General features: G+C 59.0%; 58 protein-coding genes and 1 tRNA gene (2 of these 59 running past the window's edge). 33 read left to right on the top strand and 26 right to left on the bottom strand.

Going from position 1 to position 56,550, the window contains the following annotated elements; genetic code table 11:
- Positions 1-376, top strand: the 3' portion of a protein-coding gene (locus QP802_RS03120; RefSeq protein WP_284817581.1) for a spermidine synthase. 422 nt of this gene lie to the left of the window's left edge; 376 of the gene's 798 nt are visible here — the last part of the coding sequence; its start codon lies off the left edge, out of view; it ends in the stop codon at positions 374-376.
- Here QP802_RS03120 and QP802_RS03115 read toward each other — a convergent pair.
- Positions 373-1,671: an MFS transporter gene (locus tag QP802_RS03115; protein ID WP_284817580.1), complete on the bottom strand. Its 1,299-nt coding sequence runs from the start codon at positions 1,669-1,671 to the stop codon at positions 373-375. The genes QP802_RS03120 and QP802_RS03115 overlap by 4 nt on opposite strands.
- 150 nt (positions 1,672-1,821) lie before the next feature.
- Between QP802_RS03115 and QP802_RS03110 the strand changes: the two genes are divergently transcribed.
- Positions 1,822-2,958, top strand: a complete 1,137-nt coding sequence (locus QP802_RS03110; protein ID WP_284817579.1) for an FUSC family protein — start codon at positions 1,822-1,824, stop codon at positions 2,956-2,958.
- Here the strand turns inward: QP802_RS03110 and QP802_RS03105 are convergent.
- Together QP802_RS03105 and QP802_RS03100 are read right to left on the bottom strand one after the other, a co-directional pair.
- Complete coding sequence (locus tag QP802_RS03105; RefSeq protein ID WP_284817578.1) at positions 2,885-3,382, bottom strand: 2'-5' RNA ligase family protein; 498 nt, start codon at positions 3,380-3,382, stop codon at positions 2,885-2,887. The two genes, QP802_RS03110 and QP802_RS03105, sit on opposite strands and share 74 nt — an antisense overlap.
- A gap of 3 nt (positions 3,383-3,385) precedes the next feature.
- Positions 3,386-3,793 carry a hypothetical protein gene (locus QP802_RS03100; protein ID WP_284817577.1) on the bottom strand — a complete coding sequence of 136 codons (408 nt, stop codon included), beginning with the start codon at positions 3,791-3,793 and terminating at the stop codon, positions 3,386-3,388.
- Between the two features lie 146 nt (positions 3,794-3,939).
- On the opposite strand from QP802_RS03100, the gene QP802_RS03095 reads away from it, so the two are divergent.
- Positions 3,940-5,430 (top strand): HNH endonuclease signature motif containing protein, encoded by a 1,491-nt coding sequence (locus QP802_RS03095; RefSeq protein WP_284817576.1) that lies wholly within the window; start codon positions 3,940-3,942, stop codon positions 5,428-5,430.
- A gap of 10 nt (positions 5,431-5,440) precedes the next feature.
- A complete protein-coding gene (locus QP802_RS03090) occupies positions 5,441-5,989 on the top strand; it encodes a DUF488 domain-containing protein (RefSeq protein ID WP_284817575.1) in 549 nt (182 codons plus the stop codon).
- A gap of 23 nt (positions 5,990-6,012) precedes the next feature.
- Here QP802_RS03090 and QP802_RS03085 read toward each other — a convergent pair whose 3' ends face one another.
- Positions 6,013-6,459, bottom strand: coding sequence for a GNAT family N-acetyltransferase (locus QP802_RS03085; protein WP_284817574.1), 447 nt, complete (start codon positions 6,457-6,459; stop codon positions 6,013-6,015).
- 41 nt (positions 6,460-6,500) lie between these two features.
- Positions 6,501-6,920, bottom strand: a complete 420-nt coding sequence (locus QP802_RS03080; protein WP_284817573.1) for a VOC family protein — start codon at positions 6,918-6,920, stop codon at positions 6,501-6,503.
- A 90-nt stretch (positions 6,921-7,010) separates the two neighbouring features.
- On the opposite strand from QP802_RS03080, the gene arfB reads away from it, so the two are divergent.
- The 3 genes from arfB (at position 7,011) to QP802_RS03065 (ending at position 9,969) form a co-directional block, all read left to right on the top strand.
- The gene (gene arfB / locus QP802_RS03075) at positions 7,011-7,454 is read left to right on the top strand and encodes an alternative ribosome rescue aminoacyl-tRNA hydrolase ArfB (RefSeq protein ID WP_284817572.1); all 444 of its coding nucleotides are present in this window, start codon (positions 7,011-7,013) and stop codon (positions 7,452-7,454) included.
- Between the two features lie 266 nt (positions 7,455-7,720).
- Entirely contained in the window at positions 7,721-8,080 is a 360-nt protein-coding gene (gene cmtR / locus QP802_RS03070; RefSeq protein ID WP_284817571.1) for a Cd(II)/Pb(II)-sensing metalloregulatory transcriptional regulator CmtR, read from the top strand.
- Entirely contained in the window at positions 8,077-9,969 is a 1,893-nt protein-coding gene (locus QP802_RS03065) for a heavy metal translocating P-type ATPase (protein WP_284817570.1), read from the top strand. The genes cmtR and QP802_RS03065 overlap by 4 nt, the downstream gene beginning before the upstream one ends.
- 390 nt (positions 9,970-10,359) lie before the next feature.
- Here the strand turns inward: QP802_RS03065 and QP802_RS03060 are convergent, their stop codons facing one another.
- Positions 10,360-13,620, bottom strand: a complete 3,261-nt coding sequence (locus tag QP802_RS03060; protein ID WP_284817569.1) for a hypothetical protein — start codon at positions 13,618-13,620, stop codon at positions 10,360-10,362.
- A 1,082-nt stretch (positions 13,621-14,702) separates the two neighbouring features.
- Between QP802_RS03060 and QP802_RS03055 the strand changes: the two genes are divergently transcribed.
- Positions 14,703-15,005 (top strand): helix-turn-helix domain-containing protein, encoded by a 303-nt coding sequence (locus QP802_RS03055; protein ID WP_284817568.1) that lies wholly within the window; start codon positions 14,703-14,705, stop codon positions 15,003-15,005.
- Positions 15,006-15,290: 285 nt separating this feature from the next.
- Here the strand turns inward: QP802_RS03055 and QP802_RS03050 are convergent, their stop codons facing one another.
- Complete coding sequence (locus tag QP802_RS03050) at positions 15,291-16,643, bottom strand: hypothetical protein (RefSeq protein ID WP_252931089.1); 1,353 nt, start codon at positions 16,641-16,643, stop codon at positions 15,291-15,293.
- A 229-nt stretch (positions 16,644-16,872) separates the two neighbouring features.
- Between QP802_RS03050 and QP802_RS03045 the strand changes: the two genes are divergently transcribed.
- Positions 16,873-17,190, top strand: a complete 318-nt coding sequence (locus tag QP802_RS03045) for a hypothetical protein (protein ID WP_070484391.1) — start codon at positions 16,873-16,875, stop codon at positions 17,188-17,190.
- Here QP802_RS03045 and QP802_RS03040 read toward each other — a convergent pair.
- The gene (locus QP802_RS03040) at positions 17,187-18,833 is read right to left on the bottom strand and encodes a cytochrome c biogenesis protein CcdA (protein WP_284817567.1); all 1,647 of its coding nucleotides are present in this window, start codon (positions 18,831-18,833) and stop codon (positions 17,187-17,189) included. The genes QP802_RS03045 and QP802_RS03040 overlap by 4 nt on opposite strands.
- Before the next feature lie 158 nt (positions 18,834-18,991).
- Here QP802_RS03040 and QP802_RS03035 point away from each other — a divergent pair, with 158 nt between their 5' ends.
- The 3 genes from QP802_RS03035 to QP802_RS03025 are packed head-to-tail and all read left to right on the top strand — an operon-like array spanning position 18,992 to position 20,406.
- A complete protein-coding gene (locus tag QP802_RS03035) occupies positions 18,992-19,237 on the top strand; it encodes a hypothetical protein (RefSeq protein WP_083316924.1) in 246 nt (81 codons plus the stop codon).
- A gap of 30 nt (positions 19,238-19,267) precedes the next feature.
- Entirely contained in the window at positions 19,268-19,816 is a 549-nt protein-coding gene (locus QP802_RS03030) for a sigma-70 family RNA polymerase sigma factor (RefSeq protein ID WP_284817635.1), read from the top strand.
- Positions 19,816-20,406 (top strand): anti-sigma factor, encoded by a 591-nt coding sequence (locus tag QP802_RS03025; RefSeq protein WP_284817566.1) that lies wholly within the window; start codon positions 19,816-19,818, stop codon positions 20,404-20,406. The genes QP802_RS03030 and QP802_RS03025 overlap by 1 nt, the downstream gene beginning before the upstream one ends.
- Before the next feature lie 67 nt (positions 20,407-20,473).
- Here QP802_RS03025 and QP802_RS03020 read toward each other — a convergent pair whose 3' ends face one another.
- Both QP802_RS03020 and QP802_RS03015 read right to left on the bottom strand, forming a co-directional pair.
- Entirely contained in the window at positions 20,474-20,761 is a 288-nt protein-coding gene (locus QP802_RS03020) for a chromate transporter (protein ID WP_070362743.1), read from the bottom strand.
- A 68-nt stretch (positions 20,762-20,829) separates the two neighbouring features.
- Positions 20,830-21,603: a MerR family transcriptional regulator gene (locus QP802_RS03015; protein WP_070362744.1), complete on the bottom strand. Its 774-nt coding sequence runs from the start codon at positions 21,601-21,603 to the stop codon at positions 20,830-20,832.
- Positions 21,604-21,654: 51 nt separating this feature from the next.
- On the opposite strand from QP802_RS03015, the gene QP802_RS03010 reads away from it, so the two are divergent.
- Both QP802_RS03010 and QP802_RS03005 read left to right on the top strand, forming a co-directional pair.
- Positions 21,655-22,149, top strand: a complete 495-nt coding sequence (locus QP802_RS03010) for a DUF1707 SHOCT-like domain-containing protein (protein WP_070362745.1) — start codon at positions 21,655-21,657, stop codon at positions 22,147-22,149.
- A 108-nt stretch (positions 22,150-22,257) separates the two neighbouring features.
- Positions 22,258-22,512, top strand: a complete 255-nt coding sequence (locus tag QP802_RS03005) for a hypothetical protein (protein WP_145945254.1) — start codon at positions 22,258-22,260, stop codon at positions 22,510-22,512.
- Here QP802_RS03005 and ychF read toward each other — a convergent pair.
- A complete protein-coding gene (gene ychF / locus QP802_RS03000) occupies positions 22,502-23,587 on the bottom strand; it encodes a redox-regulated ATPase YchF (protein WP_284817565.1) in 1,086 nt (361 codons plus the stop codon). The two genes, QP802_RS03005 and ychF, sit on opposite strands and share 11 nt — an antisense overlap.
- Before the next feature lie 101 nt (positions 23,588-23,688).
- Between ychF and QP802_RS02995 the strand changes: the two genes are divergently transcribed.
- Genes QP802_RS02995 through QP802_RS02985 form a run of 3 tightly spaced genes read left to right on the top strand, consistent with a single transcriptional unit; the run spans position 23,689 to position 26,840 of the window.
- Positions 23,689-25,038 (top strand): AI-2E family transporter, encoded by a 1,350-nt coding sequence (locus QP802_RS02995; protein ID WP_284817564.1) that lies wholly within the window; start codon positions 23,689-23,691, stop codon positions 25,036-25,038.
- 32 nt (positions 25,039-25,070) lie between these two features.
- Positions 25,071-26,123, top strand: coding sequence for a DNA recombination protein RmuC (locus tag QP802_RS02990; RefSeq protein ID WP_070976198.1), 1,053 nt, complete (start codon positions 25,071-25,073; stop codon positions 26,121-26,123).
- 57 nt (positions 26,124-26,180) lie between these two features.
- Positions 26,181-26,840, top strand: coding sequence for a DUF6542 domain-containing protein (locus QP802_RS02985; protein WP_176754833.1), 660 nt, complete (start codon positions 26,181-26,183; stop codon positions 26,838-26,840).
- 18 nt (positions 26,841-26,858) lie between these two features.
- Here QP802_RS02985 and QP802_RS02980 read toward each other — a convergent pair whose 3' ends face one another.
- Positions 26,859-27,818 carry a 4-hydroxy-3-methylbut-2-enyl diphosphate reductase gene (locus QP802_RS02980; RefSeq protein WP_284817563.1) on the bottom strand — a complete coding sequence of 320 codons (960 nt, stop codon included), beginning with the start codon at positions 27,816-27,818 and terminating at the stop codon, positions 26,859-26,861.
- A 112-nt stretch (positions 27,819-27,930) separates the two neighbouring features.
- On the opposite strand from QP802_RS02980, the gene xseA reads away from it, so the two are divergent.
- Positions 27,931-29,193, top strand: a complete 1,263-nt coding sequence (gene xseA / locus QP802_RS02975; protein WP_284817562.1) for an exodeoxyribonuclease VII large subunit — start codon at positions 27,931-27,933, stop codon at positions 29,191-29,193.
- A gap of 46 nt (positions 29,194-29,239) precedes the next feature.
- Complete coding sequence (locus QP802_RS02970; RefSeq protein WP_070362751.1) at positions 29,240-29,512, top strand: exodeoxyribonuclease VII small subunit; 273 nt, start codon at positions 29,240-29,242, stop codon at positions 29,510-29,512.
- A 16-nt stretch (positions 29,513-29,528) separates the two neighbouring features.
- On the opposite strand, the gene QP802_RS02965 is transcribed toward QP802_RS02970, so the two are convergent.
- Positions 29,529-30,101: a DUF4245 domain-containing protein gene (locus QP802_RS02965; protein ID WP_070362752.1), complete on the bottom strand. Its 573-nt coding sequence runs from the start codon at positions 30,099-30,101 to the stop codon at positions 29,529-29,531.
- A 260-nt stretch (positions 30,102-30,361) separates the two neighbouring features.
- Between QP802_RS02965 and glpX the strand changes: the two genes are divergently transcribed.
- The 5 genes from glpX (at position 30,362) to QP802_RS02940 (ending at position 35,598) form a co-directional block, all read left to right on the top strand.
- Complete coding sequence (glpX, locus tag QP802_RS02960; protein ID WP_070362753.1) at positions 30,362-31,375, top strand: class II fructose-bisphosphatase; 1,014 nt, start codon at positions 30,362-30,364, stop codon at positions 31,373-31,375.
- Between the two features lie 46 nt (positions 31,376-31,421).
- The gene (locus QP802_RS02955) at positions 31,422-32,822 is read left to right on the top strand and encodes a class II fumarate hydratase (protein WP_070976196.1); all 1,401 of its coding nucleotides are present in this window, start codon (positions 31,422-31,424) and stop codon (positions 32,820-32,822) included.
- Positions 32,823-32,883: 61 nt separating this feature from the next.
- Positions 32,884-33,399 (top strand): hypothetical protein, encoded by a 516-nt coding sequence (locus QP802_RS02950; RefSeq protein WP_284817560.1) that lies wholly within the window; start codon positions 32,884-32,886, stop codon positions 33,397-33,399.
- 40 nt (positions 33,400-33,439) lie between these two features.
- Positions 33,440-34,066 (top strand): TetR/AcrR family transcriptional regulator, encoded by a 627-nt coding sequence (locus QP802_RS02945; RefSeq protein WP_284817558.1) that lies wholly within the window; start codon positions 33,440-33,442, stop codon positions 34,064-34,066.
- Positions 34,060-35,598: an MDR family MFS transporter gene (locus QP802_RS02940; RefSeq protein WP_070362756.1), complete on the top strand. Its 1,539-nt coding sequence runs from the start codon at positions 34,060-34,062 to the stop codon at positions 35,596-35,598. The genes QP802_RS02945 and QP802_RS02940 overlap by 7 nt, the downstream gene beginning before the upstream one ends.
- 16 nt (positions 35,599-35,614) lie before the next feature.
- Here QP802_RS02940 and QP802_RS02935 read toward each other — a convergent pair whose 3' ends face one another.
- From QP802_RS02935 to QP802_RS02925, 3 genes are all read right to left on the bottom strand, one after another.
- Positions 35,615-36,166 carry a GNAT family N-acetyltransferase gene (locus tag QP802_RS02935; RefSeq protein WP_070479325.1) on the bottom strand — a complete coding sequence of 184 codons (552 nt, stop codon included), beginning with the start codon at positions 36,164-36,166 and terminating at the stop codon, positions 35,615-35,617.
- A gap of 70 nt (positions 36,167-36,236) precedes the next feature.
- Complete coding sequence (locus QP802_RS02930; protein WP_070362758.1) at positions 36,237-36,845, bottom strand: LGFP repeat-containing protein; 609 nt, start codon at positions 36,843-36,845, stop codon at positions 36,237-36,239.
- Between the two features lie 49 nt (positions 36,846-36,894).
- The gene (locus QP802_RS02925) at positions 36,895-37,605 is read right to left on the bottom strand and encodes a LysR family transcriptional regulator substrate-binding protein (RefSeq protein ID WP_284817556.1); all 711 of its coding nucleotides are present in this window, start codon (positions 37,603-37,605) and stop codon (positions 36,895-36,897) included.
- Between the two features lie 23 nt (positions 37,606-37,628).
- On the opposite strand from QP802_RS02925, the gene QP802_RS02920 reads away from it, so the two are divergent.
- Positions 37,629-37,988, top strand: coding sequence for a DUF5997 family protein (locus tag QP802_RS02920; protein WP_070362760.1), 360 nt, complete (start codon positions 37,629-37,631; stop codon positions 37,986-37,988).
- Between the two features lie 3 nt (positions 37,989-37,991).
- Here QP802_RS02920 and glyA read toward each other — a convergent pair whose 3' ends face one another.
- Positions 37,992-39,284 carry a serine hydroxymethyltransferase gene (gene glyA, locus QP802_RS02915; RefSeq protein ID WP_071573306.1) on the bottom strand — a complete coding sequence of 431 codons (1,293 nt, stop codon included), beginning with the start codon at positions 39,282-39,284 and terminating at the stop codon, positions 37,992-37,994.
- A 188-nt stretch (positions 39,285-39,472) separates the two neighbouring features.
- Here glyA and coaA point away from each other — a divergent pair, with 188 nt between their 5' ends.
- On the top strand, positions 39,473-40,408 hold the full coding sequence (coaA, locus tag QP802_RS02910) for a type I pantothenate kinase (RefSeq protein ID WP_070362761.1): 936 nt from the start codon (positions 39,473-39,475) through the stop codon (positions 40,406-40,408).
- Between the two features lie 14 nt (positions 40,409-40,422).
- Here coaA and QP802_RS02905 read toward each other — a convergent pair whose 3' ends face one another.
- From QP802_RS02905 to mca, 3 genes are read right to left on the bottom strand one after another with little or no spacing between them, the layout of a single operon-like run.
- Complete coding sequence (locus tag QP802_RS02905) at positions 40,423-41,193, bottom strand: isoprenyl transferase (protein ID WP_070363549.1); 771 nt, start codon at positions 41,191-41,193, stop codon at positions 40,423-40,425.
- Between the two features lie 45 nt (positions 41,194-41,238).
- Entirely contained in the window at positions 41,239-41,541 is a 303-nt protein-coding gene (locus QP802_RS02900; protein ID WP_141742271.1) for a hypothetical protein, read from the bottom strand.
- Between the two features lie 30 nt (positions 41,542-41,571).
- Positions 41,572-42,480, bottom strand: a complete 909-nt coding sequence (gene mca / locus QP802_RS02895; RefSeq protein ID WP_070362762.1) for a mycothiol conjugate amidase Mca — start codon at positions 42,478-42,480, stop codon at positions 41,572-41,574.
- A 115-nt stretch (positions 42,481-42,595) separates the two neighbouring features.
- Here mca and QP802_RS02890 point away from each other — a divergent pair, with 115 nt between their 5' ends.
- From QP802_RS02890 to QP802_RS02880, 3 genes are all read left to right on the top strand, one after another.
- Positions 42,596-43,060 carry a DUF4307 domain-containing protein gene (locus QP802_RS02890; RefSeq protein ID WP_070362763.1) on the top strand — a complete coding sequence of 155 codons (465 nt, stop codon included), beginning with the start codon at positions 42,596-42,598 and terminating at the stop codon, positions 43,058-43,060.
- A 107-nt stretch (positions 43,061-43,167) separates the two neighbouring features.
- Positions 43,168-43,689: a transcription elongation factor GreA gene (greA, locus tag QP802_RS02885; RefSeq protein WP_070362764.1), complete on the top strand. Its 522-nt coding sequence runs from the start codon at positions 43,168-43,170 to the stop codon at positions 43,687-43,689.
- Between the two features lie 52 nt (positions 43,690-43,741).
- Complete coding sequence (locus tag QP802_RS02880; protein ID WP_070362765.1) at positions 43,742-44,272, top strand: hypothetical protein; 531 nt, start codon at positions 43,742-43,744, stop codon at positions 44,270-44,272.
- A 136-nt stretch (positions 44,273-44,408) separates the two neighbouring features.
- Here QP802_RS02880 and QP802_RS02875 read toward each other — a convergent pair whose 3' ends face one another.
- Positions 44,409-45,239, bottom strand: coding sequence for a Bax inhibitor-1/YccA family protein (locus QP802_RS02875; protein ID WP_070362766.1), 831 nt, complete (start codon positions 45,237-45,239; stop codon positions 44,409-44,411).
- A 205-nt stretch (positions 45,240-45,444) separates the two neighbouring features.
- Here QP802_RS02875 and QP802_RS02870 point away from each other — a divergent pair, with 205 nt between their 5' ends.
- Together QP802_RS02870 and QP802_RS02865 are read left to right on the top strand one after the other, a co-directional pair.
- On the top strand, positions 45,445-47,502 hold the full coding sequence (locus tag QP802_RS02870; RefSeq protein WP_284817552.1) for an acyltransferase family protein: 2,058 nt from the start codon (positions 45,445-45,447) through the stop codon (positions 47,500-47,502).
- An 8-nt stretch (positions 47,503-47,510) separates the two neighbouring features.
- Complete coding sequence (locus QP802_RS02865; protein ID WP_070362768.1) at positions 47,511-48,137, top strand: class I SAM-dependent methyltransferase; 627 nt, start codon at positions 47,511-47,513, stop codon at positions 48,135-48,137.
- A gap of 18 nt (positions 48,138-48,155) precedes the next feature.
- Here the strand turns inward: QP802_RS02865 and QP802_RS02860 are convergent, their stop codons facing one another.
- The 4 genes from QP802_RS02860 to QP802_RS02845 all read right to left on the bottom strand — a co-directional run bounded on the left by QP802_RS02860 (position 48,156) and on the right by QP802_RS02845 (position 53,227).
- Positions 48,156-48,716, bottom strand: a complete 561-nt coding sequence (locus QP802_RS02860; protein ID WP_141742270.1) for a hypothetical protein — start codon at positions 48,714-48,716, stop codon at positions 48,156-48,158.
- A 98-nt stretch (positions 48,717-48,814) separates the two neighbouring features.
- Positions 48,815-48,888: transfer RNA gene (locus QP802_RS02855), tRNA-Leu, on the bottom strand.
- A 74-nt stretch (positions 48,889-48,962) separates the two neighbouring features.
- A complete protein-coding gene (mfd, locus tag QP802_RS02850; RefSeq protein ID WP_284817634.1) occupies positions 48,963-52,547 on the bottom strand; it encodes a transcription-repair coupling factor in 3,585 nt (1,194 codons plus the stop codon).
- Positions 52,548-52,594: 47 nt separating this feature from the next.
- Positions 52,595-53,227, bottom strand: coding sequence for a TetR/AcrR family transcriptional regulator (locus QP802_RS02845; RefSeq protein ID WP_070362771.1), 633 nt, complete (start codon positions 53,225-53,227; stop codon positions 52,595-52,597).
- Between the two features lie 355 nt (positions 53,228-53,582).
- Between QP802_RS02845 and QP802_RS02840 the strand changes: the two genes are divergently transcribed.
- Positions 53,583-54,626: a DUF3800 domain-containing protein gene (locus QP802_RS02840; RefSeq protein ID WP_070362772.1), complete on the top strand. Its 1,044-nt coding sequence runs from the start codon at positions 53,583-53,585 to the stop codon at positions 54,624-54,626.
- Between the two features lie 41 nt (positions 54,627-54,667).
- Here QP802_RS02840 and QP802_RS02835 read toward each other — a convergent pair whose 3' ends face one another.
- Positions 54,668-56,200: a multicopper oxidase family protein gene (locus tag QP802_RS02835; RefSeq protein WP_284817551.1), complete on the bottom strand. Its 1,533-nt coding sequence runs from the start codon at positions 56,198-56,200 to the stop codon at positions 54,668-54,670.
- Positions 56,201-56,254: 54 nt separating this feature from the next.
- Here QP802_RS02835 and QP802_RS02830 point away from each other — a divergent pair, with 54 nt between their 5' ends.
- Positions 56,255-56,550, top strand: partial view of an MFS transporter gene (locus QP802_RS02830; RefSeq protein ID WP_071573300.1) — the start only. It continues 931 nt past the right edge of the window; 296 of the gene's 1,227 nt are visible here — the first part of the coding sequence; its start codon is at positions 56,255-56,257; the stop codon falls past the right edge of the window.

The following is a 56,550-nucleotide window of genomic DNA, read 5'->3' as shown; positions in this document are numbered from 1 at the left end:
ACCACGCAGCCTTGACCTCATCGTTCGCGACGTTTTCAGCGGCCCCTCCACCCCTCGCCCGCTGACCACCGTCGAGTTTTTCCGCGCGTGCACCGTGGCACTGCGCCCGGGAGGCATCTACATCGCGAACATCGGCGATAGGCAGCAGCTTCCCAACACCCGAGCCGAAATAGCCGGGCTCCTCGAGGTCTTCCCCCACACCGCGGTTGTCGCACCACCAGCGATGCTCGACGGCCACGAGTACGGCAACGTCATCGTCGCCGCGAGCAACGCACCCTTACTTTTCGACGCCACCTCCGACCCCACCGTGGCCGTGAAAGACGGTACGGCCCTGCTCACGGGCGTTTCCACTGACAGCCTTGCCCGGCGCGACTAGGCTAACTGCTGCGCTTCCGGCACCCAAAGCTTGCGGGCACCGCGGAACGTTGCGCTCACTCCGAGCAGCACCAACAATGTGAACACCGGCACAGAAACAAAACCGTAGCCGTAGGAGCCGAAGTAGTCTTTCACCCACCCCCAGACAGCCGCACCAATTGAAAGCCCAATTGGGTAGGCCATCCCCAGCGTGCCCCAAATCTTCGAGAACTCTTTCTGACCAAACGAGTGCTCTGCGATCAGTGGTGGGGCGACGGTGCCGCTTGCAGTACCGAGGAAGATGAAGATCACGAAGAACACGTACGGCAGGAGCGTGGTCATGTATGCCCACGCCGCGGTCGCGCCGGCCGCAATCAGCAGCACGATCCACAGGGCTCGCTCCAGGCCGACTTTGTCGATGAACCAGCCAAGAAACGGTTTGAACACGATCAGACAAATCGTTGCCGTGATAATGATTGTTGAAATTTCCTCTGGGCGAAGCTCCACACCCCACGGCTTGCCAGAAAGATAGTTCACGAAGTGTTGCGTCATCCCGTAGATCGCGCCCAACAACAGCAATGAGGCCGCCAGTACGTAGAACCAGATGCTGCCAAAAGCCTCCCGCTGCGTCATTCCCGGCTCGTTACCAGTTTTCGTGGTCACTTCATCTGCCGGTGCCACCTCCGCACCGTACGGGCGTAGGCCGAGATCCTCAGGATTGCTGCGGAGCAAGAACAACGCCGGTCCCGTTGTCAGCACAACCATTGCGACGGCCATAATCACCATCGAGGTCCGCCATCCAACGGTCCTCAGCAGGATCGGCACTACTACGCCGAGGATCACACCGCCCACTCCTGTTCCCGCCAGGACGATGCCCAACACGGTTCCTCGTTTAGCCACAAACCAGCGATTGATAACGACGATCGGGACGTACTGCAGCGAAAGCCCCACGCCGATACCAATGACGATTCCGGCTGCATAAAACCACCACAGAGATTGTGCGGCGGAAAAGACAACCAAGCCACCCGCAGCAATGAGACCACCAAGGACCAACAAGCCAGGCGCCTTGATTCGGTCAATGAGCATGCCAGCCACCGGCATTGACGCCGCGGAAGCGAAGCCATACAAAGTGAAATAAATCATGAACGCACCTGCACGGGTCCCAGGAAAGTCCCCGAGCACCGCCGGTGTAAAGAAACTCAGACCAGTCAGCGTTATTGAAAACGCCACCTCTACCAGCAAGGCACCGATAATGACCATCTGGTGACGTGCCGGGATTTTCCCAGCGGATTGAATATGCCCTTCAGTCGCAGCCATGTCCGCTACTCCCTCGCAGTCAAAAGAGAATTTGAATGGACTTAGTGTACGTCCGCCTCCGACACAATTGGCGTTTTTGGGTTCTGTGACAGAGGGCTGGCAGAGGGCTAAGGTAACAACTCTGTTACTTCCGGGAGAAAGGGCTGATCTTTGAACCATTTTCGCGCCATGTTCACGATGGCACCCGCACGCCGGGACCATATCCCTGCCTTCCGCACAGCCGCCGGAGTAGCCATCCCACTCCTACTCCTGCTCTGGATCGGCCGCTTCGACCTTGCCATCTACGCCAACTTCGGCGCGTTTACGGGTGTTTATGGACGCCATGAAACCCGACAGGATAGGGCACGCCACCAGCTCCTTGCAGGTACCGCCATCGTGGTCGCGATCGCAATCGGCGCGACAATGTCTTGGACCCACGCAAACCAGTGGCTCATTATGATGATCTCCGCCATCGCGTCCTCCGTGTGGGCGACCATCGCGCTGTGGTCAGGCACACGCCCAACCGGGTCCGTATTCGTACTCTTCGCAATCGCCGCGGTAGGTTCCCTCGCCCACCCCGCACACCCGCTGATCGCGACAATGGTAGCTGCGGCGACTGCGGGACTGTGTTTTGCACTCGGGAAGGTATCGCACCTCATTGGCGAAGGCCCCAACGTGCGAGAACCACGAGGGGAAGAAGTGGGCGTCGATAAGCAGGCGCTGAAGCGAGAGGCAACGCGATTCTTCCTCGCTCCCCTGCTCGCTGGAACGATCGGCATCATCTCTGTCGCCCTCATCGATCCGCTTTCGCACTTTTACTGGGCGATGGTCGCCGCAGTAGTTCCGTTGGTCAACAACCGATACCGCGTACAGTATTTCCGGGCACTGCAACGCATGCTCGGCACCCTTTCCGGCATTCTCGTCGCCGGGTTCCTCCTGTCGCACCACATGCAGGAATGGCAGTTCGTCGTATGGATCATCATCCTGCAGTTCTTGACCGAAACCTATGTCACCCGCAACTACACGCTGGCAGCGAGCTTCATCACCCCGACCGCCCTGCTGATGATCCAAGCCGTCGAACCTGCCCCCGTCGCGCCAATGCTCCTTGCGCGCAGTGCGGAAACCATCCTCGGTGCTGCCTCAGCGCTCGTAATTATCGCCATCGGATACACGAAAACGAACCCGCACCTGGTGCGACAACGCTTCAACGTTGCTGCGCCGAAGTCTCAAGCTCCTAAGGCTCGAACCGATACTCTGACCCAAACCGCGGCTGATACAGCGCCGCATACTCCGCATCTACAACCCTGAAGTGTGGCGATGTCACCTCTGCAAGCGTCTGGATGTAGTCGCCTACCATTGCTTTCGGCAAACGCAGGCCCATTGTCAGATGAGGAATCCACCGAGCGCCACGGCCGTCGGGGTTGAGCTCGCTGAGCTCCCTTGCTGCCCGCTCAAGCTCGTCAGGTCCCTGCAGCAGCCACGCCACCGTCTGCTTCGACTTCGTCCCAAACACCACCGTCCCTACCCGGTCCAGACGCGCGGGGAGGCACCGTGGTAGGAGCTCCCCAGCCCGAGAGATCACTGTTCGCGACATCTCAGGGGCAAACGTCACTGACACGTGCGGGCGCTGCTGTTGAACGGGAAACCCGCGCTGCGCTAGCGCCTCATAAATCTTGCGAATCTCCTGCTCCTGGGATTCAGGCAAGCGCAGCAAAATATTCTCTGGAGACATGGCTCACTCGTTACGGGTTCCTCTATATGGGGTCAGCAGTTGCTGTGCCGTCGGACGCAGCTCGTCAGCGGACTCGTTGATGTCTCTCAGGTCCACGATAACGTCGTGGCTACCGAACGCCTTGCGGACGCGCTCAAGGGCTTCGGGAATGCTTAACCCGTCGGCGGCAGAGCCCAGAATCACGTCTTGCAAGGCGTCGCCTCGGTCCCAATCCTCGTAGTCATCGAATCCTTTTACTGTGCCGGTGAGCACTTTGCCGTTGTTGAACTTGAGTGCTACAACACCGTGTTCGACCCGCCACATCCACGCTTTTCCTGGGCAGGGCTCGCTGGTTTTCGCGTCGTAACGTGGCGTCGGAATCATCTCGAGGCCCATGTAGCGGTAGCGGCCTTCAATGTCGTTGCTAACCATCCTGTTCAAGCACCTCCGCCCTGAAGTTTGTGTCGGTTATGCCCAAACGTACCAAACCCCTAGGAAGTTCGCCCATTTGTTCGAATACTGGACGTTCATGTCCGTCTGGGTTGATAGGGTGATGACAACTCAGGAAAGGAGGGGCCATGACCAGCGAAATCACCCAATGCGTCAACGACATTTCCGCAGCGCTACGCACGTTAAGCAAGCTTTTCGAGGACCCCTCCACTCTCGCATTCGACGACATCCGACACGACATTGAGCGCCTCGAGGAGCAGTTTAAAAAGAAAGCAACTATCGACGCCGCCTTCGCCTTCATCGCCGAACGCGAAAAGGCGGGTCGCATTGTCGGCGCCAACTACCCCAACGCATACCTCCAACAATGCCTCGACTTATCAAAGGGCGAGGCCTACAACCGCCTCGAACGTGGCCGGCTCCTCTTCGGCCCACCACCAGAGCCCGCTGCTCATCCAGAGAGTGGAGAAGGCACCGAAGACCTTTTCTCCCGTACCCATGAAGTGGAGCAACAGCAGGCAACTGCCAGAAAGACGTCTCCCCAGGTCAGTGCGGAGAAACAGAACATCATCCGGTGTGAGCTCGATAGGCTGCTCAAAGCGGGCGCAGGCGAGCGCACCCGCATCTACTCCGCCGCTATGACCGAAGGCTTGCGACGAAACCCGGAAGACCTCCGCCAGTTCGTCCGTCACACCGTCGCCGAAGAAAATCGGAAGCACGCCCCACGATCCAACCCCAATGCAGGCCACGAGAACCGCGGTCTATCCTTTGGCCGTCGGAAAGCAGACGGGACCGTAGATATCTACATCAATGCCACGGCCGGTGCTGCGGCGCTGATCAAGGCACATACGGACAAAGGCCTCGCGCCGAACTCCAACCTGCCCGCAGCACTACACGGCGAAGCGGACACCCGCACCCCACAGCAACGTCGCTTTGACCAGTTCTTCGCCATTTTCCAGCAGCATGAGCAATCGCACCAGAAGATGAGCGGTGGCGCTGCCTCGGTGGTCATTTCACTTACCCTCGACGATCTCGCCGACGGCGACGCCTCCATGCTGTACGACACCAACACCGGCATCGAAGTCGACTGCTTCGACCTTGTCCGGCTCGGCATGGACGGAACTACAGACTTCCTCCTCCAAGTGGACGGTGTCACCTCAGTACCGCTGTGGATGGGCAGAACCACCCGGCTCGCCTCGGTCGAGCAGCGCATCGCGATGTTTGCCATCCAAGGGGTGTGTTCCTGGCTCGGGTGCACAACCCCAATGACAGAGTGTGAGGCGCACCATATCCTCGCCTGGATAAAGGGAGGAAGCACCGATATCGAGAACCTCACTGGCCTCTGTCGCGAACACCACAGATGCAACAACGACAACAGAGACGGATCCTTCAACAAGGGCTACATGGATTTCGACCCACAAACCGGCAAGGCTGGGCACCGAAAGCACCCGTTTGCCCCGATGAAGTTCAACCAATCGGTGCCTGCGAAACACTCCGCAGTGAGCAGGATTTACGCTGCAAGGGGCCGCTGCGACTGCACACGCGACGGAAAACTGGACCCCGCACTCTATCCGCCGGGCCTCTCACCACCCGACGCCGCGTTTTTGCCAAAAGGCGCCTAAGGTCGAAGACATGCGTATCTTCACCGTCGGCCATTCCAACCTCGAGTTTGACGAATTCGTAAGCATGCTCGAGGCCTCCGGCGTGCGTGCGATCGTGGACGTACGCAAGCTTCCCGGGTCTAAGAAGTATCCCTGGTTCAATGACAGCTACCTAGCCAAGCACTTGCCTGACCACAGCATCCAGTACTCCCGGAGCGAAGGGCTCACTGGGCGACGCAACGTGTCAAAAACAGTCCCTTTCGAAGTCAACGGCAACTGGCGCAACCGAAGCTTCCACAACTACGCAGACCATGCTCTTGGCCACGAGTTCGCAGAGGCACTCCAGCAGCTCAGGACACAAGCCGCCGAAACCCCGACGGTGATCATGTGCTCAGAAGCTGTCTGGTGGCGTTGCCACCGCCGCATCATTGCAGACCACCTGCTTGCCCACGGCGACGACGTGCAACACATCATGGGAATAACGCAGCACGGCCCTACTTTGGACGCAGCAAAGCTCAATGACGGAGCCGTAGTCGGCAAAGATATGAAAGTGCGCTACCCACAGCAAGAGGCCAAATAATGCTCATTCCCCTCCACACTCCATCACAACTCGCGCGCATATAGAAGCATTCGGGAGCCTTGCTCAATATTGGTCAGTCCATGGCGTTCATAGAAGCGTCGCGCATCGGTGTCTACCTCGTCGACGTTGATCTGCAATTCGCCTGCATTGCGGTTCTGGATTTCCGAGAATACCCGTCGCAGCAGCGCCGTACCGGTGCCTCGGTTGCGGCAGGATGGTGCTACGTAGAGCTCCTCAAGCATCGCTACCGGACCGTCATAATAGGGGCTGGGGCGCAGCGTGAAGAATGCCAACCCGATATCGTCGGCAAGCAACACGGTGGCGTCGTCACGTGCAATGATCTGCCGGAACCTCCGCTCGAGGTTGTCGGGCACCGGGGCATCGAATTCAACGTTGAAGTCGCGCAAAAGCTTTGCGACGAGCTCCGCATCCCCCACGCCAGCCACTCGGATTTTACTTGCTGTAGTCATAGATGCAGATGGTAACGGGCCGATACAATCACATCCTGGCCCTATCTCCCATCGCCAGTAGTAATGTTCCAGGCCAGCCCAAACTTGTCTTCGACAACACCGAAATGCGCACCCCATGGAGCTTGCGCGAACGGCATAGTGACCTTTCCGCCGTCGCGGGTGAGCTTCTCGATGAGCTGCTCACCTTCCTCCACCGAATCTACCTCGGCGGTAAAGCCGAAAACGCCGCGGTTCAAGATACTCGCGTTGTTTTGCAGGTCGTCGCCGCCCCCAAACGTAAACGGACCAGTCAGGGTGCCGTGAGCGACAGCGTCGCGTGGCGGGTCGAACGGGAACTGCGCGCCACGGTCGAGCTGCTCGCCATACGTGATGATGTCGAGCTCACCTCCAAACACCTCGTGGTAGAACTCGAGCGCTTCGCGAGCATTGCCGGGGAAAGATACGTAAAGCGACGTCTTCATGAGTGCCAGTGTAGGGGGGGACAAGCATCCGCAGAGAAGTCCCCGAACCCCTGGCGGTAGCTGTGAGGCTGTGCTTGTAGGGTGGACGGCATGAACGACCTGACCATCGCACCCGGCCCGGGAATCCCCGACGGTGTGGTCATCGCCGCCGCCAACCTGTCGGAACGGTTCGCGAAAGCGTCGGGGCCAGGAGGGCAAGGTGTGAACACCACGGACAGCAAAGTCCAGCTATCCCTTGATATCGCCGCGTGCACCTCACTTACCGACGCCCAGCGGCGCCGCGCGCTCCGCAACCTCGAACACCGCCTGGATGGCACCGTCCTCACCGTGGCGGTGTCGACCCAGCGGTCACAGGTCCGCAACCGCTCCGAGGCACGTCAACGCATGTCTGCCCTGTTGCGCGAGGCGCTCGCACCGCCTCCTCCTCCGCGCCGCAAAACGAAGCCAACGCGGGGCTCAGTACGGCGCCGTCTCGAAGCGAAGAAGCGGCGCTCGGAGCTCAAGTTCACAAGACGACGGCCGCAGATCCCGTAGAGCAAAGAGCGGAATCGGTAGCCACCGCTCGCTTCCAGGGAACGCTTTCGCTACACGTTGAACTTGAACTCGACGGTATGTAGTTGCAAGGTTACTTTTTCGAGAACCTCGCCGCCCACGTCGCTCCCGCGTTGGGTGGCAGCCGAACCACAAAGGATCAGTCATCTGCTATCCCATCGACTAATTCTTGCAGGTCGCAGGACCTTCGCGTAACTGTCAGTTCAGCACATTTTGAATAGTTCAGCACACGATGTATTGTTCAGCACATGCTGACCATTGCTTCACGCCTCGACGTCATGAACCGGCTCGGCCGGGCCATGGCGGATCCGACGCGCTCCAGAATCCTGATGACACTACTCGACGGCCCGAGCTACCCGGCCGTGCTTTCGCGCGACCTGGACCTGACCCGCTCGAACGTCTCGAACCACCTGACCTGCCTGCGCAACTGCGGCATCGTCGTCGCCGAGCCGGAGGGCCGCAAGACACGCTACGAAATCGCCGATCCGCACCTCGCGGCAGCGCTCAACGCGCTGGTAAACGCGACGTTGGCTGTCGACGAAAACGCCCCGTGCATCGACCCTGAATGCTCGGTGCCCGGCTGCGGCGAGAAGGGAGCGGACGCATGAGCTCGGCGTGTGGATGCGCACACGAACCCGCCACAGAGATCGAAGAACTCGATCGGCCATGGTGGAAGGACCCCGAGTTGCTACTGCCGATCTTCTCCGGCGTAGCCCTCGGCATAGGCCTGGCGCTGGACTGGTCCGGGGTAGAGACACCCGCGACAGTACTGTTCTGGGTCGGCCTGCTGCTAGGGGCGTATACGTTCGCGCCCGACGCGATCCGAAACCTTGTCACGAAGCGCAAGCTCGGCATTGGTTTGCTGATGACGATCAGCGCGGTCGGCGCGGTAATCCTCGGTTACGTCGGAGAGGCCGCGGCGCTAGCGTTCCTGTACTCGATCGCCGAGGCACTGGAAGACAAGGCAATGGACCGGGCACAGGGCGGACTGCGGGCACTGTTGAAGTTGGTACCGCAGACCGCGACGGTGCTGCGCGACGGCACGTCGGTCAAGGTCGCAGCGAAGGACCTCGTGGCTGGCGAACTGATGCTCGTGCGCCCCGGAGAGCGGATCGCCACGGACGGCATCATTCGGTCTGGACGTTCCAGCCTTGACACCTCAGCGATCACCGGAGAATCCATTCCGGAGGAGGTTGCACCCGGCGACGAGGTGCCCGCGGGAGCAATCAACTCCGCCGGCGTGCTGGAAGTAGAGACGACCGCAGCTGGAACTGACAACTCGCTTACCACACTCGTGGACCTGGTCGAGCAGGCGCAAGCGGAAAAGGGCGACCGCGCCCGGATCGCCGACCGGATTGCCCGACCCCTAGTGCCCGGGGTGATGATCCTGGCGGCGCTGGTCGGCGTGATTGGCTCACTGCTGGGCGACCCCGAGACGTGGATCACCCGTGCGTTGGTGGTTCTGGTCGCAGCGTCGCCGTGCGCACTGGCAATCTCCGTGCCGCTGACGGTCGTGGCGGCGATCGGCGCGGCCAGCCAGTTCGGCGTGGTCATCAAGTCGGGCGCGGCGTTCGAGCGGCTCGGCGGCATCCGTCACCTGGCGGTGGACAAGACCGGAACTCTTACCCGCAACCAGCCCGAGGTTACCGGTGTGGTCTCGGCGGACGGATTCGATCGGGCGCAGGTGCTTGCCTTCGCGGCGGCAGTTGAGCAGCAATCGACGCACCCCCTCGCCGCGGCGATCGCAGCAGCGGTGCCCGCACCGCCCGCCGCCCAGGACATCAACGAGGAAGCCGGACATGGCATCGGCGGCACCGTCGGAGGTCGACGGGTGCTGGTGGGCAGCCCCCGGTGGATCGACGCCGGGCCACTAAAGGCAGACGTTGAGCGCATGGAGTCCGAGGGCCAGACCTGCGTACTGGTCACCGTCGATGACGCCCTCGCCGGGGCGATCGGGGTCCGCGACGAGCTGCGGCCCGAGGTGCCCGAAGCTGTACAGACCCTGCACGCTAACGACGTGAAGGTGAGCATGCTCACCGGCGACAACACTCGCACCGCCCGGGCGCTGGCTGAAATCGCCGGAATCGATGACGTGCGCGCCGAGCTACGCCCAGAGGACAAGGCAAGCATCGTCGCCGAACTCTCCTCCAAGACGCCGACGGCCATGATCGGCGACGGCATCAACGACGCTCCGGCACTGGCGGGCGCAACGGTGGGCATTGCGATGGGAGCAACCGGGTCTGACGCCGCGATCGAGTCCGCTGACGTCGCCTTCACTGGCCACGACCTCCGGCTGATCCCGCAGGCGCTGCAGCACGCCCGCCGAGGCAGCAGGATCATCAACCAAAACATCGTGCTGTCTCTGGCCATCATTATCGTGTTGATGCCACTGGCGATCAGCGGCGTGCTGGGCTTGGCCGCTGTCGTGTTGGTTCACGAGGTCGCCGAAGTCATCGTGATCTTGAACGGCCTGCGGGCTGCACGAGCGAAACGCTGAGGCTGTGACCGGCAAGTCTTTTAAGAGTTAAACCACGCGCCGAGCGCACACACGTTGGACCAGGCGAGTCATTCGAGTTCACCACCTGGTCCTTCTCGATGCGTGCAGGCACGGGAACTGTGGGTGAACCTAATAGTTCAACGGCCCGATACCGCTTGCAGATTCTACACACGAGGTAGCGGAATGGACCGAGGCCGAACGAAAACCGGAGTTAGAGACAGCGCTCTTCAACCTGCCCCCCAATAACGCGAAACGTCATTAACGCTCCGCGTTACACGTTAAATTTGAACTCCACCACATTCCATATCCCTATAACGTCTCGAGCGATGCGCATACACACTCCAGCTCACAGTGTCCTGCAAACTCGCTGTGTGACGCGATTTATGCCGCTCAGTGCAGCCCGCGCCGGAAACGTTCTGCGTCCTCCTCGTTCCGTCGTGCGTCGTTTTCGTACGAGAAAGCGATTCTCCTAAATAAACCAGCCACTCGAGGCGCGATGTCGGCAAATACTTGGGCCTTGACTCGATAGTCCGCAGCAAGCCTGAGCTCCTGCTCGCCGCCGTCTTCCAAGCCGCGACTAGTAACTCCACGACTATTAAGGATATAGAGGTACAAGCCGGTCTCAATGTGATCAAGCTGCACTTCTTCAATGAGATCCCGCACGACGTTGCCCGGCCAGGTGCCGTCAGCGTCTGGTGGGGTGTGGCCCAGAACCTGGCCAATCTGCTGCAGGCCGACCTCGGTCCGGCCTCGTTCAGCCAGGAGCTCCATAGCTTGATCAAGCCAGGTTCGAAGCACCTCGGCATTCATGACGCCATCGACGAGGCCGGGCGGTGTGTCCCATGCATTGAATAAGCGGTACGCATTGGTTGCCAGGGAAGCGTCGTGTTGTTCTTCGCCAGCCGAGTCCTCGGCGCCTTCTTCGTCCTCACCGCTCGGCCGGGCACGGTAAAGAGTGCATACGATCTCGACGAATTTTGCAGGGTCGGCAGCTAAGCCTTCGGATAGCGCTGGGACTCTCGCGTCATAGCCGAGCGCCGGAAGGTACGACCACTGCAGTCGAACAAGGCAGCCAGGCTCAAGGTGCTCGCGCATAGCTTCGAGGTAGGCGAAGAGCCGCTGAAAATCATAGGACGATAGATCACGAGCTGCGGCAGATAGAGTTTGATCTGCCAGGAGCCCGTCCAGTGCTCGCACAATGAGTTTCGCTACCTGGGGACGCGGGCCGTCCTTGTCGATGTGGGTGTACATGCTCATGAGATGTACGACGTCGGCGTGGCGGCCAACTTGGATCAAGTGCTCAGCAATCTCGTCGATCTTGTCAATTTCTTGCCCCAAGCCGATTGTCTGGAATGCCCTCCAGTATCGGGCCGCAAGATCCGGGTCCGTATCAACCAGAGCCCATACCTCAGCGAGGTTGCCGCGCGCGACAAGCAGGAGTCGAACACGTTGATCGACCGTAAGATCGCTCTGTTCAAGGAAGTCTGTGATCAGAGCGAAACCTTCTAGGGAATAGCGAGTCGAGAAATACGACATCGCGGTGCTGGCGAGATCCTGGTCGGCTGATGTCAACCAACCGAGCAACTCATCATCGTGCGACGAGCCGATTTTCGCCAAGGCGATACCAACGGCCCCCGGTACCGACGCGTCTCGTGCCAGTCTCGTGATGGCGTCAAAACCGCCCTCGGCCTCGATCTTCTCTACGGCTTGGACGCGTCGGCGCCCGAGCTCACGTTCAAAGGCTTCATAATCATCTTGTTTGTGAGCGCCGATATACGGAGTCCATGATTGAAAGAGTCCGATCAGTCGGACATACGCAGACCTTGGCTGGTAGCGCGCTGCCAGTGAGTCGAGCTTGCTGAGTTCCTCGTCTGGAAGTGTCCAGGCAGCATCCGGAAACTTACGATGACGGCCGATGAGGTCCACCAGGGTTCGCCACACCGCTTCTCGAAAGTCAGCCGTAAACTGCGGCTGGTCGGCCATCGATTCGAGAGCATCCACCACTCGAGTTCGGTTTGCTGGTGGTAACTCTGCCGTGTGAGAAAGGATCGTTGACCAGCGTTGCGCATCCTGACCAGCATCTTCGATGCAACGCTCTACCGCGGCGGTCGTCATCTTCCATAATTCGCCGTATGTCACAGATAGTTTGTCCGGCCTCCAAGTTCGGAACGCAGGTGTACTAATCGGGAAATGTGTCCCGTGCCCCTCAGGAAGCATGCTGCACTCCAACTTCCAAGCAACGCCAGGGCGTCTTCGGCGCAACGTGTCGAGGACAATAAGTCGCCGGTCAGGATCGACAGAGCTATCTGGATGCCACGGGCGGAATATTGCAGCCAAAGAGGCCGCGGGACGGTTAGCCAGCCGACCACCCGGATCGATCTCGTCAAGGCGTGCCAGGAGATCGACAGCACGTCCGAAATGATCAGAGGACCAGGACACGCACTCGAGCGCCCACAGCAGATTGCTGTGGGGAGTTCCGCCCGAGAAGATTCCCGACTCGTCGGCGTTGTCCTGGAACATGGTGGCCAATAGAGGGGCATCGCCCGCTGTTGCTGCACTGACCGCTTCGAGGAAGGCGTCCGGCCCGGCCTCAGCGAGGAGAGGCAAGATGTCAGCTAGTGATTGCCACGCTCGCCCGGTATCATCTGTCGACGCCCTTTCGAGTAGCTTCCCAACCAGATAGTTTGCGAATTCTGCCCCTGATACCCCACCCGACAAGACGACAGTTTCGCCGTACATTCCCAATAGAGCGAGCGACTGAGCGAGGCCGCGGCGGAGGTCACCGGAGTAGCGACGGATTTTGCCATCAATCGATGCTCTCCACCGTTGATCCCGCGGTAGGTCGAGGGCCGGATCGTCCTCTGCGAAGACCCTCTCGACGATGGTCCCGAACCGCTTCATGTCATCGTGAGTCAGCTTCGGCACCAACAGCATCCAAGCATCCACCGGTGAGACAAGATGCCAAGCTTCGCCAGTGCGGATTACCAGAGGATCGGTAGGATTATCGGCTATTCCTGTGATCGCCTCTCTAAACGATTCGTAGTCGGTTCCCGTGAGCGCCTCGAGGATCGAACGATCCCCTTCTGCATTGTCTCCCCAGGAGCCAGCCAACAGGATTGATCGGAAGTTTCGGGACGGACTCGCATCAGCCCAGGTCGGTCGATGCAGGACGACCTTTACAGCCAAGTTTCGCCGCAGACCGGTCAAGCTTCGCCGTGCGAGCCTACCGAGCTCATCGGCCCTATCTCCATCTGTGACTCCGGCGCTCGTCAGCGCGACTGCTGCCTCAGCAGCATCCAACGCTGGAAGTGTGACGTCGGCACCTTCGTTGGAGACAACCGGCACGCAAAAGTTATGCACAGAACCTGCGGGGATCTCGCTTGCCAACTCGGGCTTGAGAGGGACCAAGACGAGCGGTTGGGACGAGGTTGTCAACTGCCTCCATGTGGATATGTCGTCGACGAATGCGAGCCGTGCGAGCATCTCGCCGCTGCTCTGGTCATCAAGGTTGACGGCGATCGCAGCGATGAAGGCGCATACTTCCTCCATCGAGGCACCAGCAATCGTAGTGACGGAGCCGGATGAACCAAGCCGGTCTTCAAGATCCTTGGCAGTGTCAGTTCGACCGGCGAGCACAACTTTCGGTATCAATGTTGGATTCGTTTGTGCTGCCCAATCTCGCCACCAGGTCAAACCGGTGCGAAGTCCGTATGGAGAAAGTCCCAGTTCTTCCGATAGCCACGCCCATGTAATTGGGGCGGCCTCAAGCCAGGTCTCGATATCATCAAGCCCGAAAGCCTTGACGTCTCTCCAGACCTGGTCGTTTCGCTTATTTTTAGCCCATTTGTCCCGTGCCGTCCAAGTGCGCAGGATCACTTCGATATAGGTGCACTCAGCGGTCCATGTGCCGTCTGGAGTGTCTGTTCGCTTAGAATAGTCCTCATCGGCCTTCTTGTTAGGGCTGGAATTAACCGACAGCTCCCATACCGACAAACCATCTGGAACCCAAGCCGTCGCTTCGGTTGCCCGAACAGAACCGTCCCAATCCCCTGCTGCCACACCGTCGCCTGCGGGCATCCCTAGCTGGACCGACCCCGGTGTCGTTTCAAGGATGAGACGACGCACCAGACGCGGGAGTTCAGACTCCGAATTACGAGTATCGGCCCAGTTCTTCAGCTTACTTCGGTCAATGTAGCCTGCTCTAGTCCTCACGGGTTACGCCTCCAGTCGCGCAAGTTACTCCCCATAAACTAGGTCGCTCCAGATCCAGGTTTAGAGAGTTTAATGGATAAACGATTCCTTATACCTGAACGCGCAGCCCAAAATTGATCAATATCAGAAGTGTAATTACGACAGAGCACTATATGTTGAACTGGACCACCACGTTTCACATAACTATAACTTCACAACGCTCAGTCACGCTCTGGTCCGCTCATCCGTGTTATTCTGGCGTCACGTTGTGATGGTGTGACCATCCTTCATCTAAAGCATGACGGGAGTAATTGCCTGGGACGTCACTGGATTGGACGTCTGGCGACAATGGTCGCCACTGGCCCGCGCGACGGAACGAGCTCGCCGAACACGCCTGAGGGGATGGACCCCGGGCCGGAGCGCCAATTGGCTCCGGTAGCGCCTTCTTGACAGAAGGAGAAACGCTACCGGGAGTTTCCATGAGCGCATTCGCGTTACCGTCACTAGAAGACGAGAAAACACTTCTTACCCTGCAGGATGCGGTGGCCGAAGGTTTCGGCGGCTACTCCACCCTCCGCAAGTACATCTCCGAGGGATATCTGCGCGCCAGCAAAATCGGTGGGCGCATCAAGATCGAGAGGGCTGACCTCGAGGCCCTCAAACACCCCACCGGCCGCCAGCCGACATTTGAGGATATCGAGTCGGCCGTGAGCCGCATCGCCGCCGCTGCTCCCCCGGCTGAGCGATCAGCAGATCCACCGTCTCGCTCGGCTCCTGGGCGGTGGCCAGCAATGAGCACAAATAAAACCCCACCAGCTTGGACAGGGGAAGCTTGGCAGAGGTAATCAAACTCTCCACCGCGCTCTCAATTCCACAATCTTTCAGCGTCCTTGTCTGTGACCTACTGGGCCACCTTTCAAGCTACCCCCCAATAACGCGAAGCGTCATTAATGCCCGGAGCTACACGTTGAACTTGAATTAAACGGGATGCCATTGCAAAGTTACCTCGTCATCACCGCTGGGCACGTTTCCGGATTCCGAATACCGCGATACGGATCTTAGCCTGACCTCCATCGGGCAGTGCTTGCTTAGAGTTCACTGTCTCATACCACTTCGAAACTACCGCTCTGCTAGTCTCCCAGCATCAGTACGGCTTCGCGCAAATTCGAATAACGGTAGTCAATTCCCCCGTCTTGCTCCCCTCGCTTCGATAGCCATTCCGCTAAAGAGGTCCAAGCACTCTTCGCCTTTACCGGCTCCACCTGCTGATCAAGGATGCTCATTAGTATCGCCTCGGTGGCTGCTGCCAAACGAACCTGATCGTGATCGTTATGTTTGATCGCATACTCAAGAGCTTCAATATGCTGGGGTTGCAGCCAAGACGCGAAAGTCTCAACAACCCGGAGATTCGCCTCTGCCACTCGAAAGTTGCCCGATTCCTCAACGAGCTCGAACGCTCTTTTGAGTAAGAGATCGTGTCGTGTAGCTAACTCTTGTAACCCTACCAAGTCATCTGCATTCAGAGTTCCTAAAATCTTCCTCCATCGGCAAGCGTATTCGTCCCTCAACGGCACACCACCAACAAGGAACCCCTGGCTTAAAAGTTTTCGATCGTCTGCTCCCGAGATTAAAGTTGATGCTCGCCTCTCCGCGGTAGATGGCAGTAAATCCCAAAATACTTGGTACGCGCCAAAGGTTCCCACAGCTCTTATAAGCGTCGCATCATCGAGCTTACCACTGTCTTCCCAGTTCAATAGGACCGACTCCAAGGACTCGTTGAAAACCGCGGGGGCTTCTTCTGCCAGCCTGAGAATCGATTTCCGCGCTCGAGTACCGACTCGAGGGTTGAGTTGCTGGCCATTGGCCTCAGGCCTCAGGCTCCACTTAAGAATAAGTTTGACCAAGTTTTTTTGAACTGACTCTGTGGATCGTTTAAAGAACCGTTCGACAAAGTAGTCACTAGTGTCCGGCCAGCCATCACCAGCGATTTCACTTTCCAAGAGCTGAATTTGGGTTTTACCAGCGATCGGCGGATGTGAAAAAGTAGCTAGATGCGCTGAAATGATGTGGGCCCGAACAAGTTCGTTACCCGGTTGAAAGAGGGTGTCGGTATCGGTAAATCCTGGGTGTGCACATAAATCACGATCTTCCCGCAGCCGTTTGAGCTCTTGATACTCACGATGCGTTAGCAGGTCAAAATCATCTTTGCATTTTTCGAGAAGGTTTCGTTCAAAGTTTTGCGCTTGATGCACGTTTCTAGTCTCAATCGCTTTCGTGAACGTACTTAAGTAATCCCGAGCTGCTCCATCACCGGTATCGGACAAGTTTTGCAGCTTCTGAATAAGATCGACGTTTACGGCTATCCAAAGCGAAACTAGCGCAGCTCTATATGCACCTGCGTTGTAACACCTGATCGCTTCCGAGACGAGTGGCTTAGTTCTCGAATCCCGAATTTCATTTTCAACCTGTCCTAAATCCTTCATTCAATAACACCAGACCTCGGCTATTCGAGTTGCTCAAAGTAATAAATTACTTCTTGTTGCCAGCAGTTGTATTGAACTTGAACTCGACGGCGTGTCGGCGCAAAGAAACCTTCCCGCTAAAGACAGCAAGTAAATCCAGAGAAGTACCGCAGGATGCGGTCATGGCGCTATCGCTCCCGGAACATCTAGCAACTCGGGAAGCAGTAGGGCACGGGAAGATGCGCGTCAAATGTACACCGCCCGCCAGGTCGAGTTGGGCACCAAGGTGCGCAAGCTGCTGGCGGACAAAGGCTACGTCTCCGTCGCCGCCCCCGGCTTCGAGGCCACCTCCATCGTGGTCATGTACGCCACCGCCCCGGAGCAGGCCAACGGATCCGCGTTCAAGCAGGCCGGCGTCCAGATCGCCAGCGGTGTTCCGCTGCAGGTCGGCGAGCCGGAGGGCTTTTCCGCCTTCCGCATCTGTCTGTTCGGCTTGGACAAGTGGGGCGATGTCGACGGCACCGTCGCGCGGTTCGCCGAGACGCTGGACAAGGTTGTCTCTGCCTAGCCGAAGGTCAACGAATACAGTTTCACGCCTGCCGTGGGCCGGATGTGCAGCACTCCCTCGGTGGGCGTGTCGCTTTTCGCAAGGTCGAGGGTTCCATCTGTGACCGGGAACGACTTTGTCGCACCGTCCGGATACTCGACCTCGATCTCGCCTTCACCCGAAACCACGAGCTGGACCCACTTGGCGAAGACGTTGATGTCCAGGTGTCCTCCACTGGTGGTCTGCACTGATTCCTCCTCGAGAATCCACGTCCCGTTCAAAGTGAACATGCCGCGCTCCGGAGCGGCCGGTTCACCGAAGTCGTGCTCGCCGTCGGTGTAACCGGGCTGCTTGGTGTACTCGGCGCGCGCAGTGCCGAGATAAGTTTCCGGGTTGCGGCCCTTCGTACCGCCTGCTGCTTCGCCGCTTTCGACCGGTTCGGGGAGGTCGACGTCGGGGTTGGCGTCGATGAGCAATTCACGCACGAGCTTTTCTGTTTCGGCGTAGCTTCCCTCCCCTTCCACGATCTGCCGGACGTTGCCGTGCTTGTCCACCAGGTAGCGGGCTGGCCAGTAGCGGTTGTTGAAATTCCTCCATGTAGCGAAGTCATTGTCCTGCGCCACCGGGTAGTGGATACCTTCCTTTTCTACGGCGTTGCGGACATTGCCCAGGTCGTGCTCGAAAGCGTACTCAGGGGAATGGACGCCGACGACGGTGAGGCCGGAATCGCGATAAGTGTCGTAAAGCTTGGTGATGTGCTCCCCCGCACGCTGACAGTTGATGCAGGCGTACGCCCAGAAATCAACGAGCATGACACCACCGTCCTGCGGGCTCGGCGGCTGGTCGGTGTTGATCCAGTTCGTCAGCCCCGCGAATTCCGGTGCCGGGCCACAATCCTGCAGCTGCGCGGGGTCGGCACGGCGGCACGACTGCAGTGAACCGCTCCCAGTTGGGCCGACCTTGCTGAGAGCGTCATTGGCCAAGTCCGAATTCTCAAAACGGTTCGACAGCGACGACGTCCAATTCGGCAGGGCACGCTGGATCGCCGCCGACGCGTCGAGAGCCAACGCCACAGTGAAGACCAGGATGAGCACGCCGATGGCCTTACGGTGGCGCTGCACCGCGTCTACCTTGTCACCGATCTTGTTGCCCGCCAGGGCGAACACGAACAGCGGCAGCGCGGACCCAATCGCGAACGCGACAGTGAGCACCACCGTGTTCCAGCCGATCTGCCCAGTCGAGCCCGCCACCGTCACCGCTGCAAGCACCGGGCCCGCGCACGGAACGTACACCGCGCCAAGGGCCAGACCGATGAGAAAACCTCCCTTGCCGCGCGTTTTCTCCTGCAATGCCGTGGGGCGCGGAAGCGCGTCAAAGGGCTTCTGCAACACCTCCCCCACTGGCGGGAAAATCATTCCCAGCCCCACCCATGCCAGCAACACCACTCCCGCCCAGCGCAATACCGACTGTGGCAAATGCAGCGCACTAAGCAGAATCGTACCCAGCAGCGCGATCGCGGCGAAGCTCACGACCAAACCTGTCACCACGTGCGACGGTTTACGCCCGACGCTGACCCCCAGCACCACCGGCAACACTGGCAAAATGCACGGCGACAATGCCGTGATCACACCTCCGATGAATCCGACAAGAATCACGCTGATCATGAGTTTCCTCTACTTTCCGGTTGCCTTTCCTACACCCAGCACTACGGAGTGAGCACCCGCACCGGATTGGTCCAATCCGCATCAGCCCCCGGCTCCGTAGTACTCAGTGACGGGCCAGAAACACTGCGCCTGCGAACCGAAAAAGTGAAGGAGACGCTATGTCTATCAACCGCGCAATCGCCAGCGCCAGCGCCATCGTCATCGCCGCCGTCGGCCTCGTCGCATGCAACGACTCCGAGGAGAATATGGAGGACAAGATGGACGGCTCCATGACCCCGTCCTCCGATGCCATGATGAGCGAAGATTCCATGGCACCGTCTTCCGAGGCGATGATGAGCGATTCCATGGCACCGTCCTCCGATGCCATGATGAGCGAAGACAAAATGATGGAAGAATCCAAGTAGCACATAACCCAGGTGTTAGATTTAGAATCCGTGGATCCGGACCGTCTCTTAGAAAGCGTGCGCGCGGGCGATAAAGTCGCCTTCGCCGAGCTTTACGACGTTCTGGCCCCACAGATTCTAGGTCTCACCACCCACATCTTGCGTGACCGGGCCCAAGCGGAAGAGGTCACCCAAGAAGTCTTCGTGGAGGTATGGCTAAGCGCCCACACCTTCGACCCACACCGCGGCAGCGCCAAGTCATGGGTACTGCGGCTCGCCAAATCGCGCGCCATCGATCGGCTGCGGAGCTGGCGCAGCTCCCAAGCCCGCGACACCGACGATTTCAACAGTCAACTGACCACGTGGGTCGCTGCCGCTGAGGACGAAGCTCAACAGCGACTAGAGTCTGAGGAGCTACAAGAACTCATTGATTCAATCGGAGAGCCTCATCGAAGTGCGCTCATGCTCGCGTATTTTGGGGAACTCACCCACCAAGAAATCGCCGATGCCACTGGCGTCGCTCTCGGAACAGCCAAAACCCGGGTACGCGACGGGTTGCAAAAGCTTCGCAAGGCCGTGTCGTTGAAAGGAGGCCTGTGATGGATAAAGATATCGAGGACCTCTTCAATTCCGCAGCCACGCCGGTCACTCCGCCACCGGAGCTCAAACGCTCAATCATGGAGCGTATCGACGCCACCGACCAGGTCGCTGACTTCGACACCGCGCGGAAGAACCGCTCCGGGCGACGTCTCACAACCGCCGCAGCAGCCGCCGTTGTGCTAATCGCCGGTGGCGGGTTCGCGGTCACCCAAATCACTGTCGACGAGTCACGCGAATCCGTGACAGCCCAAGGCGTCGAAGAAATGCACGCAATCATGGAGGCCGACGACGCGCGTCAAGGTCAGGCCGACGCGATGGGCGCGAGCCTCGACATCGTGATCAGCTCTGACATGGGCAAGGGCGGCGCCATGGTCAACGGCCAGCCAGCTCTCAACGACGGCATGGGTGCACAAGTGTGGGCAGTCATGGCTGACGGCGCCGTGGAATCGGCTGGAGTCATCAGCCAGGAACCCCACGACGACGTGTGGATGCCGCTGCCCGGTGGAACTGCTTCAGTCCTCGTAACCGAGGAAGTCGCCGCCGGCGCGGCGCAACCCACCGGCGCGGTGCTGGCCAACGTGACGTTCTAGTCCCGGTTCCCTCCCTTGGCGCGCTTCAGCGCCGAGCACCGGGCGAGAGCGAAGTTCACAGCACAATCTAGCCGACCAGGGCCGCGCCGACGACGACCGCCCACGGCGGGACCTTCCACGAGGTGAGCGCGGCGTAGCAGACCACGGCGATGGACAGAGTGATCACGCCGGAAACCCCGGCGGTGAACACCGGGGTGTACAGCGCTGCGCCGAGAATGCCGACCACCGCGGCATTCGCTCCAGCCTGGGCGGCACCTGCGCGTGGCATCTGACGGATGCGCTCCCAGAACGGTATCGCGCCAAGTACCAAAAGCGCAGCGGGCAGGAAGATCGCGATGGTACTGGAGAGATTCACACAAGAAGGGTTCCAGTGACGGCACAGCGTTTACTCCAGCAAGAGTTGGAAGGATTACTGCTCCGTTTCTAACCCCACTGCGGGTTGTCCACGTCCACGCCTTCGGTCGCCGCGTGGGCGGTGACCAGCTCGAGCAGGTAGTCCTGCGCGCCGCCGTAGGCTTCGTGGAAGCGCGCGTCGTCAACGTACATGCGCGCGAGGATGAGCTGGCGAGCCGGGGTCGCCTCGTACCACTGGGCGATGCTTGCGCGGTGGCGCTCCACCAGTGCTTCGGCTTCCTCGGAGCCGGGGTCCACGCCGGAATCGCGTGCGGCGATCAGATCCGCGGCGAGCGCGTCCTGTTCTTCCTGCAGGCGTTTGAAGTCACCTTCGCCCATTTGGGCGAGCTTTTTCTGGGACTGCGCCCACTCCGGGGTATCACCCCAGCGCTGCTCAGCCTCCTCCTGGTAGGCGGGCATATCTTCGCCGAGGTACTTCTTCATTGCGTCCATGTCGATCGATCCTTTCGTTGCGTTGTCAATGAGGTGCTGGACAGATTTGAGTTGGGCGTCGAGCGTGCGCCGTCGAGACGCGAGTGCTTCTTGGTGGTGCTTGAGGGCGCGGGTGAGGGCGGCTCCGGAGGCGTCGAGAAGCTGCGCGATCTGCGCAAGCGGCACGCCGACTCCGCGGTAGAGGGCGATGGCCGCGCCGCGCTCGAGGTCCGCCTCGCTGTAAACACGGTGGCCGGCCCACGTGCGCGCGGGTGCGATGAGGCCGAGCGCCTCCCAGTGACGCAGCGCCTTGGTGGAAACGCCGAGGGCTTCTGCGGCCTCGCTGATTGTGTATTCGATACCATCTGCCATGGCTGCGATTGAACAGCTTGCCGCAAGGGCAAGTGCAAGTTGGGAGCGATAATGGACGAAATCCGCGTGGGCGACGCCGAGCGCTCGGACGCGCTGGACCGGCTGGGCACACTGCTCGCAGACGGCTACCTTGATGTGGCAGAGTTCGAAGAACGCACAGGTCAAGCCGCGGTTGCGCGCACTCGCGGGGAGCTTTCAATGCTTTTCGACGACCTCCCGGCCGAACCGGTCGCATTGGAAAAGCGGATCCCGTCCGAGGTCGAGCTGGATGAGAAACTCGCAGCGAAGCGGAAGATGGACACCGCAATCTACACCACCCTCATAGGCGGCTTAGCGGTATTTTTCGTGCTGCAGCTTGGGTTCGACCTGGACTACGCCTGGGTGGTGTATCCCGTGGTGGGCATACTCGTATTCGCTTGGTACGCCGTCTTCGACATCTCCGACGAGGAAGACAAGATCCTCGAGGAACTGCTGGAGAAGGAACGTTCCGATCGCGCCGAGCGGCTGAAACTCGCGGCCGAGCGCCGCAAAGAGCTTGGGAAATAGCAGGGAATTCCTGTGCCCGCCGGTTAGAGTGGGGGGCGCGGATGTGGAGTCTGCGGAGGTTGTTCGGCAGCGGCTACAACGAAAACGCGACAACCAGCACGCGAACCGGTGGCGATAGCCCCAAATCCCGTCGGTGACTCGCGTCGCCGCGTGGCGACCGCAGTCCACGACGAAGGCTGGGACGGCGTTCTTTGGGACGCTGCCACAGTCGAGGTTGAGTTTGTCGACGAGCTGCTCGCCCTCTTCCGCCGCCTCCACCTCGGATGTCGAGCTCGCCACGAGGCACCGGGACTCACTTGGGCCGTTACGCGAAATCCCGAAGACCCCGGGTTTTGGCAGTCCCGAGGCGTGACTACACGTTGAACTTGAACTCGACCACGTCTCCGTCTTCCATGACGTATTCCTTGCCTTCTTGACGCACCTTGCCGTTGGCGCGCGCTTCGGCCATGGACCCAAACTTGTCGAGGTCTTCGAAGCTGACGATTTCGGCCTTGATGAAGCCTTTCTCAAAGTCGGTGTGGATGACGCCGGCAGCCTTCGGTGCGGTATCGCCCTGGTGGATCGTCCATGCGCGGGCCTCCTTTGGCCCAGCAGTAAGGTAGGTCTGCAAGCCGAGGGTTGCGAAGCCTGCCTTTGCGAGCGTTTCCAGTCCAGGTTCGTCCTGTCCAACGGAGGCGAGGAGCTCCGACGCGTCCTCTTCGTCTAGTTCGAGCAGCTCGGTCTCTGTTTGCGCGTCCAGGAAGACTGCCTCTGCCGGTGCGACAAGTTCTCGCAGCTCTTGTTTCCGGCCTTCGTCGGTGAGCACGGCTTCGTCGGAGTTGAATACGTAGAGGAATGGTTTCGCCGTCATGAGGTGCAGGTGGTGGAGCAAATCGAGGTCGATGTCTCCTGCCTTTGCGGCGGCGAAAAGGGTGCGGTCGTCTTCAAGCACCGCCTGCGCCTTCTTGGCCTCCTCGGCCTCTGCTGCCACGTCCTTGCTCTTGCGGCCTTCCTTCTCCAGGCGCGGCAACGCTTTCTCGATCGTCTGCAGGTCAGCCAGGATCAGCTCGGTGTTAATGACTGCGATGTCAGATGCGGGGTCGACTTTCCCGTCGACGTGAATGACATTGTCGTCAGCGAAGGCGCGAACGACTTGGCAAATGGCGTCTGCTTCACGAATGTTGGCAAGGAAGGCGTTGCCCATACCTTCGCCCTCGGACGCCCCCTTGACGATGCCAGCGATGTCAACGAACGACACCGTCGCGGGCAGGATGCGTTCGGATTCAAAGATCTCAGCTAAGCGCTTCAGGCGCGGGTCTGGCAGTTCAACCAACCCCACGTTCGGCTCGATGGTTGCGAACGGGTAGTTCGCAGCGAGCACATCATTCCGCGTCAACGCATTAAAAAGGGTTGACTTTCCGACATTGGGCAAACCGACGATTCCAAGTGTAAGACTCACGCTGGCCAATCCTAGCCCACCCATCGCGTTGCCGTCGAAAAGTTTGCAGCTCGCGGTCGGGTTACGTTTCTTTCTCCCTCGGATGGGGCACAATAGGTCGCGTGAGCACTCAGAAACCTCTCGACTACGACGCCAATCCGATTGATCGCGGCATTGTCTACCGCGCGTGGATCAAGTCCGCCGCGACGTTGACGCTGCGAGTCCTCATTGTCGCAGTGTTTTTGGCCGCGCTTGGCAAAGTGATCGGGATGTTTTGGGCAGGCATTCTTCCGGTTGTTCTTGCGCTCATCATCTGCACTGTGCTCGCGCCCGTTGCGGGCTGGCTGCGCCAGCATGGCATACCAGCTGGATTTGCGGCGCTCTTGACGTTGCTTGGCTTCTTTGGATTTCTCGGCTTTCTCGTCTCGTTGATTGCCCCGGACATTGCGGCGCACTCGAGGTTGCTCTATCTGCAAGCGCTCGAAGGTGTGCAGCGGTTGCAGCTCTGGCTGCAGGGTCCACCGCTCAATGTCAACCCCGATGATCTTGATGAGGGCGTGAACGAGATTGCGCAGTGGCTCCAGAAGCAGGCCGGGGCAATCGCTGGCGGTGTATTCACGGGTATTGGCACTGCCGCAGGCCTGATTGTCACACTGTTTGTGGTGCTTGTCTTGACGTTCTTCTTTTTGAAGGATGGCCACAAGTTTTTGCCTTGGCTTCGCAGTGCTACCGGGGGTCGCGCAGGCCTTCATTTCACTGAGCTCTTCACTCGAGCGTGGGACACGCTTGGTGGTTTTATTCGCGCCCAAGCTGTTGTCTCGCTTGTCGACGCCATCTTCATCGGACTCGGCATTTACTTCGTGGGCGTCCCGATGGCGTTCACGCTCGCTGTGCTGACGTTCATCGCGGGGTTCATCCCGATTGTGGGTGCGGTTGTGGCAGGCGCGCTTGCCATTTTGGTCGCGTTGGTGTCGCTTGGCGTAACCCAAGCGTTGATTGTGTTTGCCATCGTCATTGTTATCCAACAGCTGGAAGGCAATGTGCTCTCCCCGATGCTGCAGTCCCGTGCAATGAACTTGCATCCAGTGATCGTGCTGGTCTCCGTGACCGTAGGTGGTGGACTCTTCAACCTGATTGGTGCCTTCTTGGCAGTCCCCGTAGCTGCGATGATCGCGGTTTGCTACCGCTACGCGCTCGATATTGTGCGCATCCACTCAGGGGAAGTACGCCCGGAAGATCTTTCTTTCATCACCGAGGAAGGTCGTGCGATTGCTGAGCTGGAAAGCATCGAAAGCCAGCACAAGCGCGATGCGCTGCGCGAGGAAGATGAATGGGCAGCCACTGTCCCCTCGGAGGCTGCACAGGGAGAGTCCGCGGAGGAGGATCTTGATCAACCCGATCGCCGCTTCCGTCCACGGTACAAGCCCGACAAGTTAAAACAGGTGTTCGATCGACTGCGTCCTAACGCCTAGTTTTGTCCCGCTCATGTGCTCTACTAATGCACATGGACGCATCGACCGCACTGCTATTGATCTTTACGGGCCTCCTCGTTGGGGCCATCCTGGGCTTTTTTGGCGGCACGTTTTGGATGCAGCGTACCAACCCCCAACAGCACCCGCCTACTGATCTACGCCCGCTGGCCCAGGCACTTCGTGACCTACAGGTTCGTCTCGAAGACATCGATAAAGAGCAAGCAGTAGCGCAGTCTGCCTTGGCAGGCCAAGTACAAGCAATTGCGCGCACCTCATCCAGGCTCGGGGACCGGACTGATCAGCTCATCACTGCACTGCGCTCACCGCAGGTCCGAGGCAGATGGGGCGAGGTGCAGCTGCAGCGCGTGGTAGAGCTGGGTGGGATGGTAGAGCACGTCGACTTTGACGCTCAGGCGTACATGCGTTTCGACGGCGCCTCGCTACGCCCGGACATGGTTATCCGGCTCACCCAGGATCGAAACATAATCGTCGACGCCAAGGTTCCGTTTTCTTCATACCTCGATGCGCTCAACACGGAAGACCCGGAAGAAAAGCAAGGCTACCTGCGTAGACACGCGCACCTGCTGCGAAGCCACGTCGATACGCTGTCCTCAAAGTCATACATAAAGGCATTTCAGCCCAGCCCGGAATTCGTCGTGATGTTTGTCCCAGCTGACCCATTCTTGGACGCCGGTCTCGCTATCGACCCGGAGCTGCTCGACTACGCTTTTGCCCGCAACGTCGTCATCGCGACCCCCACGACGCTGTTCGCACTGCTGCGCACGGTTGAACTTGGGTGGAGGCAAGATTCCATGAATCGGGAGGCGCAGACCATCCAGCGTCTTGGCGAAGAGCTGTACCGGCGTCTCGGCACGCTGACAGAGCACTACAACCGCGTCGGGAGCAGTCTTGAGAAGGCGGTCGAGTCGTACAACGCAACACTGGCGTCGCTCGACAGTCGGGTGATGGTCACCGCTCGTAAGCTCGAGGAACTAGGTGCAGCTGGGCACTCGTCGAGCGCGCCGGAGCTTCACCCTATCGATGCGCGACCGAGACTCCGCGACTCAGATTCGTCGAATTGTTAGCCCCTGGAGCGGGTCAAACTGGCAAGACTCGGGGGTAGGCCGGGTAGAATGCCCAGCGTGTCTCAAAACTCTCTCCGATCCCCGCGCTCTGGTACCGCCACCTTCCACGGTTTGCCTACCGTTTCCAGCATCGGCATTATCTTTGCTGCGCTGCTGACCGGCGTCGTCATCGCAACGTCGGCGGGATACATCGGATGGCCTCTGCTCGTACTGTTCAGCGTCGCGGTCATCGCCGTGACGACGCTGGTAGACCCACGGGGTTTGTTCCTTACCGTCGCGGCTACCCCGCTTTTGTTCGTCATTGCGCTGCTTGGATTTGGACTGATTTCAGCACGCAATCAGCTCGGGGCCGCTGGTGCAGGCGGGAAAACCGCTATCCTTATGGTGCTTTACCCAGTAATCGAGCACTTCCCTATTCTCTTCACGGTGACTGCTGGTGCCCTGGTGATCGCCATCGTGCGCTACTGGCTGATCCAACGCCATAACGATGAAGTCCTGCGCCGGGAGCGAGCGCAGCGCCGCCGCATGAGCCAGTCGAACCGCAGGACCAATAGCGAAGGTCGTCGGGCCCGTGAACGCAGCCAGGGTGGCATCACGGTCGATGAGCTGTTGAAGCGAACGAAGGCAGAACGCAGTCAGGCCCGCCCCCGTGGGGAGCGGGCCCGGCGAGTTGCCTCACGCCTTGGCGAGGACCTGTACAAAAACGAAGATCGCTAGGCGAAGGCTAGACGAGCACTAGCTGCTACGGCGCGGCTGACGCAGATCCCGCGGCAGCGCGAACGTGATCGTCTCTACCGTAGTGGTGACTTCCTCTACATCGGTGTAACCGCGCTTCGCCAGCTCCGCGAGCAGCTCCTGAACCAGAATTTCCGGCACCGAAGCTCCCGATGTTACGCCAACGGTGTTGACGCCCTCGAACCATTCGTCTTGTACTTGGTGGGCGTAGTCGATGAGGTATGCGTTGTTGGCACCAGCGTCGAGCGCTACTTCCACCAGGCGCTTCGAATTGGAAGAATTTTGCGAGCCGACCACAATAACGAGTTCCGTCTGCGGTGCGATCTTCTTCACTGCTACCTGACGGTTTTGCGTTGCGTAGCAGATGTCGTCGCTAGGCGGGTTTTCTAGATCTGGGTAGCGCTCGCGCAGCTTTTCAACGATCAGCATCGTTTCATCAACAGACAGGGTGGTCTGGGATAACCACACTAGCTTCGTCCCCTCTGGGAAGTCGGGAAGTGCGTCGACACCCTCGACTCCGTCAACGAGGTGGGTGACCTCCGGGGCCTCACCTGCGGTACCTTCGACCTCCTCGTGGCCCTCGTGGCCGACAAGCAAGATCTGGTATCCGTGCTTGGCAAACCGCTTCACCTCGTTGTGCACCTTGGTCACGAGCGGGCACGAGGCGTCGAGCGCCAGCAAGTTGCGCCCGTCCGCTGCTTCGCGGACCGCGGGGGAAACTCCGTGCGCGGAAAAGACAAGGTGCGAGCCTTCGGGGACCTCGTCGGTTTCGTCAACAAATATGACGCCGCGCTTCTCTAGTGTTTCCACTACGTACTTGTTGTGGACGATCTCTTTTCGCACATAAATTGGGGCTTCGTATTTTTCCAGCGCCTTTTCTACAGTGACAACTGCACGATCCACACCTGCGCAGTAACCGCGAGGTGCTGCCAGAAGAACTTTTTTACCCTGATTTGTCATGGAACCGACCCTACCGAATCAACGTCTAAAACAGTAGGTACACATTCTTGTGGTGATCTATCTATGAAACAATGACAGCGTATTCCATCGACACGCTGGGAAAGGAGCGGTGTTGACACAAGTACAAGGTGAGCGTTCAGCCTCACCAAGTAGCCCTGAACAGCCATGGCCAGTGGCAAAGTTGAATAAGTCGGTCAAGGGGTGGATTAACCGTCTGGGCCACTTGTGGGTTGAAGGCCAGCTCACGCAGGTGAATTACAAGCCGAGCTGGAAATTCTCCTATCTCACCCTCCGCGACACGCAGCAGGAAACGAGCGTGCAGCTTACGGTTTCCTCGGACTACTTAAGGAGCTTGCCGACGCCACCAAAGGACGGTGACCGCGTCGTCATCTACGGCAAGCCGGCCTTCTACGAGGGCCGCGGCTCCTTTTCGATGTGGACGACGCAGATTCGCCACGTCGGTATCGGTGAATTGCTCGCGAAGATTGAGCAGCTTCGGAAACAGCTTGCAAGTGAGGGTCTCTTTGACCGCGCCCGCAAACGGCCGATTCCCCTGCTCCCGAACACGATTGGCCTCATTACTGGTCGCGGCTCAGCCGCCGAGCGCGACGTGCTTTCCGTGGCGCAGAGCCGTTGGCCCGCGGTCCAATTCCGCGTGATCAACACCGCGGTACAGGGACCGAACGCGGTGCCTGAGGTCATTCAGGCCCTGCAGACGCTTGACGCGGACCCCAATGTTGAGGTCATCATCATTGCCCGTGGCGGAGGCTCGGTCGAGGACCTCCTTCCGTTTTCTGAGGAGGCGCTGCAGCGCGCTGTGGCTGCGGCGGGAACGCCGGTGGTATCCGCCATTGGGCACGAACCAGACAACCCGGTGCTCGACAACGTCGCTGACTTACGCGCGGCCACTCCAACCGACGCCGCTAAACGCGTCGTCATCGATGCCACCCAGGAGCTTGCGTTTCTGTCTGAGGCGCGCGCACGCAGCGCGCAGGCGCTGCGCACCTGGGTTTCCACCAAATCGGAAGAGATCCAGTACTGGCGCTCGCGTCCGGTGATGCAGAACCCGTTACTGGCAATTGAGCGTCGAAGCGAAGAGGTCTCACAGCAGGTTGCTTCGATGCGACGAGAGATCAGCCACCTGTTGGCGCGAGAAACGCAGCAGGTCGCTGCGCTCCGCTCACAAGTTTCGGCGTTAGGGCCAGCAGCAACTCTCGCGCGCGGATATTCCGTAGTACAAGTCCTCCCCCGCGACCATTCCGATCCTGAGGTTGTCACCAGCATCGAACAATCACCCCCCGGATCGCAGCTGCGCATCCGCGTCGCGGACGGTTCCATCACCGCAGCAGCAATGGGGACCACCCCCGCCGATTAAATCCACACAGCAATTTCACTAGCATCTAGCATCAAGGAGACAATCCATGTCCGAAAACACGTATGGCAATGGCCAACCCACCGACGCCGCATTCCCCGACCCCGCAACGCTTTCGTTCGAGCAAGCTAGGCAGCAACTCGTAGAAACAGTGAGGGTCCTCGAGCTCGGGCAAATGAGCCTTGACGAATCACTGAAGTATTGGGAGTACGGCGAGGGGCTCGCGAAGCGCTGCGAGCAGCTACTCGAGGGAGCATCAAAACGTGTCGAGGCCGCTATTCAGCAGCGCGACGCGACTGAGCAAACACCACAGTCGGAATAGCCTGCTGCCACGGCGTCTACTGCGCTGACAGCGGCTCGGTCGCGAGCGCAGTACGTATCAGTTCCTCAAACTCGGCGTCTGTTCCGGCACCTGTGACGGCGAATCGTGCGTCGCCAGCATCGATAACCCACAGTGGGCGAGTTTTCGCCTCGGTACCCTTGAATATCTCAATGCTGTGGCCATCGATCGTGTCCTGGCGGTCAAGCGTGCGCTGCTTTCCGTCGACCTCGGACTGGACCGTTTTGCTGTCCGCACCCGTTTGCGTCAGCTGGATGAAGCCACCATCGGGCGTGACCCACCCTACGACTGGAGCTGGCTGCTGAGCGATCATGCTTCGCCGCGCGGAGTTCGTCACCCAACCTGTTGGCATTTGAGGGTAGCGCACCGGAAAATCGACTCCGCGAGCCTCAAGGCCAAGGAACGTCTTCGCATCGACTTCTTGCACAGGCCCATTTTCGGGCTTACCGGGATTGAACGTGCACAGCCCGGTCGCACCAACGGCAATGATCATGACGACCACGATCAAGATGACGTTGATGAGCATGTCTCTGCCGTCTTGGAAAATGCGAGGTTTGTTTTCTTGAGCCACGCGCTCCAGTATGACATGGATTCCTGATACCCCCGAATTTGTCTTTTACCCCCGCGCGTTGGCTTTTTACGCAGGAAGTCCCCAGTTCAGACACCACTATTCGCAGCATTGCCCTATTTTAGGTGTAGAAACGACGGTTCATGTCTGGCAAAAGTGCCATGATAGAGGTGTGCCAGACCGCAGTGGTATGGCTTTGCAACGCGGCATGATGTCGATGTTGTCACAACTAAAACTAGTTTGCCGCAGGAGGGCACTGTTTCATGTCTGAACAAACTTCTGAAAACTTCCCTGACCGTAACCTTGCAATGGAGCTCGTGCGCGTTACCGAGGCTGCTGCGCTTGCCTCTGGCCGCTGGGTAGGTCGCGGGATGAAAAATGAAGGTGACGGCGCCGCAGTCGACGCCATGCGCAAGATGATCAACTCCGTCACGATGGACGGCGTCATCGTCATTGGCGAGGGCGAAAAGGACGAGGCGCCGATGTTGTTTAACGGCGAAAGTGTCGGCAACGGTTTTGGCGCACAGGTTGATCTGGCGGTTGACCCAGTCGACGGCACGCGCCTGATGGCGGAAGGTCGCCCGAATGCTATTTCGGTTATCGCGGCTGCCGACCGTGGTTCCATGTTCAACCCGCAGGACGCGTTCTACATGAACAAGATTGCAGTCGGCCCTGAGGCTGTCGGGGTCATCGATATTACGAAGTCCGTCGAGTTCAACATTAAGGCAGTGGCAGAAGCCAAGGGAGTCGGCGTTGGTAACGTGACTGTGGTGGTACTCGACCGCCCACGTCACAACAAGCTGGTTGCGGAGATTCGCAAGGCTGGTGCCAAGGTACGTTTCATTATGGACGGAGACGTTGCTGGTGCCATCGCTGCTGCCCAGAACACCAACTCCATTGACATGGCGATGGGCATCGGTGGCACACCGGAGGGGGTTATCACGGCGTGTGCATTGAAGTGCCTTGGTGGTGAGATCCAGGGCCAGCTCGCACCGCAGTCCGATGAAGAGCGCGAACGCGTGCTGGCAGCGGGCCACGATCTCGACCGTGTGCTTGGCCTCGACGACTTGGTGGCCTCCGATAACTGCTACTTCGCGGCTACCGGTGTCACCAACGGCGACATGCTGCGCGGCGTCTCCTACCGTAAAAATGGCGCTACCACCCGTTCGTTGGTAATGCGCTCGAAGTCTGGCACCGTCCGCTACGTGGAGTCCCTCCACCAGCTGCCGAAGCTTCAGGAGTACTCGGTGATCGATTACTCCGGCCCGATCAAGTAATTCAAAGCGTCGATTTTCTGTAAGTATCAAGTAAAGGAAAGATTGAATGGCCGATAAGCAGTACCGTATAGAGCACGACACCATGGGTGAGGTCAAAGTACCTGTTGATGCACTGTGGCGTGCTCAAACTCAACGTGCTGTAGAGAACTTCCCGATCTCTGGCCGGGGCCTCGAGAACCAGCAGATCCGCGCCCTTGGGCTCCTCAAGGCCGCGTGTGCGCAGGTCAACAAGGATTCGGGCAAGCTCGATGCGGAAAAGGCTGACGCGATCATCGCTGCGGCGAAGGAAATCGCAGACGGCAAGCACAACGACCAGTTCCCAATTGACGTCTTCCAGACGGGTTCTGGCACTTCCTCGAACATGAACACTAATGAGGTCATTGCTTCGATCGCGCACGCAAACGGCGTGGAAGTCCACCCGAACGACCACGTCAACATGGGACAGTCCTCGAACGACACCTTCCCAACTGCAACGCACATTGCTGCCACCGAAGCTGCCGTCGAAGTGCTGGTCCCGGCCCTGCAGGTGCTGCAGAAGTCACTGGCTGCGAAGGCTGAGCAATGGCACGAGGTAGTGAAGTCGGGCCGCACTCACCTGATGGACGCGACCCCGCTGACGCTTGGTCAGGAGTTCTCCGGCTACGCTCGTCAGATCGAGCTCGGCATCGAGCGCGTTGAGGCGACTGTTGGCCGCCTCGGCGAGCTCGCCATTGGCGGCACCGCGGTCGGTACCGGCATCAACACCCCAGCAGACTTTGGCGCAAAGGTCACCGCAGAACTGGTGAAGATCACTGGGCTGACACAGCTGTCGGAGGCAAAGAACCACTTCGAGGCCCAGGCCGCACGCGACGCTCTGGTGGAATTCTCCGGTGCGATGCGCACTGTTGCAGTCTCGTTGTACAAGATTGCAAATGACATCCGGCTGATGGGTTCGGGCCCACTCGCCGGATTCGCGGAGATTCACCTCCCAGATCTGCAGCCAGGCTCGTCGATCATGCCTGGCAAGGTGAACCCTGTCCTGTGCGAGGCGGCAACCCAGGTCTCAGCCCAGGTGATCGGCAACGATGCCGCAGTGGCATTCGGCGGCTCGCAAGGCCAGTTCGAGCTCAACGTGTTCATCCCGATGATGGCGCGCAACGTGCTGGAGTCCGCTCGCCTGCTGGCGAACGTCTCTCGACAGTTCGCTACCCGCTTGGTTGACGGTATCGAGGCGAACGAGGCCCGCATGAAGCAGCTCGCGGAGTCTTCACCATCAATCGTCACCCCTCTGAACAGTGCAATCGGCTACGAGAACGCTGCGAAAGTGGCAAAGCATGCGGTGAAGGAGGGCATCACGATCCGCCAGGCTGTGATTGACCTCGGCTTCGTGGACGGCGAAACGTTGACTGAGGAGGAGCTCGACAAGCGTTTGAACGTCCTGTCGATGGCTCATACCGAACGCAACTAGTCTTCGCTACAATCATCCCTGCTACTGCCCATGTTCATGAGCACGACCAGGGATGATTTTTATGTCTGATTCTTTTTCGCAGCTTCGTACAGCTGGGGGCTCAAATAAGCCATGGGTTATTGGCGGTGTCTTAGCTCTGGTGGTCTCGCTTATCGGGATAGCGCTCGCCGCAGCGTACTGGTCCGCTCAGCCAAAGCCGGAGCCTAACGGGGTGCCTGCAGTTGTGACGGTCACTGCGTTTCCTGAAGCTCCGCAAGTGCGTGACGACGCCCCCTCCGGAACATTCCAAGGCACCCTCCAATCGCACAGCCCTGATGCTGCCGTAGCGGCGTGGCCGGCGGTGTTCTCCCTCCATGAAGGGCAAGGGATGGTCAGCTATCCTCTGAGCGGTTGCGTGGCGCTTATCGCGCATGATGGCAGTGCTTCCGCTCTAACGAAACAGTGCCCTCCAACTACTGATGATGGTTTGTGGAACTTCTCCAGCCCGGAGCCGGGAATCGTTGAGGCACAGTTTTTCGAGCGCCGTAGTGATAGCTCTCCAACCGTGGAAGGCTCGCTATCGCTCCTGGTTGAATAGGTTTTTTGATATTTTTGCACGGAGTGTAAGATTGCACTCCGTGAATTTTCCCGATCAGTCAGAAGGTCTGCGGCAACGTAAGCGTCGCGAAACACGGCAGCGAATCTTCGATACAGCTGCATCGCTTGTGGCACGCGACGGCTATGACAATGTCACAGTCGAGGAGATCTGCCAAGGTGCAGGCATTTCACGGCGGACGTTCTTCAACTACATGGACTCAAAAGATGACGCTGTGCTTGGCCCCTTCCCTCTCGAGTTCACCAGCGAGAGCTTTGCACGCATTGCTGATGAGCCGTCCACGAACATGTTGGCCCTGGTAATCGATGCAATGGAAGAATCAGGTGCCGAAGATCGAGCCGAGGATGCCTGCCGAATCCAGCGGCTCATGCAGGACAACCCATCGTTGGCAAACGCGATGCTGGCCCGCAAACGCGATACGCTACGACACCTCGAGCAGGCTGTGCGTGAGCATTTTGCGAGCCACCCCGAAGACCGCCGTCTAGATGTCGCCATAGAGGCAGAAGCCCGAATCGTTGTGGAACTTTTTCGGACAACGCTTGTGCTTTATGCGCGAAGCCTTCATTTCCAAGAGGAGGGTTCGCCGAAGGAGCAGGCTCGTAGCGTAGCTGCCGTCGTCACGAAGTATGCAAAGGAGTTGCAGTGGTAAACAACACTAAGCCACACGTTGGCCTGATCTTTGGAGCGCTACTCATCACGATGCTGATGAGCTCATTGGGCCAGATGATTTTCTCCACTGCCCTGCCGACGATTGTCGGTGAGCTTGGTGGCGTAGATCACATGAGCTGGGTGATTTCGTCGTTCCTGGTCACGATGACAATCGCGATGCCAATTAATGGCAAGCTCGGTGACAGGGTCGGACGCAAGTGGCCTTATATTGGCTCGATTGGCCTGTTCGTCATTGGTTCCACCTTGGGTGGGCTTGCACAGTCAATGCAGCTGCTCATTATCGGGCGCGCCGTCCAAGGCTTTGGCGCTGGCGGCATGATGGTCAACTCCCAGGCAATCATCGCGGAGGTGGTTCCAGCTCGTAGCCGTGGCAAGTACATGGGTGTGATGGGGGCAGTATTCGGCGTTTCTTCCGTGCTTGGCCCCGTGTTGGGCGGCTGGTTTACGGATGGCCCCGGCTGGCGTTGGGGCCTTTGGATGAACATTCCGCTGGGGCTTCTCGCGATGACGGTCTGCACAATCGTGCTCCACCTACGCAAGGGGTCGCGGTCAGCACAGAGCATCGACTGGCTGGGCACCGTGCTCATGGCGGTTGCCACGACTTCTCTTATTTTGACCACAACGTGGGGTGGCACTCAGTATGAGTGGTCCTCGCCTATCATTTTGGGTATTTCCTCGCTTGCGGTTGTCGCTGCAGCGCTGTTCGTCTTCGTTGAGCTGCGCGTACCGAACCCGCTCATCCCCATGCACTTGTTCCGCAATCGCAACATGGTCTTGACGACGGCCTCCGGCACCGTGCTGGGACTGGCTATGACCGGTGCGCTTGCTTACCTGCCTACCTACCTGCAGATGGTGCACGAACTCACGCCAACGAACGCGGGGCTGATGATGCTGCCAATGGTCATCGGCATCTTGGGCACTGGCACTACCGTGGGGTTCATTATCGCGAAAACGGGCCGCTACAAGGTCTACCCGATCATCGGTATGGCCATCGTTTCGGTCGGACTCTTCCTCTTCTCGCAGCTCGAAGTGTCCACACCGTTGACAACGCTGGGTATCTATATGTTCATCTTCGGGTTCGGACTCGGCTTAGTCATGCAGGTACTGGTACTTATTGTCCAGAACTCGTTCCCACTAGCAATGGTCGGTACTGCAACAGCGACGAACAACTTCTTCCGACAGATCGGCTCCGCGATCGGTGCGTCGCTTATTGGTTCGCTGTTCATTCACAATATGACGGAGGAGCTCGCGGAACGCCTGCCAAAAGCATTGGCCTCGATGGCCCCTAGCGAGGCAGCCCCTTACGCCGAGCAATTCTCGAGCGCCGGTGGGCACAACTCCCTCACCCCGCACGCGGTTGCACAACTGCCTGACGTACTGCGCGACGCCGTCCTTAATAGTTACAACGACGGCCTGACCCCAGTGTTCTTACTGATGGTCCCATTGGCCGCCGTTGCGTTGGTGCTGCTCTTCCCGGTCCGGGAGGACCCGCTGAAAGAGACGCTGGACTAGGAACGATGAGGCGTGACTAGACCTGGCTTTTGCCTGGTTTCTTTTCTCCCGGCTTCGGCAACAGCAGCTCGTAGATGTCCGAGTCACGCCACTGGCCTTCCCGCTCACCGTAGGACATTTTCGCCATGTGATGGAAGGTGCCAACTTTCTCGAACCCGCGCGACTTGTGCAGCCCTGCCGATCCTTCGTTTTCCGGGAAGATCCACGAGTGAATCGACCACTTATCAAGTTCGATGCACGTCGCGATGAGCTTGTCTAGCAGCGCACCGGATACCCCCATGCCGCGCGCATCCGGATGCACGTAGATGGAGTCTTCAACTACTCCATGGAACACGCTTCTCGACGACGCCTTCGCCGCAGCTACCCATCCGAGCACACGCGAGTCATCGTGTTCATCAACGGCAACAAACACCGTTTCCATGATCTTCGCCCTGGAAAACTGCTCCCATGTCAAGCCGCGCGTCTCGTAAGTTGCGTTTCCGGTACTCAGACCCATCTCGTAGATGCTACGCACCTGCGGGTAGTCTTCTGGCCGGATTGGTCGAATGGTAAACCCTTTTTTGGTCATAAAAAACATTGTCCCCATTGGTCACACATCGTGCAACCAACGGGGACAAAAGCCGTTGTAGAGCTACAAATTACTTCTCGATGATGTTTGCAGCGAACGCGCCGGTGTCGTTGTTCTCACGAGTCCACTCGATGGTGCCGTGCTCGAACTCCTGGAACCAGCCGGATTCATTTGGAAGTGGGGTCTCTGCTGCGGTTGGGAAGCCAACCTTGTCCATAACGCCTTCATTCGTCAGCCACACGTTAGCAATTTGGCCCCAGATCGGAGCGCCACCGGTGTTTTCATTCCAGGCGACGTGGTGGTCATTGTCAAAGTCAACGATCCAGCTGCCATCGTGCTCCGTAACCTTCATTGGCTCGCCCCACTCCGAGTCAGCGTACTGGCCGATTGCCTGGACCAGACCGGTTGGAACCTTGACCTCTTCACCGTCTGCGGTAGTCAAGGAGACAGACTCCGTAGAGCCCTCTGCACCATTAGCGTCGGTGGCGGTCTCAGCAGCAGTCTCCGTCTCGGCTGCCTCTGTAGCAGTCTCGATGTTGGTCACCGTTGCGGTGCCGGAAGCACCATCCGCAGCGGTGGTAGCAGTGCTATCGGCGCCCTCTCCGTCAGAGCAAGCAACCAAGCCTGCGGCCAGAGCGGTAGCAGCAACGGCGGAAGTAAAAACCTTCTTGTAATTCATCAAAATTTCCTTTCGTTGTTGAATTTGTCTGGTTTCCATTATGCAAATTTCACTTTCGCCGCCTCCGTTTCACCCCCGTTCGGGGTGCTTTCCCGGTCGCACCCTTGCGCTTTTTCCCACGTTTCGTATATAAGCGTTTGCCCTGCGCAGCACGGGAGTCTGACACCTGTTTGCGCCGCCTCGTCCCAGCAGTCGGCTCACTCCCCCTCGACGAGCGAGCGGTGCGCCCTTTTGCGACGCCCACAAAGTCCTGGATCTCGTCACCGTCGTCGGCTTTCCGCCACACCAACGCAATCTCAGTTTCAACCAGCGGAGCGTGCCAAACTTCCAAACACGCGATCTGTTTCTTCGAAAGCACTTTCAACAACGGCAACGGAGCCAATGCCACGCCAACGTTTGCCGCAACGACCTGCAATGCACCACGAAGCTCTTCAAGTGACGCCTCCGGCTGGTAGACCCAGTTGATGATTTCGCCTTCGAGGTCCGCGTAATCGACGCGCTCCCCAAGCTCTGCAAACAAAGAGTCCTTGGGCACGGCAACGCCGGGAGCCTCGGTATAGAGACGGACCACGTGAAATTCATCGGTAATACGGTCATCGGGCAGGCGCATCAGCGCCAGCGATGTAGAAGTCGTCTCGTCCAGGAGATCAGCGAAGGGGTCGTCGACACCTTGCGTATCGAGCGAGTGCGGTGTGGACTGTGCGAAGCGTTTAAACCACTTCCCTGGCTCTGTGCCGGTGACGAAAGCAAGCGATAGCATGGCACAATGCTACCGTTTGGTGTATGACTACACAGAAGCCATCCGGAACCGCGATGAAGGCCGCGACCGCCGCGAAGAAACTCGGGATCTACCTGCCAGCGACGCCGCAGGAGTTCCAAGACAATGCCGTGACGCACGCGCAACTGCGCGAATTACAGAACAATCCCCCAGAGTGGCTGCAGGAACTGCGCCGCAATGGGCCACACCCCCGCCCCGAGGTGGCGCGCAAACTCGGGATCTCAATCACCGCGCTCAAAGCAAACGACATGGACAAGCCGCTCACCACTGAGGAGATCAACGAGCTGTTGAAAAACCAGCCGGAATGGTTGAGCTCGGCCCGCACCACTCATTCAGAGCAGCGCCAGGCCGAGCAGCAGCAGTAGCTCTTAGAGCATCTTCCAATCTTCGAGGCCCGGGTAGAGCGGGAACCGCTCCGCCAGCGCGTCTACGCGGGCGTGCAGGGCGTCGACGTCGGCGTTCTCACCCTGGATGAGCGCCTCGGCGATAATTTCCGCGACTTCCTCGAACTCTTCCTTGCCGAAGCCGCGGGTCGCCAGCGCCGGGGTGCCAATACGCAGCCCCGACGTCACGGCTGGCGGACGCGGATCGAAAGGAACGGCGTTGCGGTTCACCGTAATGCCAGCCTTATGCAGCAAATCCTCTGCCTGCTGGCCATCCATCGCGGAGTTACGCAGGTCCACTAGCACAAGGTGGACATCGGTGCCGCCGGAGACGACGTCGATGCCGGCTTCCTTGGCGTCTGGCTGGGTCAAGCGCTCGGCGAGAATCTTTGCGCCCTCGAGCGTGCGCTCCTGGCGGTTACGGAAAGCCTCCGTCGCGGCGAGCTTGAAGGCGGTAGCCTTCGCAGCGATCACGTGCACCAGCGGGCCACCCTGCTGGCCTGGGAACACTGCCGAATTGAGCTTCTTGTGCAGCTCGAGATCGTTGGTCAGGATGAAGCCGGAACGTGGTCCACCAATCGTCTTGTGCACCGTGGAGGACACAACGTGTGCATGAGGCACCGGCGACGGGTGCAGACCAGCAGCGACCAAGCCAGCGAAGTGCGCCATATCGACCCACAAGTACGCACCAACCTCGTCTGCGATCGAGCGGAACTCAGCAAAGTCCTCGTGGCGAGGGTACGCGGACCAACCCGCGATGATCACCTTCGGCTTGACCTCGCGCGCCTGTTCACGCAGCTTCTCCATGTCGATGGTGCACGTGTCTTTTTCAACCTCGTACGCAGCGACGTTGTACAGCTTACCGGAGAAGTTGATCTTCATACCGTGCGTCAGGTGGCCACCGTGAGCGAGGCTGAGGCCCAAGATGGTGTCGCCCGGCTCGCACAGCGCCATCAACACAGCCGCATTCGCCTGCGCACCGGAGTGTGGTTGCACGTTCGCGTATTTCGCGCCGAAGAGCTCCTTCGCGCGGTCGCGCGCCAGGTCTTCAACGATATCGGCGTGCTCGCAGCCACCGTAGTAGCGACGACCTGGGTAGCCTTCGGCATATTTGTTCGTAAACACCGAACCCTGTGCTTGCAGCACTGCTCGCGGAACGAAGTTCTCGGAGGCAATCATCTCCAGCGTGTTTCGCTGGCGCGACAGCTCCTGAACGATCGCTTCGTGAACTTCAGGGTCAAAAGTAGCGAGATCCTGGTAGCGGAGGTCTTCAGACACGTGCACCGGGTCCTTTCAAGATCAGACAGTCAATCATGTTTTAGCTCATGTCCAGGCACACCTATGCCTGGCACTGCTAAGCAGTATAAGCATCAGCGCTACGAAAGAAGTCCACTTTATTCAGGAACTTCAGAAGTATCTGCACCTGAGTTCCCCGACACGAAACAACAAATGTAACAATGATACGCATGGCGAAATCTCCCCGCACTTCGGATTCGAGCCCTTATTTGGACTTTCACCGCGACGATTGGCGGCACCGACGTGCGCAAATGCCACAAGTCTTGACGGAGGACGAAGTAGCCAAGCTCAGTGGTATCGGCGAGAACCTCGATATGCAGGAAGTTGAAGACATTTACCTTCCGATCTCTCGCCTGATTCACCTCCAGGTACGGGCCAGACAAAAACTTACGAAGGCTACAGAGACGTTTATCGGTGATGACCCAGGCCACGTGCCATTCATTATCGGGATTGCGGGGTCGGTGGCCGTCGGCAAGTCAACGACTGCCCGTGTACTGCAGGTGTTGCTACAGCGTTGGGACTCTCATCCTCGAGTGGACCTCATCACCACCGACGGGTTCCTCTATCCCAGCAAAGTGCTCAAAGAGCGCAACCTGATGGACCGCAAAGGATTCCCGGAATCCTACAACCGGCGCGACCTCATGCGCTTTGTCACCGAGGTCAAGTCGGGTCAACCACTGGTCAAAGCGCCGATATATTCTCACTTCGCCTACGACATCATCCCAGGCGAGTTCATTGAGGTCCGCCAGCCGGACATCATCATTCTCGAAGGGCTCAACGTCCTCCAAACCGGCCCGACCCTCATGGTGTCCGACCTCTTCGACTTCTCAATTTATGTCGACGCCCTCACCACCGATATTGAACGCTGGTACATCGACCGCTTCATGAAGCTTCGCAACACCGCGTTTCGAGAGCCCGGCGCGCACTTTGCGCACTATGCCGACATCGATGAGGCGCAGGCCCGTCACAAGGCACGCGATATTTGGCAGTCCATCAACCTGCCGAACCTAGTGGAAAACATTGCCCCCACCCGTATCCGTGCCTCGCTCGTGCTACGCAAAGGCGCCGACCATTCAGTGCAGTGGGTCCGCATGCGCAAAATGTAGCGCCAGGTAGCTGCCTACTTGCCGAAGCGACGGGAGCGCTGCGAGTACTCGCGCAACGCGCGAAGGAAGTCAATCTTGCGGAACGCGGGCCAGTACGTGTCCGTAAACCAGATCTCGGAGTACGCCGCCTGCCACAGTAGGAAGCCGGAGAGGCGCTGCTCCCCCGACGTCCGGATCACTAAGTCTGGATCGGGCTGACCTGAGGTGTACAGGTGCTGCGACACGGACTCGACGGTCACTGCGTTGACCAGTTCGTCCACGCTGCAGCCGCTGGCAGCGGCGTCGCTAATGAGGCTGCGAACGGCGTCGACAATTTCTTGCCTGCCGCCGTACCCCACCGCAATGTTGACGGTCAGGCCAGCTTTGCCTGTGGTGGTGTCGGCAGATCGGCGCATCCTTTCTGCAACCTCATCCGGCAAGAGCTCCAGGTGCCCTACGAGCCGAACCTTGCAGGAGTAAGACTGCGTCGCAAGGTCCTCGATCACCTCGGAAATAATGTCGAACAGCAGCTCAACTTCTTCCGAAGTCCGTTGCAAATTCTCCGTTGATAACAGGTAGATCGTAACGACGTCCACGTCCATTTCCGCCGACCACCGCACAAGTTCGCCGATCTTCGCCCCACCCACCCGGTGGCCATGAGAAACATCGGTGAACCCAGCCTCACGGGCCCACCGTCGGTTGCCGTCCGCCATGACCGCGATGTGCTTCGGGCGTTTCTTGCCCTTCAGCTCACGCTTCAGGCGCGCTTCATACAGCGGATACAGAATTTTTTGGAGGCTACTCACGGACCCAACCTTACTCACCAATCAACGGTATGTATGTTAGATGCCTTAGATCCAACGCTTCTTCCGGCGATCAAGCACACCCGCCTCCGCCATGGCCTTATCCAGCGCCTCCTGGTCAAACGGGTCGATTCCGTGCTTCTCAGCGAAGAGGCTGCGACGGCGGAACCGCGAGTACCGGCGATGGAACGCAAACCCCAGAGACAAAATGACCACAGCCAGCATCACCAACAGCAACAGGCCGAATGGCGAAGCCTTGCCAAAGTCAGGCCCCACCGGGTTTTCCTTCGGCGCCTGCGCCACCAAGTAAGCAGAGGTGTTGATAATCGCTGCGTGTGCTGTCGTCATCATGTGTATTTCGTCTTCCTTGTGCTGAAAATGTTAGCGCTCTTGCCCGAAACCTTCAGCGAGCGCGTCCGCGGTCTTCGGGTCAATACCGGCGAAGAGATCATCTTCCGGCAACGTTGATGCTACGCGAGTTCTGGCCAACTCAAACTCTTCTGTCGGCCATACCTCCTGCTGGTCCTCAACTGGGCTCGCCAAAAACGCGCCCGCCGGATCAATCTGTGTCGCATGTGCCGTCAGCGCTGCTGCACGCTGGGGGAAGTACTCCGCGCACTCCACCCTTGTGGTCACGCGACTCATCACATCCGCTTTGTTTTCTTCCCACCGCTGAATCATCAGCTCGTACGGGCTCTTCTTTCCCTGCGCGTACAAGCGGTCCTGCAGAAGACGCATCCGCTGCAGGATAAATCCATGGCTGTAGTACAGCTTCAATGGCGTCCACGCCTGCCCTGCTTCAGGAGCAAAGGATGGATCTCCCGCCTTGTCCCAGGCCAGCATCGAGATTTCGTGGACCATCAAGTGGTCGGGGTGCGGGTAGCCACCGTTTTCGTCGTAGGTAATGATGACATGCGGCCTGAACTCTCGAATCGACTCGACGAGATGCGCCGTCACTGCCTCCGGGTCTTGGGTCGCGAACGAGCCTTCCGGCAGCGGGGGCAGCGGGTCGCCTTGTGGCAGACCCGAGTCTTCGTACCCCATCCACTGATGTTCCACGCCGAGGGCCGCCGCGGCCTCCGCCATCTCCTGCTCCCGGACCTCGAGGATGTTCTCCAGCACGCCCGGCCGATCCATCGCAGGGTTCAAGATGTCGCCTCGTCGCCCGTCAGTACATGTGACGACGAGCACCCGGTTCCCCTCCGATGCGTATTTTGCCATCGTTGCTGCACCTTTAGAGGACTCGTCGTCTGGGTGTGCGTGGATCGCCATCAAGCGCAAGCCGGCCACTATTCCTCCTAGAACTTCTTCGGGGCCTGATTCCGTAACTTCGCGCCATCTTAGTACCATTGGAACGGATTGCAGCTACAGCGTCATCCAGCGTCATTCAGCGAGGTAGGTAACCGTGACTTCTCCCAGTCGCCCAACATCCCGATACGGCTCCAGCACCACCCCGACAGCCACGAAACGCAGCAACGCCGCTGGCCGGATCGTCGCGCTGATCGCCATCGGCCTCGTCGTCGTGCTGCTTTACAGTGTCTTTGACTACTTCAAGAAGCAGGAGTCCCGCACCGTCACTGCGGATTTCATCTCGCTCGAAGCTGTTGACGACAACACCACACGCATGTGGATCGATGTATCACGCAAAGACGTCGAGGCCCCTTCGTACTGCATCGTCACTGCGGTCAACTACGCGCATGCCGAAGTTGGGCGTCGAGAAGTAGTACTCCCCGCAGGCGGGCAGGAGCTCGAGCGGGTCGCCGTCGAACTACCGGTGCGCGAGCCGGCAGTCTCAGGACGTGTCTACGGCTGCTCGGACAATCTGCCGTTCTACATGGACCCCACCAGCACCTTTTACGACGCCCGCTAAGCCTCACCAGTGCACCACCTGCGCGGCAGCTGTGCTATTATCCGCCTGGTAAAGTTGCCCGCCAACCGGCGGGCTCGTTTGACATATATAGGGAAGGTTTTTACCTGATGGCGCAAACTCAGCAGCAGTACATCACCCCGGAGATGAAGGCCAAGCTTGAAGCTGAGCTTCAGCAGCTCATCGACAATCGCCCTGTCATCGCAGCCGAAATTAACGAACGCCGTGAAGAAGGCGACCTCAAGGAAAACGCTGGCTACGACGCCGCGCGTGAGCAGCAGGACCAGGAAGAAGCTCGCATTAAGCAGATTTCCGAACTGCTGGCTAACTCCACCACGGAGCGCTCCGGCATCGTCGAGGGTGTAGCCCACGTAGGTTCCGTCGTGCACGTCTACTACAACAATGACGAAAATGATAAGGAAACGTTCCTGATCGGTACCCGCGCGGCTTCGACGGACAACGAGGACCTGGAGACCTACTCGGAGAACTCTCCGCTCGGCGCAGCCGTAGTCGGTGCTTCCGAGGGTGAAACCCGCACCTACAACGCCCCAAATGGCCGAGAGATTTCGGTAACAATCGTCTCCGCAGAACCGTATGATTCTGTTAAGGCTTCCACGCCACGGGCGAAGTAGCCTGTCTACGCCATCGGCGTTATCCGTGATCGCTGACATTGAAGGAATTCCTGTGAATAAGTTCTTTTCCCGCAAGCTAGTACTCACCAGCGTGGTCGCACTCGGTGCTGTGGGCTTGACTGCCTGCCACCCACCACACCAAAACCCGTCGGACCTGAAGGTTGATACGGCACAAAGCCAGGACCCAACTTCGCTTCCTGGTGAGCGCGCGAAGGCAACCCCGACGAACGTAACCGATGCAGCAGGCGCTACCTCTGAGGCTGCAGTCACCGAGACTGTCACCGCTATGGGTGCTTCGGACAAGACCCCACTGGTCAATAACTGCGGCAGCGTCGGCCTTGAGCGTCCAGCTTCGCTGACTCTCAACTGCAGCGACCAGAACGATTTCCTCCAGGACATCGTGTGGGATACCTGGTCTGAGCAGCTCGCGCAGGGCACCGCTACCCGCACCACGGTCAATCCGAACCGCGAAATCGAAGATGTGCAGGTTGTCCTGGGCAACCCAGACATCGTAGATGGTGTGCTCGTGTTTAAAACCATCACCGTTGACGGCACGTCTATCAACCCTGAGGGTGCACGCTAAGTACGCTGAATACAGCAATTAGCTCCCTGCCCCGGCCCAGCGATGTTGTTGGCCGGGGCGCTTTTGAGCGCAACTAGACAAAAATACCCGGCCTCACAGTCGTGGGGCCGGGTATTTATTGCAGTGAGCGCGTGCGCTATCGCTGTTGGAAGTAAGACAGCAGGCGCAGGATCTCGGTGTAGAGCCACACCAGAGTCACTGCCAGGCCAAGTGCAACGCCCCAGGCCGCCTGCGATGGGGCGCCCATGCGCACCAACTTATCGGCGACGTCAAAGTCCTGCAGGAACGCAAGTGCGCCCAGCACGATGCAGACCAGGCTAAACACGATGGCGATGGTGCCACCACCGCGAAGCGGATTCATGCCTGTAAAGATGCTCAACAAGAGGTTGCCGACAACCAGGATGAGCACGCCGAAAATGGCTGCGGTGAGGATCCGATTAAACCGCGGGGTAACGCGAATGGCACCGGTGCGATAGACCACAAGCATGCCCGCGAAGACACCGAAGGTGCCCAAGATCGCCTGGAAGATTAACGCGCCTGCGTCCGCGCCGGCGACACTGAACTGCCCGGTGATGGCGAATGAGAACCCACCAAGGAACAGGCCCTCAGCAGCCGCGTACGCCAGGGTAATAACTGGGGAACCGTACTTTTTGCCAAATGCGTGAATCATCACGAGGACGAAACCGGCGACGGCACCGACCAGCGTCAGAATGCTGGCAATGGAGCCGTACCCACCGAGGTACAGTCCGAAGTTAATTACTGCAAAGGCGACAATTACGGCAAGGGTAATGCCGGTTTTAGTGACAACGTCGTCAACCGTCATTGGACGGTCCTCAGACACGGTGCCCGCCGATGCACCCATGGGTGCTTGCTCGTACGGGTTCGCGGCACCGTACCCCTGGTACCCAGTGCCACGTTGGGAATCTACTCCCTGCAGAGTTTTCAATACAGGGTTGTTGCTACTCACGGACCCCTGATCCTTTCTTTTGAGAACAATCGTTCACCTACTCCAACGCACTGGGTGTTGTTTTAGTTCCATGCGCCCAAAGAATTTGTCCGGATCACGCCACTGAGCGTGGCCTCTGCAGCAATCTGCACCACAATTCATGTCCATCTTTCTGGCAGCGCTATACTTCTGTACGTTTGTCGCACTCCAGGAAGGTCGCCATCCCATGCCGCCCCCAATATCAGGTTCTCACCGCTATGTCCCCGCCCTCGACGGGATCCGAACGCTAGCGGTCATGCTGGTTATCGCGTACCACCTCAACCTCCCTGGGTTCAGCGGTGGCCTGCTAGGCGTGGGCGTGTTCTTCACCCTCTCGGGGTACTTGATCACGCTTAACCTCATGCGTGGGCACTACCGGGATAACTCGCTGCACCTGAAGACGTTTTGGGTCAGGCGTTTCCGCCGTCTCATACCTGCGATGCTGACCACAGTGTTGGCAGTCGTGATTCTTTCCGTCGCGTTCGATGCGGGCAACCTTCGTGACCGCTCGTTTGAAGCGTTGAGCTCCATTTTCTACGTGAACAACTGGCATAACATCGCCGTCGGTTCATCGTACTTCGATCAGTTCAATGGCCCCGGTCCGCTGGACCATATGTGGTCACTGGCGATCGAGGAACAATTTTATCTCTTGTGGCCGCTGTTGCTGTGGGTGCTGCTGAGGGTGTTCCGTCGTGGGTGGATTGTCGCCGTCGTGACCACGGTGCTCGCCGGAGCTTCCTTTATCTGGATGTGGGTGCTCGCTGATCCTTCTATCGACGCGACTCGCGTCTACGAGGGCACCGATACCCGCGCGGGCGGGCTGCTCCTCGGCGCGGTCTTAGCAATCGTGGTTTCCTCACGGAAGCACGCCGGTAAGAACATTGGTTCCTCCCCTGTTCTGAGCACCGTTGTTGGCGCCCTCGGCTTCGGCGGCATCTTCGCGCTGAGCATGCTCGTCGCGCAGGAAAACATGTTCTTGTACAAGGGTGGGATCCTGCTTCTGAACCTTGCGTCAGTTGCTGCTATCTACTCAGTCATTGGGGCGCGCGGCCCCTGGACGACCATTTTCAGCTGGGAGCCGCTTCGCTGGATCGGCGAACGCTCCTACGGTATTTACCTGTGGCACATGCCGGTGATTTACTTCATGCCGGATGCGTGGTTGCAGGATCACCGCGTGTGGTCCTCCATCCTCGTGTTTGTGCTTTCGACTGCACTTGCTGCGCTGAGCTGGACCATGTTTGAGAACCCAATCCGTCGCAATGGCGTGTTCGGGCCCCTGAAGCAATTCCGCGCACACCCGTTGGAGGCACTCCGCCCGATCACGCTTGGTTCGACGATTACGCTCGCCGCAATCATTGCAATAGGCATCCCGGCTGTGTTCGCCATGGATACCTCGAAGCCGAACACCACCATGTCCCTGCCTCAGGATGCGCAACGCGGAGGCACGCGCGACCATCGCGAGGGAAAGGACAAAGCCAAGGAAACTGAGGAAAGCTTGACGACGTCCGCCTCTGAGAAAGCTTCATGGGAGGACCAGCCTTCGGACGTGAAGATGAGCTGCGAGAAGGTCATCCACGTCGGCGATTCCACCTCGATTGGCATGTTCGATATCAACCAGCTTCCTGAAGGCGCGGTCACTGCGATTGACCGATACTTGGACGCTGGCGCAAGCGAGGTAGATACGAGCGTGTTTGGCGCTCGCGCGACGAATCAGGGATTCAACGGCAACGGAGAGAACTACCCGTCTGCGATTGAGTCCGTGCAGCAACTGCTCGCCCAGGGTGCAGCTGACGATGGCACCTGCTGGGTCATCGCCACCGGCGTGAACGACGCCGCCAACGCAGACGCTGCCCGCTCCTACGGCTACGACCCCACGGGTGAGTTGGAGGCAAACATCCGCAAGATGCTTGACCTGTTGGAGGGCTACCGCGTGATGTGGCCGACAGCCGCAACGGGTAACCCGTCGAATGGCTACTACGCCAACGAGAACATGGACGAGTTCAATGTTGCATTGCGCAAGGTTGCGAAGGAGCGTCGAGACGTAGTCGTCTACGACTGGGCGAGCGAGGCGCGCTCCAACTTGGATTGGTTCCTCGCAGGCGACGAGGTGCACTACAACGCCACCGGCAATGACATCCGTGGCAAGCACTTTGCTGCCGCACTTGCTCACGCGTTCCCGAAGGATATCCCGGTAGACGCCATCCCAACGGACGCGGAGGTGACTTCCAAGGGGCCGAAGCTATAGTTTTGGGCATGGCCACTTGGAAAGAAATTGTCGCTGCAAACCCTGACCACTCCGAGAATTACGCCCAGCGGTGGCGCAACTTCGTGCAACAGGGCAAAGATATCGACGGGGAGGCCCGGCTTATCGACGCCCTCTCCGCCCGCCACTCCCGCATCCTCGATGCAGGGTGCGGGACTGGTCGCCTTGGCGGCTATCTGGCAAAGCGTGGACATATCGTCTTCGGTGTGGACATCGACCCGGTGCTGATCGGGTACGCGAAGCAAGACTTCCCCGAAGCAACTTGGGTAGTTGGCGACCTTTCCGCCGATCCGATCGAGGTCCGCGATATCGATATTGCGGTCTCGGCAGGCAACGTGATGGGGTTCCTCGCCGTCGACGGTCGCAGGCCCGCGCTTGAGAACATCTTCCGAACGCTACGTCCGGGCGGACGGTTCGTCGTCGGCTTCGGGCGTGGGCGCGGATGGGAGTTCGACGACTTCCTCACCATGTGCCACGAAGTCGGGTTCCAGCCACAGCACCAGTTTGCGAGCTGGGACTTGGAGCCGTTCACGGAGCAGTCCGGGTTCTTGGTTGCTGTGTTGCAAAAGCCAAAGGTTGATGAGCAGGCCGTTCGCTCGTTAACGAACCTACTCTAATAGTTCGCTGGCCCGACCTTACTGAACAAGGTTGACGCGATTCGCCATCCGTTGGCTACCGCCAGACGTGTAGAAGTGCACCGAGTTGTTCTCGTCTTCGGGGTGATCGCACCACATGTCACGGCCATCGCTGCCCATCTTGCACACCATCGGGTAGGTTTCGCCGGTGACGGGACTCGTCACCGAGATATCAGCCCGCGGCACCGCGTTCACGTTGGGGTTCGCCGCTACGTAGCGCCAGGTTGCGGCGTAGGCGACGTCGAAGATCTCAGCTGCAAATTCGCACGATGTTGCGGGTCCCGCCTTGATTCGGTCGCCGAACTCAGTGGTGCCACACTCCCCTCCTACTTGACCAGTGTTGATGGAGTGGCGCGTTGAAAATGTATGAGTCTCGGTATCCTCGGAGGCGCTGGTTGGGGCGGCGGTGTCCTCCGCGTGTGAATCTGTGGTGGTGATTGTTTGGGTGATCGTGGCCGGGGCTGCATCGTTGCTGCTGGAGCTCGAACCACTGTCACCGGAACAACCCACAACGCCCAAACAAGCGACTGCGATCATCCCGACTGCTGCGTATTGCTTCATTGCTTCCTCAAGGTCTTCGGAGAAAAGGGGTGCCCACAGCATAGCCGATAGGAACACAAAAGGTCCCGCTACCTGTAGGTATGCGGGACGTTGCGTTGTGCCCCCAGTGGGACTCGAACCCACACTGAATTGATTTTAAGTCAACTGCCTCTGCCGATTGGGCTATAGGGGCGCACGGGCCCATAGTACAGGCAGCACCGGGAAAACTCCCAATAGGCACCACCGGACAAAGCCCGGTAGAAACCGCTACTGGCTCACACTGATGATGCGTTTCTTTTTCCTGCCACCGTCGCCATCGGACTCACCAGTAACGGAGATCTTCTCGGCATCGAAAATGTCCGCGATGAAGTCGGCGACCCACTGCAGCAGCTCCATGTCGCGCAGGTTTGGCTGGTTGATGCCTTTGCCTTCACGTGGCATTGGTACCTGCAGTGTCTTTGCCGCAGCACGGTAATTCGCTCCCGAGTACAGGCGCTTCAACCTGACTTGCTTCGAGTCTGGCAACTCCACGGGGTGGAACTTGATCCTCGTGCCTTGAGTCAAGATATCCGAGATTCCAGCAGTTCGAGCCAAGTGGCGCACGCGTGCAACCGCGAAGAGGCGCAAGACCTCGGTCGGAAGTGGTCCGAAGCGGTCGATCATTTCCTCGGCAACCTTGCGCAGGTCCTGCTCATCGCGGGCCTCGGCAAGTTTTCGGTACACGTCCAGGCGCAGGCGCTCGGCGTTGATGTAGCTTTCGGGGATGTGGGCGTCGACAGGCAGATCCACTCGGATCTCCTTCGGGCCCTGGTCTGTCGCGTCGACGACTTCGCCGGTCATGAGCGCCTTGTACGTTTCGACGGCCTCCCCGACCAGCCGGACGTACATGTCGAAGCCAACACCTGCAATGTGGCCGGACTGCTCCGCGCCGAGCACGTTGCCGGCACCGCGCATCTCCAGGTCCTTCTGCGCGACAGCAATGCCGGCGCCGAGGTCGTTGTTCTGTGCGATGGTCGCAAGTCGGTCGTAGGACGTTTCGGTGAGTGTCTTCTCTTTCGGGTACAGGAAGTACGCGTAGCCGCGTTCGCGGGAACGCCCGACGCGCCCGCGCAGCTGGTGCAGCTGGCTCAGACCCATGTTCTGCGCGTTCTCCACGATCAGGGTGTTAGCGTTGGCGATGTCCAGGCCGGTCTCCACGATGGTGGTGCAGACAAGCACGTCGAATTCGCGGTTCCAAAACCCTTGGACTGTCTGCTCAAGCTGCTGCTCACCCATCTGCCCATGCGCGACCACGACGCGGGCCTCGGGTACGAGTTGCCGCAGGGAGCGCGCCGTCTTCTCAATATCGGAAACGCGGTTGTGGATATAAAACACCTGGCCGTCGCGGAGCAGTTCGCGTCGAATAGCTGCCGCAACCTGCTTCTCTTCCTGCGGGCCAACGTAGGTCAGCACCGGGTGGCGGTCCTCCGGAGGAGTCGTGATCGAGGTCATCTCGCGGATGCCCGTCAGGCTCATCTCCAGGGTCCGCGGGATTGGCGTCGCGGTCATCGTGAGCACGTCGACGTGACTCTTCAGGGCCTTGATGTGCTCCTTGTGCTCTACGCCGAAGCGCTGCTCCTCATCCACAATGATGAGGCCAAGCTGCTTCCAGAACACGCCCGTCTGCAGCAGACGGTGTGTGCCGATCACAACGTCGACGGAACCATCCGCCAACCCTGCCATAATCTCCTTAGCTTCCTTCGCTGAAGTAAAGCGCGACAGCTCGCGAACGGTGACCCCGAAGCCGTCCATGCGCTCGTTGAACGTGGAGTAATGCTGCTGGGCAAGAAGCGTCGTCGGCACAAGCACCGCCACCTGCTGTCCGTCTTGCACTGCCTTGAACGCGGCGCGAACAGCAACCTCGGTCTTTCCGAATCCCACGTCACCGACGATCACGCGGTCCATCGGTGTCGGCTTCTCCATGTCCTCCTTGACCGCCTCAATGGCAGCGAGCTGGTCCTCCGTTTCTACGAACGGGAACGCGTCCTCCATCTCGTGTTGCCACGGCGTGTCAGGGCCGAAAGCGTGGCCCGGCGCGGCTTGACGCTTAGCGTAAAGCTCAATGAGTTCGCCGGCGATCTCACGTACGGCGGCGCGCGCCTTGCGCTTGGTGTTCTTCCAGTCGGAGCCGCCCATCTTGGACAGCGAAGGCTTCTCGCCGCCGGTGTATTTGCTCAGCAGGTCGAGGGATTCCATCGGCACCCAGAGCTGATCGCCGGGCTGGCCTCGCTTTGCAGGCTGGTATTCCAGCACGATGTATTCGCGCCTGGAGGCTTCGTCACCGGTCTTGATGGTGCGCTCGGCCATCTTGATGAACTGGCCGATGCCATGCGTGTCATGCACAACAAAATCACCGGGAGTCAGCGCGAGTGGGTCCACCCGGTTCCGGCGCCTCGGGCGGCGCCGCTTCGCGCCAGCAATGTCGCCGACGCGGTTGCCGGTCACGTCGGTTTCCGTCACTACCACCAGGTTGGGTCCGGGGAACACGAGGCCTGCATGTGAAAGGGACTGGTAGACCGTGACCGCGCCGTCGACAGGTTCCAATCCAGGGGTGGCGATGCGCGCCGAGATGCCGTGCTCCCTCAGTCGCTCCGCCATGCGCTCAACGGTGCCCTTCGCTGGCGCCACGAACGCTACCTTGCCCCCGTTGGTTTGCACGTGCAGTTTCAACGTCGCGTAGAGCTGCTCAATTGCTTTGGGCTCGCCCTTCGGTGCGGGTGCAGCCTCGAATTCCAGCGGCAGCGTCATCGCATCATCGGCGGAAAACATACCTGGAGGTGCGAATGTCCACCACGCGTTGCCCGCGTTGCGTGCCGACACTTCCAACGACTCGAACGAACGGAACGAGGACGCCGATACGTCAAGGCCCTCCACAGCAAGCGGGCCCTCCGCACCCATCGCCGCGGCCTCCCACCCAGCTTCCAAGAATTCCTGGTCCGTGGCTTCGAGGTCCGCGATACGGGTGCGCACCTTTTCAGGCCCAGAGACGAACACAATGCTGCCCTTCGGCATGAGCTCCGGCAGCACCGAGTACTTCGCGTCGCTGAGCACCGGGATGAGTACCTCTTCCCCATCGGCGTGGGTGTGCTCAGAGATCCGCGTGAGCAGCTGCACCAGCGTGGTATTCGACGGGTTCGTGCGGGCAAGCTCATCGGCGCGTTTGGCCACGCTGGCGTCGATAATTAACTGGCGCGCCGGAAAAAGCTCGACGGATGTGAGCTCCTCGATGGTGCGCTGGTCGGCGACGGCGAAGCTTCGGATGTCGGTGACTTCGTCGCCCCAGAACTCGAGGCGCACTGGGTACTCGGCGGTGGTCGGAAAGATATCGATGATGCCACCGCGCGTGGCGAACTCCCCGCGCTTTGCCACCATGTCGACGTGCTCGTAGGCGAAGTTGACGGCTTGTTCGGTCAGCTCCGTGAAGTCCCACTCGGTATCGACTTTCACTGTAATCGGCTCCACCGCGGGCAACACTGGCTGGCAGAAGGCGCGCGCCGAGGCGATGATGACCTGGGGCATCTCCCACAGCACCTTCGCACGGGCACCCACGACATCAGGCGCCGGCGACAACCTCTCGTGAGGCAGCGTCTCAAAAGCGGGGAAGTTGGCGACCTTGCCCTTTCCGAGCATCGCCTGCAGTTCAGCAGTCAGATCCTCCGCCTCGTGGCTCGTTGCGGTCACCAACAGCACCGGAACCTGGCGAGCCAGCGCACCCGTAGCCCACGAACGAACCTGGTCAATTCCAGTCACGTGCAGCGAGTCGACGCCGATGTTGCCCACCAAGCCCTTAAGCTTCGGGTCGGTAAGCGCCATAGTGAGCAAACCACCCAACGCAGGCGCCTGAGCTGTCTGTTCTTCCACTACTGTTCCTCCACTTCGTTCGTCATGATGCGGGGCTGTGCCTCCAACCCGCTCAACCCGTTCCAGCACAGGTTCGAAATGTGCGCCGCGACCGTCGCCTTATCCAACCGCGTATCGACGCCCCGTTGGTCCAACCACCACAACGCCGTATTCGACACGGTCCCAACCAGCGCCTGCCCGTACAGTGCCGCCACCGAAGCATCGAGGCCGCGGTGCTCAAACGCACGCTCAAGCAGGTAGGACACCTCCGCAGTTACGCGGTTCAGCACTGTCGAGTACGTTCGTTCACGTCCGAGGATCCTACCGTGCACCAGGATGATAAACCCATCAGTTTCCTCATCGATGTACGTCAGCAGAGCCAACACGCCATTATCAATGCGCTCTCGCCAGCGTCCGTTCTGGATCACTTCGACAATCGTGCGCTCGAACCGCGCCATCTCCTGCGAAACGACGGCGTCGTACAACCCGGTCTTACTGCCAAAGTGTTCGTACACGACGGGCTTCGACACATCTGCACGCAGCGCAATCTCCTCCATGGAGATTCCATCAAATCCACGTTCTGCAAAGGCAGCGCGACCAATTGCGAGCAACTGGTCCCTGCGCTGCGTTCTTGTCATTCGCTGCCGAGCCATGCATTCTAGCTTAGAGCCCACCCCGGGCATCACCCCGACAGCCCGTAAACTGCCAGCTCATCACACTTTTTAACATTTCGTGAGGTTTCGGTTACACTAGGTCGAGTAATTCCCCATGGTGTAATCGGCAACACTACGGTTTTTGGTACCGTCATTCTAGGTTCGAGTCCTGGTGGGGAAGCTTTTTATTGCCCCCGCTACCTGGCGCTTTGCCTGGGTTGGGGGTGTTTTTCGTTTTCCAGCGGGGTGAACTGTGGGGCGTTTGAGGGCGTTTGTGGGGGTTTATGTAGTCAAAATGTAGTCACGAAACTGCACGATTGACTCCGTTTACCGGAAAAGCTATATTGAAATTGCAGTGGCGGCGCTGAAACACGCGTACCGCGCTAATTCCGGCGGCCAGAGCAAAGCATTGTTCTGGCCGCTGAGCTATCTCGAAGGAACCGCCATGCTCATAGCCTACCTCGATGAATTCGGACACCAGGGCCCCTACATCCGACATGACCATAAAAAGTTTAATACACACCCAGTATTTGGTTATGCCGGGTATTTGATACCGTCGCACAGCGTTCGGCAATTTGGTGGCTATTTTGAGTACGTAAAAGAACAGCTTCTTGACTGGGAAATTACGCAAGCTAATGCGCATCCAAGACGGTGGGAAAAGAAGGGATCAGCACTCTTTACCACCGCGAATATCCGCGAGTACAAGGATGAAATCAACCCAGCGACTAAGAGGCTGTACCGAAAACTGGGAAATCTTGGTGGTCAACTCTTCTTCTTTGGACAAGAGAAGCCAATTGGCCCAGTCAGCGTCACTAAAGAGACTTCTCAAGAGCGCGAGGAACATTGTTTGATCCAAGCCATCAATAGGCTTGGCAGGATAGCGACGAAAGCCAATGAAGAGCTGCTGGTCATCATGGATGCAACTGATACGGACAACCGTGAACGTGCGGTCGCAACACTTGGCAAAACTATTTACAGCAAAACCAACAAAGATAACCGCAGCATCATTGAAGTTCCGATTCAGGCCGACAGTCACTTATACGGAACTATCCAGTTTGCTGACTGGACGTGTGCGTTGCTCGGACGGCTCACAGACTACCACTTCGCAGAACGGTCACAATTTGCTTGGTCGGTCGACCTCTGTAGAGATGTGTTCAAGCGCTGTTCGCCCTCCAGCAACTCGATTATTTGGAGCAATTCAACCGATCACTCATTGAAGTGCTCTCCAAAGCATCTAATAAACACGACAAAGTTTTGGGAAATCGCTGCGGAGCACGAAGCCAGAAACAAACGCCGTATGCAAGGCAACCAACAAATGCTGCAGCGCATCGTCTCGGCAGGTTCCCCTGACTTACAACGGAAGTTAGACGCCATTCGCGGAGGCAAAGCTTCCAAGTAATTCTTAAACCTTTTCAGGTCGTGGTCTTCCTGGAACTTAGCCTAGTGGTGATGCCCCTCCGGCATCGGCCGCAGGTTCGCCTTCTGCCCAGGCTCAACCATGACGAACTGCCCCATCATCCCTTCATCTTCGTGGAAGAGCATGTGGCAGTGGTACATGTACGCCAAGGTCGGATCCGGGTGCCAGCCGAACTCCACAATGAGGGTGACGGTTGACAGTGGCGGTACATAGATCGTGTCGTGCCAGCCTTCGGTGAAAGCAACCTCGCCGTTGTCCACCTTGTCCACCAGGAACCTGGCATTGTGTACGTGGAAGTTGTGCGGCCAGTCGGAGTTTTCGTTGGTCACGTGCCAGATTTCAGGGCCGTTGTGGTCGATCACAAAGTCGACGCGTTCCATGTCCATGGACTGCTCATTGATTTGGAAGCCGTTGAGCCGGAATTCGCGCTCCGGCGCACCAGCGACATTAGGGCGGATCACGGGGATGAGCTGCGTCGGCAGCGTGGCAAGCGCGGTGTCGTTTGCTGGGGCTTTGATCTCGAGCAAATCGAAAGTGTCCTGCAAGCCAAACCCGTTGGCGACTTCCTCGTCGGGGAGGCCTCCGCCGTTCGGGACGCCGTCACTGCGCAACATGAGGTCCTTGCCGGCTTCGAGGTCCACGATGATCTCCACACGCTCGCCTGGACTTAGCAGGACCGCGTCGGCTTCGATGGGGGCGTCGAGAAGCCCTTGATCGGTTGCGATGATGTTGAACGGCACGCCGAGACTCAAGTGGTGGAAGCGCATCGTTGCACCGTTGAAGATGCGAAGTCGGACACGGCTTGTCGACGCCTCAAAGCTCGGCTTCGTGATGCCGTTAACCAGCGGCGTTGTCCCGAGGAGGCCATAAGTTGGGTCGATGGTTTCGTCGAGCTGGCCGTCCTCGGTGAACTTCGCGTCGGTGATGATGACGGGGATGTCGTCGACGCCGTACTCCTGCGGCAAGCCGAGTGCATCAGCTGCGTCATCGGCGATGACAATGCCTCCGGCGAGCCCGCGGTAGGCGTGCAAAGCGGAGATCTCGTGCGGGTGCGGGTGGTACCAGCAGGTGGATGCGGCCTGCTCGACCTGCCATGTCGGCTCCCAGCTCGTGCCTGGATCGAAGATGAGCGCTGGACCGCCGTCCGCCGCCGCGGGCAAGTGCAGGCCGTGCCAGTGCACCACCGTGGGCTCATCGAGCGCGTTGTTCACCTTCATCTCAATGGTTTCACCCTGCCGCATGTAGAGCGTGGGCCCAAGCCACGGGCCATTGAAGCCCCAGGTCTTCGTCTTTGTGCCTGGCACGATCTCGTACTCGCCTTGCTGCGCGGTCAGCTCAAAGCTGCGCGTGGTGCCATTGAGCGTGCCTTGCTCCAGCGGCGGGATAGGAAGCGGGCGGGCTTCGGCCTCAGCGCCTTCGGGCGTCGCCTGGCCGGAGCGTACCCCTCCCGGGCCTTCCCCGGCGCACGCCGCCAACAGCGCAACCTGCGTAAACAGTGCGCCTTTAAAGAATGTCCTTCTACTGATGACGTTGCGGTGAGCGCGTGCCGAAGCCATGGGTTCTCCTCTTTCGAATGCGTAAACTCTGCTGCCGACCCTACTATCTTTGGTATGACGTCTCACGAGGAGTACAACGCACGCAGATTCGTGTGGGCCAACGGCTTGCAGGGAATCGGTGACCAAATCGTTGCTGCAAAGACAGTATTACCGTGGCTGTTCACAGCTGCCGGGGTACCAGCCCTATTCACGGCATTCTTGGTACCGATCCGCGAATCAGGCTCAATGCTGCCGCAAGCCGCGCTGAGCCCATGGGTCACCTCGCAGCGTTCGCGAAAATGGGTGTGGTTGGTTGGTTCGTGGGGCCAGGCCGCATCAGCTGGTCTGATCGCGCTTTCTGCGGCGCTGCT

This window comes from Corynebacterium sp. UMB10119B (genome assembly GCF_030228125.1).
Classification (GTDB): Bacteria; Actinomycetota; Actinomycetes; order Mycobacteriales; family Mycobacteriaceae; genus Corynebacterium; species Corynebacterium pseudogenitalium.
Note: the sequence above shows the minus strand (reverse complement) of the source record. Positions and strands in the feature narration are given on the sequence as shown.

What these genes read in the sequence shown, in the direction of transcription:
- glpX (WP_070362753.1), top strand. Translation starts at nt 30,362, where the DNA reads ATGTCTGAACAAACTTCTGAAAACTTCCCTGACCGTAACCTTGCAATG.
- QP802_RS02950 (WP_284817560.1), top strand. Translation starts at nt 32,884, where the DNA reads ATGTCTGATTCTTTTTCGCAGCTTCGTACAGCTGGGGGCTCAAATAAG.
- QP802_RS03090 (WP_284817575.1), top strand. Translation starts at nt 5,441, where the DNA reads ATGCGTATCTTCACCGTCGGCCATTCCAACCTCGAGTTTGACGAATTC.
- QP802_RS02930 (WP_070362758.1), bottom strand. Translation starts at nt 36,845, where the DNA reads ATGAATTACAAGAAGGTTTTTACTTCCGCCGTTGCTGCTACCGCTCTG.
- QP802_RS02845 (WP_070362771.1), bottom strand. Translation starts at nt 53,227, where the DNA reads ATGGCTCGGCAGCGAATGACAAGAACGCAGCGCAGGGACCAGTTGCTC.
- QP802_RS03025 (WP_284817566.1), top strand. Translation starts at nt 19,816, where the DNA reads ATGGATAAAGATATCGAGGACCTCTTCAATTCCGCAGCCACGCCGGTC.
- greA (WP_070362764.1), top strand. Translation starts at nt 43,168, where the DNA reads ATGGCGCAAACTCAGCAGCAGTACATCACCCCGGAGATGAAGGCCAAG.
- QP802_RS02925 (WP_284817556.1), bottom strand. Translation starts at nt 37,605, where the DNA reads ATGCTATCGCTTGCTTTCGTCACCGGCACAGAGCCAGGGAAGTGGTTT.
- QP802_RS03050 (WP_252931089.1), bottom strand. Translation starts at nt 16,643, where the DNA reads ATGAAGGATTTAGGACAGGTTGAAAATGAAATTCGGGATTCGAGAACT.
- QP802_RS02970 (WP_070362751.1), top strand. Translation starts at nt 29,240, where the DNA reads ATGTCCGAAAACACGTATGGCAATGGCCAACCCACCGACGCCGCATTC.
- QP802_RS03085 (WP_284817574.1), bottom strand. Translation starts at nt 6,459, where the DNA reads ATGACTACAGCAAGTAAAATCCGAGTGGCTGGCGTGGGGGATGCGGAG.
- QP802_RS03115 (WP_284817580.1), bottom strand. Translation starts at nt 1,671, where the DNA reads ATGGCTGCGACTGAAGGGCATATTCAATCCGCTGGGAAAATCCCGGCA.
- QP802_RS03095 (WP_284817576.1), top strand. Translation starts at nt 3,940, where the DNA reads ATGACCAGCGAAATCACCCAATGCGTCAACGACATTTCCGCAGCGCTA.
- arfB (WP_284817572.1), top strand. Translation starts at nt 7,011, where the DNA reads ATGAACGACCTGACCATCGCACCCGGCCCGGGAATCCCCGACGGTGTG.
- QP802_RS02900 (WP_141742271.1), bottom strand. Translation starts at nt 41,541, where the DNA reads ATGATGACGACAGCACACGCAGCGATTATCAACACCTCTGCTTACTTG.
- QP802_RS02935 (WP_070479325.1), bottom strand. Translation starts at nt 36,166, where the DNA reads ATGACCAAAAAAGGGTTTACCATTCGACCAATCCGGCCAGAAGACTAC.
- QP802_RS02980 (WP_284817563.1), bottom strand. Translation starts at nt 27,818, where the DNA reads ATGACAAATCAGGGTAAAAAAGTTCTTCTGGCAGCACCTCGCGGTTAC.
- QP802_RS03035 (WP_083316924.1), top strand. Translation starts at nt 18,992, where the DNA reads ATGTCTATCAACCGCGCAATCGCCAGCGCCAGCGCCATCGTCATCGCC.
- QP802_RS02870 (WP_284817552.1), top strand. Translation starts at nt 45,445, where the DNA reads ATGCCGCCCCCAATATCAGGTTCTCACCGCTATGTCCCCGCCCTCGAC.
- QP802_RS02860 (WP_141742270.1), bottom strand. Translation starts at nt 48,716, where the DNA reads ATGAAGCAATACGCAGCAGTCGGGATGATCGCAGTCGCTTGTTTGGGC.
- QP802_RS03040 (WP_284817567.1), bottom strand. Translation starts at nt 18,833, where the DNA reads ATGATCAGCGTGATTCTTGTCGGATTCATCGGAGGTGTGATCACGGCA.
- coaA (WP_070362761.1), top strand. Translation starts at nt 39,473, where the DNA reads ATGGCGAAATCTCCCCGCACTTCGGATTCGAGCCCTTATTTGGACTTT.
- QP802_RS03105 (WP_284817578.1), bottom strand. Translation starts at nt 3,382, where the DNA reads ATGTCTCCAGAGAATATTTTGCTGCGCTTGCCTGAATCCCAGGAGCAG.
- QP802_RS02835 (WP_284817551.1), bottom strand. Translation starts at nt 56,200, where the DNA reads ATGGCTTCGGCACGCGCTCACCGCAACGTCATCAGTAGAAGGACATTC.
- QP802_RS02865 (WP_070362768.1), top strand. Translation starts at nt 47,511, where the DNA reads ATGGCCACTTGGAAAGAAATTGTCGCTGCAAACCCTGACCACTCCGAG.
- QP802_RS02990 (WP_070976198.1), top strand. Translation starts at nt 25,071, where the DNA reads ATGGACGCATCGACCGCACTGCTATTGATCTTTACGGGCCTCCTCGTT.
- cmtR (WP_284817571.1), top strand. Translation starts at nt 7,721, where the DNA reads ATGCTGACCATTGCTTCACGCCTCGACGTCATGAACCGGCTCGGCCGG.
- QP802_RS03015 (WP_070362744.1), bottom strand. Translation starts at nt 21,603, where the DNA reads ATGGCAGATGGTATCGAATACACAATCAGCGAGGCCGCAGAAGCCCTC.
- QP802_RS02920 (WP_070362760.1), top strand. Translation starts at nt 37,629, where the DNA reads ATGACTACACAGAAGCCATCCGGAACCGCGATGAAGGCCGCGACCGCC.
- QP802_RS02955 (WP_070976196.1), top strand. Translation starts at nt 31,422, where the DNA reads ATGGCCGATAAGCAGTACCGTATAGAGCACGACACCATGGGTGAGGTC.
- QP802_RS03080 (WP_284817573.1), bottom strand. Translation starts at nt 6,920, where the DNA reads ATGAAGACGTCGCTTTACGTATCTTTCCCCGGCAATGCTCGCGAAGCG.
- QP802_RS03010 (WP_070362745.1), top strand. Translation starts at nt 21,655, where the DNA reads ATGGACGAAATCCGCGTGGGCGACGCCGAGCGCTCGGACGCGCTGGAC.
- QP802_RS03065 (WP_284817570.1), top strand. Translation starts at nt 8,077, where the DNA reads ATGAGCTCGGCGTGTGGATGCGCACACGAACCCGCCACAGAGATCGAA.
- QP802_RS03045 (WP_070484391.1), top strand. Translation starts at nt 16,873, where the DNA reads ATGTACACCGCCCGCCAGGTCGAGTTGGGCACCAAGGTGCGCAAGCTG.
- QP802_RS03100 (WP_284817577.1), bottom strand. Translation starts at nt 3,793, where the DNA reads ATGGTTAGCAACGACATTGAAGGCCGCTACCGCTACATGGGCCTCGAG.
- mfd (WP_284817634.1), bottom strand. Translation starts at nt 52,547, where the DNA reads ATGGCGCTTACCGACCCGAAGCTTAAGGGCTTGGTGGGCAACATCGGC.